46 protein-coding genes and 1 tRNA gene (2 of these 47 cut by a window edge) are annotated in these 57,671 nt (G+C 43.8%); 14 read left to right on the top strand and 33 right to left on the bottom strand.

What is annotated here, in order from left to right; genetic code table 11:
* Together G3569_RS11020 and G3569_RS11025 are read right to left on the bottom strand one after the other, a co-directional pair.
* Positions 1-546 carry the beginning of a hypothetical protein gene (locus G3569_RS11020; protein WP_165269079.1) on the bottom strand. It extends 1,104 nt beyond the left edge of the window, so only the first 546 of its 1,650 coding nucleotides appear in the window; the start codon lies at positions 544-546; its stop codon lies off the left edge, out of view.
* Between the two features lie 49 nt (positions 547-595).
* A complete protein-coding gene (locus G3569_RS11025; protein WP_165269081.1) occupies positions 596-1,258 on the bottom strand; it encodes a hypothetical protein in 663 nt (220 codons plus the stop codon).
* A gap of 332 nt (positions 1,259-1,590) precedes the next feature.
* Between G3569_RS11025 and G3569_RS11030 the strand changes: the two genes are divergently transcribed.
* A complete protein-coding gene (locus tag G3569_RS11030; protein ID WP_165269083.1) occupies positions 1,591-2,388 on the top strand; it encodes a potassium channel family protein in 798 nt (265 codons plus the stop codon).
* Here G3569_RS11030 and G3569_RS11035 read toward each other — a convergent pair.
* From G3569_RS11035 to G3569_RS11085, 12 genes are all read right to left on the bottom strand, one after another.
* A complete protein-coding gene (locus tag G3569_RS11035) occupies positions 2,371-3,861 on the bottom strand; it encodes a DUF5723 family protein (RefSeq protein ID WP_165269085.1) in 1,491 nt (496 codons plus the stop codon). The two genes, G3569_RS11030 and G3569_RS11035, sit on opposite strands and share 18 nt — an antisense overlap.
* Before the next feature lie 18 nt (positions 3,862-3,879).
* On the bottom strand, positions 3,880-6,114 hold the full coding sequence (locus tag G3569_RS11040; protein WP_165269087.1) for a hypothetical protein: 2,235 nt from the start codon (positions 6,112-6,114) through the stop codon (positions 3,880-3,882).
* 388 nt (positions 6,115-6,502) lie between these two features.
* Entirely contained in the window at positions 6,503-8,281 is a 1,779-nt protein-coding gene (locus tag G3569_RS11045; RefSeq protein ID WP_165269089.1) for a PAS domain-containing sensor histidine kinase, read from the bottom strand.
* 702 nt (positions 8,282-8,983) lie between these two features.
* Positions 8,984-9,118 carry a hypothetical protein gene (locus G3569_RS18780; RefSeq protein ID WP_276611345.1) on the bottom strand — a complete coding sequence of 45 codons (135 nt, stop codon included), beginning with the start codon at positions 9,116-9,118 and terminating at the stop codon, positions 8,984-8,986.
* Positions 9,119-9,893: 775 nt separating this feature from the next.
* A tRNA-Ser gene (locus G3569_RS11050) sits at positions 9,894-9,981 on the bottom strand.
* Between the two features lie 46 nt (positions 9,982-10,027).
* Positions 10,028-10,657: an energy transducer TonB gene (locus G3569_RS11055; protein ID WP_165269091.1), complete on the bottom strand. Its 630-nt coding sequence runs from the start codon at positions 10,655-10,657 to the stop codon at positions 10,028-10,030.
* 85 nt (positions 10,658-10,742) lie between these two features.
* Positions 10,743-11,468, bottom strand: coding sequence for a lysophospholipid acyltransferase family protein (locus G3569_RS11060; RefSeq protein WP_165269093.1), 726 nt, complete (start codon positions 11,466-11,468; stop codon positions 10,743-10,745).
* An 8-nt stretch (positions 11,469-11,476) separates the two neighbouring features.
* Complete coding sequence (murQ, locus tag G3569_RS11065) at positions 11,477-12,406, bottom strand: N-acetylmuramic acid 6-phosphate etherase (RefSeq protein WP_165269095.1); 930 nt, start codon at positions 12,404-12,406, stop codon at positions 11,477-11,479.
* Between the two features lie 55 nt (positions 12,407-12,461).
* On the bottom strand, positions 12,462-12,815 hold the full coding sequence (locus G3569_RS11070) for a DUF4260 domain-containing protein (RefSeq protein ID WP_165269097.1): 354 nt from the start codon (positions 12,813-12,815) through the stop codon (positions 12,462-12,464).
* A gap of 13 nt (positions 12,816-12,828) precedes the next feature.
* Positions 12,829-14,334, bottom strand: a complete 1,506-nt coding sequence (accC, locus tag G3569_RS11075; RefSeq protein ID WP_165269099.1) for an acetyl-CoA carboxylase biotin carboxylase subunit — start codon at positions 14,332-14,334, stop codon at positions 12,829-12,831.
* An 8-nt stretch (positions 14,335-14,342) separates the two neighbouring features.
* The gene (locus G3569_RS11080) at positions 14,343-15,053 is read right to left on the bottom strand and encodes an esterase family protein (RefSeq protein ID WP_165269101.1); all 711 of its coding nucleotides are present in this window, start codon (positions 15,051-15,053) and stop codon (positions 14,343-14,345) included.
* Positions 15,054-15,148: 95 nt separating this feature from the next.
* Positions 15,149-16,126, bottom strand: a complete 978-nt coding sequence (locus G3569_RS11085) for a phytoene/squalene synthase family protein (RefSeq protein ID WP_165269103.1) — start codon at positions 16,124-16,126, stop codon at positions 15,149-15,151.
* A gap of 186 nt (positions 16,127-16,312) precedes the next feature.
* Here G3569_RS11085 and G3569_RS11090 point away from each other — a divergent pair, with 186 nt between their 5' ends.
* Positions 16,313-17,278 carry a phosphoribosylaminoimidazolesuccinocarboxamide synthase gene (locus G3569_RS11090; protein ID WP_350356558.1) on the top strand — a complete coding sequence of 322 codons (966 nt, stop codon included), beginning with the start codon at positions 16,313-16,315 and terminating at the stop codon, positions 17,276-17,278.
* 144 nt (positions 17,279-17,422) lie between these two features.
* Here G3569_RS11090 and G3569_RS11095 read toward each other — a convergent pair whose 3' ends face one another.
* The 13 genes from G3569_RS11095 to rimP all read right to left on the bottom strand — a co-directional run bounded on the left by G3569_RS11095 (position 17,423) and on the right by rimP (position 32,215).
* Entirely contained in the window at positions 17,423-17,635 is a 213-nt protein-coding gene (locus G3569_RS11095; protein WP_165269105.1) for an anti-sigma factor, read from the bottom strand.
* A gap of 62 nt (positions 17,636-17,697) precedes the next feature.
* Positions 17,698-18,312 carry a sigma-70 family RNA polymerase sigma factor gene (locus G3569_RS11100; RefSeq protein WP_205720152.1) on the bottom strand — a complete coding sequence of 205 codons (615 nt, stop codon included), beginning with the start codon at positions 18,310-18,312 and terminating at the stop codon, positions 17,698-17,700.
* A gap of 72 nt (positions 18,313-18,384) precedes the next feature.
* Positions 18,385-19,449: a DNA polymerase III subunit delta gene (holA, locus tag G3569_RS11105; RefSeq protein WP_165269107.1), complete on the bottom strand. Its 1,065-nt coding sequence runs from the start codon at positions 19,447-19,449 to the stop codon at positions 18,385-18,387.
* A 64-nt stretch (positions 19,450-19,513) separates the two neighbouring features.
* Positions 19,514-21,010 carry an asparagine--tRNA ligase gene (locus tag G3569_RS11110; protein WP_165269109.1) on the bottom strand — a complete coding sequence of 499 codons (1,497 nt, stop codon included), beginning with the start codon at positions 21,008-21,010 and terminating at the stop codon, positions 19,514-19,516.
* Between the two features lie 90 nt (positions 21,011-21,100).
* A complete protein-coding gene (locus G3569_RS11115) occupies positions 21,101-22,357 on the bottom strand; it encodes a M16 family metallopeptidase (protein ID WP_165269111.1) in 1,257 nt (418 codons plus the stop codon).
* Between the two features lie 134 nt (positions 22,358-22,491).
* A complete protein-coding gene (pnp, locus tag G3569_RS11120) occupies positions 22,492-24,612 on the bottom strand; it encodes a polyribonucleotide nucleotidyltransferase (RefSeq protein ID WP_165269113.1) in 2,121 nt (706 codons plus the stop codon).
* Positions 24,613-24,781: 169 nt separating this feature from the next.
* Positions 24,782-25,051, bottom strand: a complete 270-nt coding sequence (gene rpsO, locus G3569_RS11125; protein WP_165269115.1) for a 30S ribosomal protein S15 — start codon at positions 25,049-25,051, stop codon at positions 24,782-24,784.
* A 97-nt stretch (positions 25,052-25,148) separates the two neighbouring features.
* Positions 25,149-26,084: a bifunctional riboflavin kinase/FAD synthetase gene (locus G3569_RS11130; protein ID WP_165269117.1), complete on the bottom strand. Its 936-nt coding sequence runs from the start codon at positions 26,082-26,084 to the stop codon at positions 25,149-25,151.
* A 39-nt stretch (positions 26,085-26,123) separates the two neighbouring features.
* Complete coding sequence (gene truB / locus G3569_RS11135) at positions 26,124-26,885, bottom strand: tRNA pseudouridine(55) synthase TruB (protein WP_165269119.1); 762 nt, start codon at positions 26,883-26,885, stop codon at positions 26,124-26,126.
* 7 nt (positions 26,886-26,892) lie between these two features.
* On the bottom strand, positions 26,893-27,273 hold the full coding sequence (rbfA, locus tag G3569_RS11140) for a 30S ribosome-binding factor RbfA (RefSeq protein WP_165269121.1): 381 nt from the start codon (positions 27,271-27,273) through the stop codon (positions 26,893-26,895).
* A 32-nt stretch (positions 27,274-27,305) separates the two neighbouring features.
* Positions 27,306-30,377 carry a translation initiation factor IF-2 gene (infB, locus tag G3569_RS11145; RefSeq protein ID WP_165269123.1) on the bottom strand — a complete coding sequence of 1,024 codons (3,072 nt, stop codon included), beginning with the start codon at positions 30,375-30,377 and terminating at the stop codon, positions 27,306-27,308.
* Positions 30,378-30,472: 95 nt separating this feature from the next.
* Positions 30,473-31,729 (bottom strand): transcription termination factor NusA, encoded by a 1,257-nt coding sequence (gene nusA, locus G3569_RS11150; protein WP_165269125.1) that lies wholly within the window; start codon positions 31,727-31,729, stop codon positions 30,473-30,475.
* A 24-nt stretch (positions 31,730-31,753) separates the two neighbouring features.
* Positions 31,754-32,215 carry a ribosome maturation factor RimP gene (gene rimP, locus G3569_RS18930; protein WP_165269127.1) on the bottom strand — a complete coding sequence of 154 codons (462 nt, stop codon included), beginning with the start codon at positions 32,213-32,215 and terminating at the stop codon, positions 31,754-31,756.
* 273 nt (positions 32,216-32,488) lie between these two features.
* On the opposite strand from rimP, the gene G3569_RS11160 reads away from it, so the two are divergent.
* Together G3569_RS11160 and G3569_RS11165 are read left to right on the top strand one after the other, a co-directional pair.
* The gene (locus tag G3569_RS11160; protein ID WP_165269129.1) at positions 32,489-35,374 is read left to right on the top strand and encodes a WD40/YVTN/BNR-like repeat-containing protein; all 2,886 of its coding nucleotides are present in this window, start codon (positions 32,489-32,491) and stop codon (positions 35,372-35,374) included.
* Positions 35,277-35,771, top strand: a complete 495-nt coding sequence (locus G3569_RS11165) for a DUF192 domain-containing protein (RefSeq protein WP_165269131.1) — start codon at positions 35,277-35,279, stop codon at positions 35,769-35,771. Before G3569_RS11160 ends, G3569_RS11165 begins: the two co-directional genes overlap by 98 nt.
* Positions 35,772-37,036: 1,265 nt before the next feature.
* Here G3569_RS11165 and fbp read toward each other — a convergent pair.
* The 4 genes from fbp to G3569_RS11185 all read right to left on the bottom strand — a co-directional run bounded on the left by fbp (position 37,037) and on the right by G3569_RS11185 (position 40,184).
* Positions 37,037-38,074 (bottom strand): class 1 fructose-bisphosphatase, encoded by a 1,038-nt coding sequence (gene fbp, locus G3569_RS11170; RefSeq protein ID WP_205720153.1) that lies wholly within the window; start codon positions 38,072-38,074, stop codon positions 37,037-37,039.
* Positions 38,075-38,118: 44 nt separating this feature from the next.
* The gene (gene coaE / locus G3569_RS11175; protein ID WP_165269133.1) at positions 38,119-38,742 is read right to left on the bottom strand and encodes a dephospho-CoA kinase; all 624 of its coding nucleotides are present in this window, start codon (positions 38,740-38,742) and stop codon (positions 38,119-38,121) included.
* Positions 38,742-39,861, bottom strand: a protein-coding gene (gene prfB / locus G3569_RS11180) for a peptide chain release factor 2 (protein WP_165269183.1) whose coding sequence is annotated in 2 segments (ribosomal slippage) — positions 38,742-39,800 and positions 39,802-39,861 — 1,119 coding nt in all. Because the reading frame shifts where the segments join, the coding sequence is not laid out codon by codon here. The genes coaE and prfB overlap by 1 nt, the downstream gene beginning before the upstream one ends.
* A gap of 80 nt (positions 39,862-39,941) precedes the next feature.
* Positions 39,942-40,184 carry a glycoside hydrolase family protein gene (locus G3569_RS11185; RefSeq protein ID WP_165269135.1) on the bottom strand — a complete coding sequence of 81 codons (243 nt, stop codon included), beginning with the start codon at positions 40,182-40,184 and terminating at the stop codon, positions 39,942-39,944.
* 151 nt (positions 40,185-40,335) lie between these two features.
* Here G3569_RS11185 and G3569_RS11190 point away from each other — a divergent pair, with 151 nt between their 5' ends.
* The 10 genes from G3569_RS11190 to galE all read left to right on the top strand — a co-directional run bounded on the left by G3569_RS11190 (position 40,336) and on the right by galE (position 52,467).
* Positions 40,336-41,502: a BtaA family protein gene (locus G3569_RS11190; RefSeq protein ID WP_165269137.1), complete on the top strand. Its 1,167-nt coding sequence runs from the start codon at positions 40,336-40,338 to the stop codon at positions 41,500-41,502.
* On the top strand, positions 41,502-42,137 hold the full coding sequence (locus tag G3569_RS11195; RefSeq protein ID WP_165269139.1) for a class I SAM-dependent methyltransferase: 636 nt from the start codon (positions 41,502-41,504) through the stop codon (positions 42,135-42,137). Before G3569_RS11190 ends, G3569_RS11195 begins: the two co-directional genes overlap by 1 nt.
* Positions 42,138-42,214: 77 nt before the next feature.
* A complete protein-coding gene (locus G3569_RS11200; RefSeq protein WP_165269141.1) occupies positions 42,215-42,841 on the top strand; it encodes a tetratricopeptide repeat protein in 627 nt (208 codons plus the stop codon).
* A gap of 1,512 nt (positions 42,842-44,353) precedes the next feature.
* On the top strand, positions 44,354-44,839 hold the full coding sequence (locus G3569_RS11205; RefSeq protein ID WP_165269143.1) for a hypothetical protein: 486 nt from the start codon (positions 44,354-44,356) through the stop codon (positions 44,837-44,839).
* A gap of 556 nt (positions 44,840-45,395) precedes the next feature.
* Positions 45,396-45,782: a VOC family protein gene (locus G3569_RS11210; RefSeq protein ID WP_165269145.1), complete on the top strand. Its 387-nt coding sequence runs from the start codon at positions 45,396-45,398 to the stop codon at positions 45,780-45,782.
* A gap of 7 nt (positions 45,783-45,789) precedes the next feature.
* Entirely contained in the window at positions 45,790-46,659 is an 870-nt protein-coding gene (locus tag G3569_RS11215) for an alpha/beta hydrolase family protein (RefSeq protein WP_205720154.1), read from the top strand.
* 149 nt (positions 46,660-46,808) lie between these two features.
* The gene (locus tag G3569_RS11220; protein WP_165269149.1) at positions 46,809-50,066 is read left to right on the top strand and encodes a S41 family peptidase; all 3,258 of its coding nucleotides are present in this window, start codon (positions 46,809-46,811) and stop codon (positions 50,064-50,066) included.
* Positions 50,067-50,543: 477 nt separating this feature from the next.
* Positions 50,544-50,915 (top strand): acyl-CoA thioesterase, encoded by a 372-nt coding sequence (locus tag G3569_RS11225; protein ID WP_165269151.1) that lies wholly within the window; start codon positions 50,544-50,546, stop codon positions 50,913-50,915.
* 105 nt (positions 50,916-51,020) lie between these two features.
* Complete coding sequence (locus G3569_RS11230; RefSeq protein WP_165269153.1) at positions 51,021-51,377, top strand: taurine dioxygenase; 357 nt, start codon at positions 51,021-51,023, stop codon at positions 51,375-51,377.
* 82 nt (positions 51,378-51,459) lie between these two features.
* Complete coding sequence (galE, locus tag G3569_RS11235) at positions 51,460-52,467, top strand: UDP-glucose 4-epimerase GalE (protein WP_165269155.1); 1,008 nt, start codon at positions 51,460-51,462, stop codon at positions 52,465-52,467.
* A gap of 3 nt (positions 52,468-52,470) precedes the next feature.
* Here galE and G3569_RS11240 read toward each other — a convergent pair whose 3' ends face one another.
* Positions 52,471-53,187, bottom strand: coding sequence for an InlB B-repeat-containing protein (locus G3569_RS11240; RefSeq protein WP_165269157.1), 717 nt, complete (start codon positions 53,185-53,187; stop codon positions 52,471-52,473).
* Positions 53,188-53,226: 39 nt separating this feature from the next.
* A protein-coding gene (locus G3569_RS11245; RefSeq protein ID WP_165269159.1) for an FG-GAP-like repeat-containing protein crosses the window boundary here: on the bottom strand, positions 53,227-57,671 show its 3' portion. The gene runs 124 nt beyond the window's last position; 4,445 of the gene's 4,569 nt are visible here — the last part of the coding sequence; its start codon lies off the right edge, out of view — the gene reads right to left on this strand; the stop codon is at positions 53,227-53,229.

Raw genomic sequence — 57,671 nt, forward strand, 5'->3', positions numbered from 1 at the left:
ATTTACCGAAACCTCAAAATCACCTTGTACAGTACCATCGCTGCTGGCCTGCCCTTTGGCAGCGGTCTTCACTTTAACACCTTTAGGCTGATTACTCGGATCCAGCATGTTAAGACTGAACTTGCTATCCCCTTCGCTATTGATTGATACCGTTCTGGTGGTCGTTTCGTAGTCCTCCGCTTCAAGTTTCAACTTTACCTTCACTGGAGAACTCTCAGACGGGGAAACGGAATTAGCAATACCAAAATTGAGAACACCACTATTTACTTTTTTTTCTGATATCGGATCGCTGTACATATCAATAACATCTTCCCCATTATCGCCTCCGAAAGTAGCCGTAACCTCCTTCGTTATTAGCTCACCAGTTTGGGCATCCGTCAAAAGTACGGTTGAGTTTGTGTTTATAGATTCCAGTTCAACCACTACAGCAAAATCGTCCACTGCTTTATTAAATCCTGAAAAATCACATCCCGTTATACTCAAGACAAAAAAGAGGGAAAAGAGAGATAGCCCCACTCTGATGCGTTCTGTTTGCTCTTTATTCATAGTATCTGAAAATTTAAGTATTACTTTTAGTATTAATAGCCTATTAAAATCACAATTTGTACGACAGCCCGATATTTAAAACCGGGTGAAATTTGAAATCCTTTAATCCATCTTGAAAACGTTGATCTTGCTGAGCTGTCGGAGCAATCATTCCTTTTCCTTGTATGGTAACTTGAGGGGAATTGGTATATACCGTTCCAATCTCAACATTAAATTTTAATTTGCTGCCTTTAGCCAGTGGATTTCCTATACCGATGCCCGCATAGGGTACAATTTTAGATTTGTAATCCAGATTAGCTGAAAGTGTGCCTAATTCCTCAGGCTGAAAGGTTTTACCATCCAGCGTATAAGATTCATTGGGCGTAGCATCGCCGGTGACCGTAAAACTATGATAAAAGAGTCCGCCAGATAACTTGACACTGTTTTGGAAAGGAAAGTAATCTACGATACCTCCAACAGAAGTGGTATTAAGATCTGATTCATGCTTAATATCAGGGTTGTCGTCTGTATATACCCCACTGTGTGTATAGGAAAAAAACATTCCAGACAGGCGGGCATTGAAATTCTTATTTATTGAAGTAGTAATTTCTCCTCCTACTCCCATTGTTCCTGCCTTGACCCCAACCGAAAATTGCGGTTGTGAAACCCCTGTCATGACTAACACAGCAATAAAAACTCCTGTGGTTAAAAGTATTTTAATAGATTTAAACATAGACCTTTGTTTGATAATTAAAATTATGAGATAATAGTATTTGATATAACCTATCACTACCCTATCCCATATGGGCATAGTCATGGATAACGCTAACTTTCAAGTGCCATAAGAAAGTGTAATTCCAAGATAAACCGTAGTAAAAACACGAACGGTTTTAGAATTGCCGTGAAATTTTGACGCTAAGAGTAAGTGTTTTCCCTCCGATTACGCTACTGTATGACTTCAAAATATTATGAGCTCGAAAAATTGGTCATCATTTTTTCTATTTTAAAATCGCTTTTATATAAGCGCATACAATTGCTTAAAAACAGAGATGAATAGGGATACCAATGCTCAACAGCACCAGTAAACCGCCGTCAGAATCGCACTTCCGAAAGCAGGTCCTTTTTCTGGCCGTTCTGCTTTCCGGCAGCTTTCTATTTACCACTACTATTTTCTGGACCTATGAATTTGGGCAGGCCAATGTTCAACATTTTGGTGATGTCGTTTGGTGGTGGTTTGTTACATCGGCTACGGTTGGTTATGGAGATATTGTACCCTACACCACGGCGGGACGTGCAGCCGGCGTTGTTGCTATAATCATTGGATTATTTGGATATACACACATCATAGGACTGATACTCCAGGTTATCCAACACAAGTTTGAAGAGGAAGAACGAGGCCGTGGTTCTGTTAGCTGTAAAAACCATGTCGTTATTTGTGAATACACCGCCTTTGCCGATGAACTGATCCAGGAGATAGAAGAAAAGCAGTTATTTGATGACCGGCAGGTAGTTATTGCAGGTGCCCTGGTCAACAGAACCCCTTACAGGCAACACTCTTTTATATATGGGGAGCCTATCAGTCCACAGGTATTAAAAAGAGCTAATGTTAGTGAAGCCTCTACAGTGTTCGTCTTTTCGAACCACCGTTTTAGTGATCCCGATATTAAAACACTACATATTGTGAGCCGAATCCAAAAGCTTAACAGCAAAGCCTCAATATATGTAGAGCTCCACGACGAAAGCCATCCATTGCTTAAAGAATTGGCCGGAAACATTACAGTCATAAACAGTTCCGATATGCTCCATAATGCAATCCGGCACAACTATATTGAAGTAACTAAGTACTTAGAAGCGAAAGAGTAATCCACTCCAGGCGGCTCCGTAGCCAGCTCCCCTGTTTTCAGAATTAGGTACCATCAAAGCCCCTACCGAAAATTCAAAATTTCTAAACTCTAAACCGGTACCGGCTGTTATACTTGAGGAAGTAGCTCCCCCGGTACGATACCCGGCTCGCAAAGGCAAGAAGTTGAAGAAATCATACTCAACGCCAAAGCCCATCGCAAGACGTTTGCTATTCATTCCCACCTTGTTCATACCCTTTGTAAAGTCAAGGGCTACGGCCAGCTTACCTAACTGCAGGTGAGAGCCAAGATGCACCTTGGTAGGTAATTTTTTAACGATCTCTTCTTTATTACCTGCTTTATAGTTTAGATAAATATCGTTTGCCACACTATCTTGGTAAGCATCGCTAAATCCGTCATCAAGATCGATACCATCCCACACAAACTCTGAATCATTTGAAAAGGTCCCGGCATTATTTGTGTAGGTCACAGATCCGATATCTGTAACTGATAATCCCACACGAAGTTTCTTTTTTCCTTTAATCCAGGAGAAAAATGCTTCGAGCGGACCCGCCAGGTCCATTTCAACAGTTCCCCCTAAGTCGAAACCAAAACCGCTACCTTCTACTTCTGTAAAATCACTTTCGTCCGGCTCAATGAAATCACCTAGCTTACCATCAAAATTTTCCTGTTCTTTCGCTTTGCTGAACTCTTTGAACTGATCAGTGACACTTCCTATAGTTTCAAAGGTATAGTTAAAGTCTTGCACTATCTTATCCTGGGTAACCTCAATTGTGGATTCAAAGTCGATACTCGACGTTGCATGAGGTATTATATATTTGGGAGCAATCCCGGCATATAGCTTAATATTCTTGGCAAACCCTAACGAAGGCAGCTGTAATAGTTTCATTGAATAACCGGCAGATATTTCACTAAATGCAACCACCTCACTACTAAAGTTAACCGGTTTAGCACTCCCGAATCGATCTCGATTTACTCCGGCCAGCGCTACCTCTGCAAATCCACGATTAATGGAGATATTAGAAAGGTTTCTGTTGCGTACTGCTAAGCTAAAGCTGCTTTTCTTACCACGCCAGTAAGCCCCAAAGGGAATGAGGTCAAACTCTATGCCAACCCCTCGTACGGCATCGGCCCCTGAGCCAAAGAAATCTTGAAGAACCGCATCGGCATTTACTACATTGCCACCTGTGAAATGTTTGTTATACGCTGCAATATTGACGAGCCCTCCCCCGGCTGTGGTGGATAATCCTCCGATTAATCCAAAACCAAAATTGGGTTTGCTTTCCCCATACAGCATCAGGTTTGCAGGATTTATAAAGTTAGCGTGATAGGTATCGATATATGCAGCTCCGGTTCCACCCATGCCTAAACTGGCTGAAGAAAAATGTCCTGATTGAGCCCATGTTATGTTACTCCAGCTGCCAATAATTACAACAGCGATAAAAAGACTTAACGATCGTTTAAGAAAATTCATAATAGTATAAGCTTCCTTTTAATTTACTGTTGATGTTATTGACGCTTCCATATCAATCTGGATGCTTATAGCATCACTCTCGCGGAGTTTTACCACATTTTGCTGCGGCGTATTAACCGTGATATTGACTTGTAGATCTCGGGCTTTATTGAGCTTTTTTAGCTCACTTTCCGTAAAGCTGATCTCTGTGCTGTTTTCAGCAGCATCACCGTCCCCCACGAACCCTTCAGTGTTGGTACTGGCAGCATCTACAGCAATATTGCCTTTTGTCATAATTGGGACACCATTTTCATCAACAAATACCAACGACATCTCTAGTTTCAACGGCAGTCCATTGGTATAATTTAGCGTTAGGGTAGCCTCTTTAAGTTGTTGGTCATCATCCTCACCAGGCAGGTCACTTAAATCTGCATCCAGCGTATCATCAAAGGTGGCGTTATTGGCCGAAAAGCTGAAAGGTAACTCTACGCCCAACTTGGGATCGAAAATCACCGGGTTAACAATAGTACCCGACTGTTTCTTTTCATTAACTATTGCTACCCCGACAAATCGTATAGAGGTAGGCAGATTGCTGAAAAATTCAGAGGAGTTGGTATTCGTCGAATTAAAAACATTACTGCCTGTTTCGCCCTGTATGGGATCGGGATCTGATGCCAGATCCACAGAAAACTTTATCAGTTCACTTTCATCAAGTGATACCCCGTCTGCGACCAATTCGGGCGGCGCTTCACCTGGCTGTACTTCATTCACAGATCCACTTTCCCCATTCAGATAAATAGTATCGCCATCGGCATCGGTCCCGGCAATAGCGGCATAGATTGTGGTATTCACACCCAGATTCGTGCTGTAAATAGCACTCAGTATCGGGTTATCAAACGTAATATCTGATACTCGTTCCGAGAGATCACTTATTCCGTCGATCTGTGTCAATTCTGCTTCATTATCATCAAAAACGTCAAGGTCCCCATCACTGTTGGCATCGGTATTGAGCAACACCTGCCGCGGAGATACATAGCCCTGGGCCTCTTTTATCGTGAGGTTATTCAAGCCAATGCTCGCATCCAGTTGGTCCGTGGCATTTATGGTCCGAAACGGATCTCCGTCTTGAAACCCATCCTGTACGTTCTCGGTAGTTGCATCTACGGTATAGGTGATGGTACTGCTCGTTACACGATAATCTGCCAGCGACAATGAGGTAGAAAACTGCCCGCCATTGGTACTGCTTCGCGGTATGGCACCCGAACTTGTCACATCCAGCTGCAGAGCATTGCCGTTTGCATCTTCCAGCCCGGTAAAGTTGATCGTCAGCGTGGGAACACTTACATCAATACCGTTGGTGATATCGATGCTAAGATCTCCACTTTTAAGCTCTACGAAATCACCCGTGTTTCTAAACTCAAAATCACTTTCATCAATCGTTGATGTGCCGTTACTGCTAAAGCTCTGTGCCTCCGGGGCTGCCGTCAGTGAAGAGGCCGCCAGGTTCTGTCCCTGCACATCATTAACAATGAGATCTTGGGGATCGGCCTGCATGGTTTGGTTATCCCAATTACCCGTTACGGTCACACTTAAGTTAGAGAGAGTTTCGCCCGAAGCAATAGAAATGGAAGTGGTTTCCGTAGTCCCATGATTAAAGTTATCGGGGTCATTATCGGTACCAATAATGGCCGTACCTATAGAATTACCATTGACGTTTAAATCAATATTAATAACATCAAAATTAAAGCCGAGATTATTTGTTACGGTAAGTTCCAGCGAACCATTACTGCTTATGGTAGCACTATCAAAGAACTCGGTATCAATAGGAATATCAACAGGATTGGGCGTAGATCCAGCCGGTAAATGATCTTCCTTTTGTAAACCCGACTGGCCAGTAATTTCGGTGAATGAAGCCGTACCTACGTTACCCGCCGAACTAAAGTTGGCGATCTCAATTTCACCAACCTGAGAATTCACTGTAGTTGCGGGGGCTTCTACGGTGGGAATAGCATCATCCAGATCTCCAAAATTGAACTCTTCTTCTTTGGTAATTCGTACCAACCCATCCGGATCAGAGGTAAAAATATCTTCAAAATCCTCTTTTGTCGTATCTATTAATGCATCCTCTCCCCCTAAAAAGACATAAGTTTTTTCCACCGAAAGCGGGGCTTCTACATTATGATTCAATTTAAAATCGGGGGATTCGGGGCGTTCGCAGGCCCAAAAAGAGACCGCCACTAATAAACAAATACCTATAGAAAAGCTCCTTTTCATCTTCTTCTACCCTTATTTTATGGTGTTCACGTTTAATAGATGATACGTTATATCAATTATAATATAATTTATACCATTAATTTGTTGCAGAATACAACGTTAGTATCGACGATATCTGAAAAATATTAACACTTATAGATCAGCAATCTTTAAAAAATGGATTTTCCTCTATAAACTCTCAGACTCTCCGAAACCTTATGCTATATCATACTCATTATAAGCTCTTGAATTACTGTAAAAAAATATCTATTCATATAAATCCAAACATCAATATTAATACCACTTATCCGCAAGCTATAATAACCGGAGATGCCTCAAGTACTATAATAGAACCGGCAATCCCTGCTAAGGGTAAAAGAGCTGGCATTACTTCCAGAGACAGCTAATACTAGTTTTCAAACTTCATTTGTTGGTATTCCAACAGCGAACTGCCCGTGCCTTTTATATCTTCTTTTTTTAATGACAGTTCAACTAAAGAGCCCTCGCCTTCTTGTTGTAAAAAATTTATGCTTCCATTTATTTGTTTTTTAAGGGTTGCTATTAATTGGCGTCCAATACAGTCTAAACTCTCAGTACTAATTACGTCAGATATTGTATTTCCGCGATCATTAATATTTAAATAGACCGTACCATCTTTTTCGCAAATTCCAACTTCCAAAAAGATCTTTTCGTTTATACTGTAGGTATACTCAACAACATTCATCAGTACTTCATTGATAATCAGGGAACATGGGAGAGCTTGGTTAATATTCATTTTGACCTCTTCGATATCATACTCAATTTCAATATCCTCCTTGTTCACTGCCAAAATAGTTTCGACGAGGCCGTCAATATTGATCCCGAATTCGATCTTGGAAAAATCCTGCTCCTGATACAATATTTCATGGATAAATGCTATCGTTTTAATCCGGGATAAGTTTCTATTAAGCTTTTTCTGCAGTTTATCATTGTCACTATCCAGCACCTCCAGCTCCATAAGCGCAGATATAACAGCCAGGTTATTTTTTACCCGGTGATGCACTTCGGAGAGCAGCACTTCCTTTTGTCGAAGAGATTTTTTCAAGATCTTTTCCATATTTTTTTGTCGGGTGATATCCGTTGACATCCCAAAGAGATAGTTTTCATATCCTTCAATTCCACTAAGCTGTAATTTGGAAGAAAGGTAGGTTCGTTTTTCGCCATTAACACGTACTTCTTCTTGTCTATTATACATCTCTCCTGTTCGACAAACTCGCCGATCTGTTTTACGCATCAACTTAATATCATACTCGGTAAGCACCTCTGCATCTTTCTTGCCAATAATTTCATCTCGGTCTAAACCATGTAGGTTAAGAAAAGCCTGGTTAGCAAATCTGAATCGGTTTTCTTCATCTTTGATATACATTAATGAAGGAGATTGGTCAATTACAGCTTCCAATATGCGACGATGGTGTTCCGCTTCCTTCTCGGCTTCAACAACATTGGTTAAATTAAGACCGATGCCCATCCCCAAAACCTGGCCTTCGTACTTTACTTTTACCGCTCTAAACAGAATCGGTGCTTTTTCCCCGCCTTTGGAAGATAATTTTGTTTTTAATTCAGATTCCCCATGCTTGAACATCTCATTTATAGCTCTGATAACTTCCCCTTCTTCCTCTCTTGCAAAGAAATCAGTGGTTTTCATGTTAGATATTTCTGCATAGGAATAGCCTGAAGTATCCTCAACATAGCTATTCCACTGTTTTAAATTCCCTTCTGCATCGAATAGGTAAAACAGGGCCGGTAGATTTTCTTGTAGACAGGTTAATATCTTTTGAAACACCTGATCCCTAAACTCTTTTTCGCCGAGTGTTGTCACATCTTGTACAATGGCCAACACCTGACTTTCCCCTTCATAAGAGACCGGTTGTGTTAAAATATCAACCATTATTGACTCTCCCGCCTTGGTTTCGTGCTCCCAAAAATCTGCCCGGTATTTAGCTTGTTGACGTTCAAAATTTTCAAGCCGTTCGGGTACTTGTTCCCCTGTTTCCAGATCAACAAGGTTCATAGAGAGTAATTTCTCGCGATCAAATCCATATAGCTCACATGCTTCTTTATTAACCTCTACAATAGATTGGCTCTCATCGTAGATGATCATAGGGATGGAATTCTCTTCAAAGTCTAGAGGAATCTTAGATAACGTCATGCTACACTTACCTATATTATATATAGCTCAATTGAATAGAATAATCCCCACTGCAAATTGTTTTATATAACTACCAATACCTTTACAGCGAGTTTATAAAAGCTTCTTCATCTTTGTTATATCGTACTCAAAAAAGTGATAATGTTCCGCATTGGGTGAAACAGATTCCCCTCTAATTTAATTCATGCTCACTGTTTTCAATCTCCTGTATATGAAATCCAGCTCACAAAATGCCTGCCTGTATTATAACATTGAAGTGAGATACAGCCTACCGGCAGAGCACTTAAAGAGCCTCTTTAAGTGCTTCAAGATCAGCCCCCATCTTTAGTTGCGGCAGGTCAATTTCGTCCTCAAATGGTTCTGTGGTGGGAATACCGATGTGATGAAACTGCATTACAATCTTGTTTTATTACTGCTCCAAGCCAAGTGGCCTGATCATTTTAAATGCCCTTTCAATGAGCAAAATTTGGGCTGTAAAAGCAAGGAGAAATTATCCCAAAAACTTTTACTCCAGCTCTGCTGGTCCCCTGACGACGGATAGGTATTAAAAAACGTACATAAAAGTATAATGCCCCAAATCATACATGTGCACCAATGTGGGAAAATAAGCAGCACCTGTGTTCCAACGCAGAGCATTGGAATGAGATGCAAATGGTCAGCCGTTGTCGGTCGTCATCTGACTTACTTTGCAACGTTGCTGCGCTAATGATTGACAGAGGGCTTTGCAAAGCCTTTGATATCGTCATTCTGAGCTTGTCGAAGAATCTCCAGTATCCATCTGCTGCCGTTGAAAGGGAGATCCTTCATTACATTCAGGATGACTGCCTGGTTTTGCAAAGGTCCCTGACACTTAAAACTTAATCAACTGTTGAATTGCACCATCCCCTTGCCCCCTTCTGATTACACTCAACGCTTTTTAGGCAAATAATGCCCAAAGGGGGACTTTTTTTTTCTTGCTCGTTTCACACTCCCAAACTCCACCTTAACGAATTCTGAGTACAGAACAGATAGCGGCATAAGGTTTTTAGTGTAACTCGAACCTTCTGAGAGTTTAAAACCCAACAGGAGAAATTTCTGCCTGATGAGGTACTGCCCTAACTCATTATCAACGTTGATGGATGAAGTCAGTACCGAGGAGTTATCCCGAGAGCTTTAGGGAAAGTTTTTTCTCCACCTCTGCTGGTCCCGATCCCTAATGCCAAAGATAAATTGAACAGAAAAGGATAACACCAGATGATCTTTTTAACAAACTATCCAGTGCCAAACTACTATAAATAACGCGGGGCAAGATTACGTTTCAACACGGAGCATTGAAACGAGATAAATACACCCATTTTGCAAGGCAACGCTGGTTCGCTATTCTTAGTCTTTATTTTTTTGTTCCTTTTGTATCAAGGTAAAAGGGACGATAGCCTATTGAGACACCCTTACAGTATTTACTAAATCAACAAAGGCTTTGCTCAACAAACACTTACGTGCCTTTTCAACAAAGCCTTTATGTAAAATGAGCGGAGAGGATCGACTATGCCTAAAGCTTCGTCGACCGTATTTCTAATATATTGACAAGACTTCACTTTATCTATTTGCTCTACGAAACCTAAGTGAAGTAGTGCGGAGAGGGAGGGATTCGAACCCTCGGTACGCGCTAGACGCACACACGCTTTCCAAGCGTGCGCCTTCGACCGCTCGGCCACCTCTCCAAAGAAAGAACGCAAATATAGGCTATTTCTGACGCGATAGCAATTCTTAAAATCCAAACGTAAACACTTGCTTACTGTATGCTCTTACCGGTTTCCCATTATTTTTAGCAGGCCTGAACTTCCACTGTTGGGCGGCCCTGAGCGTCGCCTCCGCAATTCCGTACCCAATACTGTCCAGGAATCGCGGCTCATCACTGCCTTCCGGATAAACTTTAACTAGTTCAATACGAGCATCTTCCACTCTTCCTTTTTTATCTACCAAAAAGCGAACTGTCACTTCAGCTTTAATGCCGGCCTCTTTGGCCGCATCAGGCATTACTGCTTCTACAATTCGTATTACGGTAGGCGGTTGTTGTGGGCTGCTGGCAACTTGATCAGAATTACCCGCTCCTTTTAATTTCGAAATCGACAGCGAATCCGTAAAGTCTGAACTGTTGATGTCCTCAAAAACAATGATTTTTTCTTCTATGATTTCATCTTTGGGTACAGGCACCGGAGCACGCGGTTTGGGTGGCGGAGGCGGTGTACTTGCTTGTGTAGTGATAACAGCCTCATCCATCACAATGGTATCATCATTAAAGGTCGCTTTCTTCTTATTCTCCGATTTCGAGCCGGGGGCGGGCCACAAGGTAAAAAAGGCAAGGGCAATAAGTTCAGCAGCAATAATGCATGACATTAGCCGTAGTCGATAGGTCGAACGCTGAGACCGGTTATATTTGCTAATTCCTGTCAATTATTGCTGTTTAATATTAGGCTAACGACTATTTCGACTCCAGCTTTTCGAGCTCTTGCTCTATGAACATGTAAGCTGCTTCCTTTAATTCAGTTTCAGTTTCAAACTTATCAGCTGATATTGGATCCAATACAGATATCTTGAACTCTTGTGTGGGCGAAGCCGTCCAATCGCCCCGGGGCATCGCTTCATATCCCCCCGTTAAAACGATAGGAAGTATGTTAAAATTGTACCGCTTGGCCAATTTGAAGGCCCCATTCTTAAACGGTTTCAAATCTCCATCTTCAGTCCGTGTACCCTCAGGAAAAATCATGCCCGGAATACCATCCTGTATAGGTTCTACTAATTTATCCAGCTTTTTGAATGAACGCATGCTTTGCCGGTTAATACCGATTTGACCGGTCATATAGATGATCCAACCGAGAATAGGAATTTTAAACAGATCCTTTTTGGCCACCCACTTCATGCTCCATGGCAACAGGTATAGCAACGGCAGATCTAAAAAACTTTGGTGGTTGGCTACCACAATGGTCGGCTCAGAAACTTTGCCCGGATCTGCTCCCCTGATATCAAATGACCAGCCCGGATTTACCTTCATCATCAACCAACCCAGCCCCCGAAGCACCTGATTGGGGATTCTGTTATAGCGATCAAAAGGGGCTGTTAACACATACAGAACCAATACAATAAAAAAGAATGAGATAATACAAACAGCCCAGTAGATCCATCCGATAATACTAAAAACAGCTCTCATGATTTCTACTATGAGTTAATCTTCTGCAGTGCTTTTCGGATAAATCCGTTACTCTCCTCCAGCTTTTTTTGCGCCTCTTTTTTATCAATATCTCCCAAAACCATGAGTAAGGCTGTTTTAACATGACCATCAGCTGCCTTGAGGTACTTTTCAGCTTCCTGATAATCAATATCAGCAAATGTCATTAAAATTCGCTTCGAACGCTCATGCAGCTTCTGATTTGACAGCTGTAGATCTACCATCACATTCTCGTAGACTTTACCGCGACGAATATTGGCGCCGGTGGTAATCATATTCAATACCATTTTCTGGGCGGTAGCACTTTTCATGCGCGTACTGCCCATAATTACTTCGGGACCTACGGGAATATCGATCAATACATCCACCCCGATGGTTATCTGGTTGCCGGGTACCGTTGTCACAAAAATGGTATAACATCCCATGTCATCGGCCTCCTTGAGAGCGCCATGTACATAAGGCGTGCGTCCACTGGCCGCCAGACCACAAACCACATCATTGGGAGACAACTCCGCTTCTTGTAATGCCTGTCGCCCGTTTTCTTCAAAATCTTCGGCGTTTTCCTGGGCCTCAAATACCGCTTCTTTGCCACCGGCGATAAGCCCTATTACCTGGCTGGGATCAGAGCCAAACGTAGGCGGGCATTCGGCCGCATCCAGAATACCCAGTCGGCCGCTCGTACCGGCACCGGCATAGATAAGACGTCCCCCCGCATCAAAAGCTTCTTTGACCAAATCAATCGCTTTTGCAATTTCTTCAAGCTTTTTTTCGACCTCTTTTGCCACTTTTTGATCCTCGGCATTGATCAGGCGGGCAATCTCCAGGGAGTCGGCCAAATCGATTTCTCGGGTTGATTTATTACGCTGCTCTGTATCTAATTTCTTAAGCTGGGTAAAAAGCTGCTGGTCGTTTTTTTCCACGGGCAGAATGTTGTCCTAATTATTTAATGATGTGATAATGTAAAAAAATACGGATTTAATTTTTACCGATTGTCCCCAAGTGGGTGTTTTGAAAAGAGTTGGTAAATTTAAGTCCATATCCAAAAATACGGTCCATTGAGGCATGTCCAAATAGTATGATACCTGTAAGTTCGAGGTATGGCATCTTCAGAAAAAAGCCTGATCCAAAAAATAAAACTGCAATTCCTTTATGATGAAACAGGTTGTAGCAGTACGCTCCATAACGGTTATTAATGGCATAGCCTACCATCCCGATATCAGGCAAGAGTATTAAAGCAGGAAACCACCACCAGCTAAATTCCGTTTGGGTGAACAATATTATGGAGAGCAGGAACATACCCAGCTCTTCCAGCTTAAGATTATATTTCATAAAAAGAGATTAGTTATGATGAGCGCCTATCCCACCATGGAGAAGTTTGACCATTAGTGGAAGGATGCCCCGTCTTTTGAGTTGTTTCTTCCCCTTGGTCTTCCATCTTAAGTAATGCTGCCGCTAATGCCTTTACCTTGTCGTCATCGGTAATGGTTTCGTTGAGCTTCTCCTCACTAAAGTGGTCCGGTACAAAGTGGGTATCATACTCACCGGAAGTAAAAGAATTATGATTCAATACAAACTTACAAAACGGAATAGTAGTGCGGCAGCCGGCAATCTCATATTCATCCAGTGCCCGCAACATTCTCTTAATAGCGTGTTTACGATCGTTGCCATAGGTACAGAGCTTCGATATCATCGGATCATAATTAATCGTAACAGCCTGCCCTTCTTCAACGCCCGAATCAACCCGGATACCGTTACCCGATGGAATGCGATGCTTGTGCAGTGTGCCTGTGCTTGGCAAGAAGTTATCACGCGGATCTTCGGCATAAATACGGCATTCCACCGCATGCCCGTTCATTGTGATTTCATCTTGGGTCATCGGCAGTTCTTTGCCTTCGGCTACTAATATTTGCAGTGCCACAAGATCCAGACCGGTAATAAGTTCTGTTACCGGGTGTTCTACCTGCAGGCGGGTATTCATCTCCAGGAAGTAGAAATTACGGTCGGCATCAACCAGGAACTCAATCGTTCCGGCTCCTACATAATCTACTGCTTCGGCAGCCGCAATAGCGGCATCGGCCATCTCAGCGCGAAGCTCATCGGTCAAAATAGAACAAGGAGCCTCCTCTATCACTTTCTGATGTCGCCGCTGTATAGAGCATTCTCGATCAAAAACGTGTAACACATTCCCGTGTTCATCAGCAATAATTTGAAACTCAACGTGACGTGGTTCTACCAGGTATTTTTCGATGTAGACCCGATCATCACCAAAAGCGTTACGGGCTTCTGACTTGGCTGCTTTTATACCCGATTTAAACTCATCTTTGGTTTCAACGATGCGCATCCCTTTACCGCCACCGCCCGCAGCAGCTTTAACCAATACGGGATAGCCGATATCATTGGCAATCTTTTCGGCCTCTTCAATATCTTCAAGCTCTTTTTTAGTGCCCGGAGGAAACGGCACGTTGGCCTTGCTCATAATCTCCCTGGCCGCTGTTTTATCCCCCATCGATTTAATAGCATGAGCATCGGGACCGATAAAGATGATTCCTTCTTCCTTACAGCGCTCCGAGAAGTCAGCATTTTCACTCAAGAAACCGTATCCCGGGTGGATAGCATCGGCACCGGTATCTTTTGCCGCTTGTATAATTTTGTCGATTACCAAGTAACTCTCCGACGAGGATGCCGGACCGATATGTACCGATTCATCGGCTTGCAACACATGCGGAGCATCGGCATCGGGTGTAGAATAGACCGCAACTGTTTGTTTGCCTAGTTCTTTACAACTTCGGATAACACGTAGTGCAATTTCGCCTCTGTTGGCAACTAAAATCTTAGAAATATCGGGCATAAGAGTTCTTAAATAACGTGAGTTTTTAACATTTGTGGCCACAGATCCCATTCATCACCTGATTCTCCCCAGATATCGAGATCATGTTCAATAAATTTCATACGCATAACATTACTCATCCGCAAGCTGTCCTCTTTGCGTTCATCCCCCTCGTAACTGACAAGTCGAAAGTCGATATCCCGCACCCGTTCAAGCAGCGACTGCCTGCTCATATTTGGCACAAAATCCATTGGATTACTGTAGTACACATCATCATTGTAGAAACCGTCCATAAACGGTTTAATATCATAAATGCCGCTCATTCCAATAACTTTACCAAAAGCAGCCGGATGTTTGAGGGCCGTTGTAAGGGCATGGCATCCCCCAAGATCGATACCGGCAATAATAATAAAATTGATATTATTCTGCTCCTGAATATAGGGAACTACCTCTTCTACGATATAGGATTCATACTGCTGCTGACGAACAATGCGTTGCGATGGGGCTGCATTTTCATTCAAAAAACCTTCTGTATCGATAGAGGAAAGGCAAAAAAGCTGATTGAATTCATTATCGAGCTGATAAGAGATGGCATCAACCATTCCGAACTCTTCCCATTGTCCGCAAGAAGCCCCTCTCGTCGGTAAGCCGATGATAGGAGTTCCTGACTTACCATATACAGTCAGCTCCATCTCTTTTCCAAGACTAGGGCTTCTCCAGTTCTCCGTTTTCTTCTCCATTCTGCTCCTGTTATTGGATTATCACTGTCAGTAATTTCGAATGGAATATAACAGTTCAGATCGTATTGTGTAAACGCAGAATTGGAACTGTAAAATCAGGATTTTCCAACCTTCATCTGGTAATACGCCCGGGGTAAAATTGATAATTTTTCGGTTGTATTAAGATAGGCCCGAGTATCAAAAACGTTATAATCGTTTTCCTCAATTTTATTGAGGATGCGACTGTAATTTTGACGAGCTAAATAGACAGGTAACTGGCTGTCATTTGAGAGTAAAGCTATTCCTTTATCTGATCGATTATAATAACGTCGGGTTCTCTCAATTTGAAACTGTAACAGCTTTATTACGGGTTCTTCAAGGGCATGATTAAACAGATCCTGCTCGGTAACTCCAAAACGCTGCAAATCTTCTTGTGGCAGATAGATACGATTACGCTCAAGGTCTTCTCCCACATCCCGCAAAATGTTAGTAAGCTGCATTGCGATACCCAAATCTACGGCATAGCTGAGTGCTTCCTGGTTTTTATAGCCAAAAACCTGGCTTGTCATTAATCCCACAATAGAAGCCACTTTAAAGGAGTAATCGTAAAGCTCATTAAACGTCTCATAACGATCTTTGAACAGGTCCATGCAAACCCCTTCCATCAGCTCAAAAGGCATCTCAATGGGAATATGGTATCGTTTTAATACATCAGAAAAAGCAATTAATATGGCGTTATCATGGCTGCGTCCCTCGTAGGTATCTTTTAGCTTCTGCTTCCAGCTCTGCAGTTTAAGGCGGATATCCTGTTCCGTGAGTTCTTTCTGTTCTAACAGATCTTCTGCCTCATCTACCAGGTCATCTATATACCGGCATAAACTGTAGATAGCGAAAATCCCGCGTTGCTTATGGTTGGGCAAAAAACGCGTGGCCATATAGAAAGTTTTCGCATGATGCCGTGTTATGGCTCTGCACTCCGAATAAGCATTTTTAAGGCGCTCGTCATCAATCTCATCTATCACAGAACGATGGAAGGAGGTCCAGCGATAGATCGGCTTAATAAGCTCATAGGGAATACGGAATAGATCAGTCATCAACTACATGTTTCGTTACTTCTTGTTGTAGTCTACCTAATGTAAATTGATAATCAAATAGTTCCCTGAAATTATAAAACTTTCTCCGTTTTTATTTTTTTAAATGAATTTCTATTCAGATTTCACTTCTTCTAAACTTTTTCTGATTTTCCATCGACTTCTTTAATTCAACTAATCACCACTGTTGTGCATACTAATATTGACTCAAAAGCTCTGGATAACTGTATAACAAGAACCGATGTTCCCGGCCACTCCGAGCCCTATCGTGGCAAAGTACGCGATGTGTATACCCTAACCGATGATACCCTTGGGATTGTAGCCAGTGATCGTATTTCTGCCTTTGATCATATCATGAAGCAGGCAATACCGTATAAGGGACAGATTTTAAACTCCCTGGCAGCCTTTGCATTCGACAAGGTTGATGATATTGTTGCTACTCATATCATTGATGTGCCTCACCCTAATGTTACCATAGCCAAAAAATGTGAACCCATTCCTATTGAGGTGGTAATTCGGGCGTGTCTTACCGGACATGCTGCACGGGTTTATAATTCGGGCAAGCGAACGCTATGTGGGGTCGAACTTCCGGATGGGATGGTTGAAAACCAGAAGTTTGAAGAACCAATCCTGACTCCCGCTACCAAAGCCGAAGAGGGACATGATGAGGATATCTCAGAGAAAGAGATCCTGGAGCAAGGTATTGTTGATGAAGATATCTGGGCAGAAGTGCGTGAAAAGGCCTTTAACGTATTTGAGCGCGGCCAACAGATCGCCAATAAGCAGGGACTGATTTTAGTAGATACTAAGTATGAGTTCGGCTTATACAACGGTGAAGTCACCCTTATTGATGAGGTGCATACCGCCGACTCTTCGCGCTATTTTTATGCGGATGGGTACGAAGAACGACTCGAAAAGGGAGAACCTCAAAAGCAGCTATCCAAAGAGTTTTTGCGCGAGTGGCTGATGGATCATGATTTCCAGGGTAAAGAAGGCCAGGTACTCCCCGACTTGCCGGATGAGTTCCGCATCAAAGTATATAAGCGGTATACCGAACTCTTCGAGAAACTCACCGGTAATACCTTTGAGCCTACCCCTCTGAATATGGATACCTTCAACGGGGAGCTAGAAGAGATCTTCGATAATTACAGCTGAGCAAGATATTTAAGATTCCATGTGTCTCAATTAGACAGCGGGAGTACAACTCCCTTGGAGCTAAAGTTAGAGACACTCCAACTTTCAAAACATGGAATACCTATCAATAAAAACAGCCTAATAACAGCTAAGGTTGGGCTGTTATTAAGCTGTTACTGAGGGGACATCAATATGTTTAGCCAGCCGGGCTAACGCCTTTTTCCCTTTCATCGCTTTACGCACAAAGATTTTCTCTTTCTTGTTCTGGGCCAAATATGCTTCGAACGATTTCCGCTCCGGTGCACTCAAGTTACCATCCAGGTAATCAGTTAAGAAATCGGTTAAAATATCGTCGCTGTCAAATGCCGTTGGTTCCATATGTAAGAGGGTAATAGATTAGTGTACAAGTTCAAAAACCTTATCTATTACCTCTTACCGGCTTATGCCGAAATTGTTTCCAACTGAACGTAATTTTCTAATAATTCTTGTAATTGTGCCCTGCCCCGGTTAATACGAGACTTTACCGTACCCATTGGCAGGTCGGCAATTTCAGAGATCTCTTCATATGAAAGCTGCTGAATATCACGCAGTACTACGACCTCGCGGAAGTTCTCATTGAGCTCCATAAGTGCATCTTCGAGCTCATTAATGCACATTTTTTCATGCAGCGCATCGTCTGCCAATATCTTGCTGTCTTCCAGCTTCATTGGTCGATCTTCAGAATCATCCGGGTCTTTGTGGATGGTTACCTTGGTCATCCGCTTCTTTTTCTTATAAAGGCTTTTGGCAAGGTTTATGGCGATGGTATACATCCAGGTCGAAAATTTCGCAATCCGCTCATAAGAATGACGGCTTCGAAAAACCCGGAAAAATGTTTCCTGTACCAAGTCTTCGCAGTCTTGATGATTATGAGTATAGCGATATAAAAAGTTATGCAGACGATCTTGATAGCGATTTACCAACAGGTTAAAAGCTTCTTCATATCCTGATTGAAATTTTTCCATTAAATCTTCGTCCGACATCTTGTGTAGTTCGGCCTTGGAAACAGCTTGCATAAATGACCCCAATCTTTGTTGCAGTTTGCGATTATGGGAGTCATTACCGTTCCAACACCTAAAACAAAAATACTAGCTGATGATACGCTTGATCATCAAAAACAGTATTGTTGAGGGGTTCATCTTAGTAAAGCCTTTCGACGCTCGATCGGCATCTAAGAGTGCTTCAAAGATTCTGGGCATTTCGGCCAGTTTAAAAGCAGAAGCATCCTTCCAAAGCTTGTTGAAGTACCAATTATTATTAATACCTAAGGTCTTTTGAACTTGCTTCTTGGAATTACCCTGTCCTGCTAAACGGCGAATTTGCCAGATGTTTGAAAACACATTGTAAAAGAACCCCACGGAACGAATAATTTCTCCCGTGTTCGCTTTAGAGTGTTGCAACATCTGTTCCGCAATGAACAGGGCCTGCTCCAGGTTTCGCGAAATGATGGCGTCTTTGAGCTCAAACACCGAATATTCGCGATAAAGGCCGATTATTTTTTTTACTTGGCTCTCGTTGATGGTTTTAGAAGTGTCCACAAAAGTACACACTTTATCTATTTCTGTGGACAGTAGCTGCAGGCTATTACCTACATATTGGGCCAGCATCTGTGCAGCCGGCGGTTCAACCGTTTTATTATGATGGTTTTTTGCCCACGCTATAATCCAATCAGGCAAGCGGTAGTCGGGCACTTCTTCAAACTCATGAAATCCAACATGGTTGCTCTTTTTCAATGCTTTCCCAAGTTTTGATCGTCCCGATGGTTTCTTGGTATCGATACAGACGAAAAGAGTGGTTGGATTGGGCTGCTCAAGGTATGGTATTAAATCGTTGACCTCTCCCTGGTAACCCTCAGCATTGGCCCCATAACCGCTTAATTCTTTGAAGTCCCGAAGAATAACCACGCGCTGCTCGGCCATCATCGGGTAACTGCGGATAATAGATAACACCTTTTCGGGAGTTACATCACGACCGTAGAGCAGATCGAAGTTAAAATCCTTTTGATCTTCCGGGATAAGCTTCTCCACGGCTTCCTGCAATTTGTCCAGAAAGAACTCTTCTTCCCCATATAAAAAATATACCGGTTTCCTGTCCTCTGAACGCAGTTCGCTCAGAATCTCGGAGTAGAGTTCTATACTGGTCTTCTTGGCCATTTTGTTATGGGGTATTAGTTATTGGTTACTGGTTTCCCAATAACCAATAACAGTTAACGATACACTACGGAGTGAGTCGTCCCATCATACGTGGGAAAGGGATAGTTTCGCGGACATGGTCGAGTCCACATAACCAAGCCACGGTTCGTTCTAATCCCAAGCCAAAGCCGGAGTGCGGTACCGAACCATACTGGCGCAGATCGATATACCACTGGAATACATCTTCCGGCAGGTCGTGTTCATCAATACGTTTCTTGAGCGTATCCAGATCTTCTTCTCGCTCACTTCCGCCGATGATCTCACCATATCCTTCGGGGGCAAGCATATCTACGGCCAGAGCTAGTTTTTCGTCCTCTGGATCTCGCTTCATATAGAAGGCCTTAATTTCGGCCGGGAATCGATGAACCAGGATGGGCGTATCATATTTCATGGTCAGCAGGGTTTCGTCACTGCCGCCAAAATCCTCACCCCACTCAAAGTTAAGTGCTGATTCTCTCCAAGTTGGGATATTGCGCAGATCTTCTTCGATTTCATCCAGGCGCATACCGATCTCTTTCACCCGCTGGTCGATCTGAGCTTTTCGCCACTTCTTGGCCTGTCCGTGCTCTTTTTTGATCTCTTCGCGTTCTTCTTTCAGCTCCTCTGCTTCCTGCTTGCGATCTTCGACCATCTGGTCCAGCATCTCTGCCATCTCATCGCTGCGCAGCTGCTCTACGGCTTCGCTATAGGAGATACGGGGAAAGCCTCCTTCAGCCGTTTTGCATAGCTTAGAAGTATCTCTGTCAAGGATATCAAGTTCTTTGGGACATCGATCCAGCACCCGATTCACAATAAAGGTGATAAAGTCTTCGGCAAGATCCATATCCATATCAAGGTCATAGAATGCCATCTCGGGCTCAATCATCCAAAACTCAGTAAGGTGGCGACGTGTTTTACTTTTTTCGGCCCGGAAAGTTGGTCCGAAAGTATATATCAACCCGTGCGCCATCGCCATTGCTTCACCATACAGCTGTCCCGATTGGGTAAGGTAGGCTTCTTCCTCAAAATATTCGGTTTCAAAGAGATTGGTTGTGCCCTCAGCAGCATTACCGGTAAAGATGGGAGCATCCATCTGCACAAAGCCACGCTCCTGGAAGAAAGTGTGGATAGCATAAATTATTTCATTTCGTACCCTCATGGCTGCCCACTGTCGTCGGCTTCGCAACCACAGGTGGCGATTTTCCATCAAAAATTCGACCCCGTGATCTTTGGGAGTAATAGGATAATCTTCGGCTACCTGAAAAATATTGAGATCAGTGACCTGCAGTTCGTGCCCCCCAATACTTCGTTCATCTTCAACAACCTTACCGGTAATCTCAACAGAACTTTCCTGGCGCAGTGCTTCTGCCGCTTCCCAGGCATCATCACTGACGGCATCTTTTGCAACCACACACTGGCAGATGCCGGAACCGTCGCGAAGCTCCACAAAATATAGATTTTTACTACTCCTGTAATTATATACCCAACCCTTTAGTGTTACTTCTTCATCAACGTGGTCGGATAAATTGGTGATATAAACCATGCTTCTACTAATAATTTATGTTACAACTGCGGTGAAAATGTAAGAGCTCGAATCTAACCATTTCTGGTCAAACTCGAAATACTCAAACTACTACTCTTCGGGCAGTAACAGGGCTTCCGAAAATACTTCATTGTCGTAAAAGTCTTGTGCAAAATCCTGTACCTCGGAAGACTGTACTGCTTCAATTTTTTCTTGAAGCTCATCCATCGTCACAAAACGATCATAGTAAATCTGATTCTTCGCCAATCGTCTCATCCTATTGCTCATGCTTTCGAGTGATAGCATCAGTTTACCTTTCAGCTGAGCCTTTGCCTCAGAAAGTTCTTTTTCGGGAATGGGCTCCTGTTTCAACTTATCGAGCTCTTTTCCGATCAGTTCCCGTACGTGCCCGACATAATCTTTATCGGTACCAACGTAGATTCCGTAGAGTCCGGTGTCTTTATAGGATTGATTAAATGAAGTGATAGTATAACAGTAACCATATTTCTCGCGCACGTTTTGATGCAGACGGGAACTCATTCCCCCTCCTAATACCGTATTGGCGAGCAACAGGCTATATTTATCATCATGGTTATAATCTAAGCCCCGCCGACCGGTAATAAGATGGGTCTGTTCAATAGGTTTTGTAAGCTCCACATTATCAGCCTCATATTCAGGCAGTGCTGCACTTTTATCAATAGGATCTTTGGCTTCTACCTCACTAAAGAATTCACAAACCAATGCTACAACTTTGTCGTGATCCATATTCCCGGCTACAGATATCAATAAGTTAGAGGGCTGATAGCGTTCCTCCATATATTGATACAGATCATCACGCTCAAAAGCAGAAACCGTTTCTTCCACTCCCAGCGTAGACATGCCCAGCGGATGACCGCTGAATATATTGGCACTAAACTTTTCAAAAAGGTAGTCTTTGGGACTATCGCGATACATCTTCATCTCCTCGATAACCACGTTCTTCTCTTTCTCAATCTCTTCCTCAGGAAATGATGGATGCAACACCATATCGGATAACACATCAAGAGCACGCTCCAATTGACTATTCAGGCAGCGAGAGAAATAGCAGGTGTACTCTGAGGAGGTGAAAGCGTTAAGATAGCCCCCTACCGATTCCATACTCATTGCAATATCAAGAGAAGAGCGGCTTTCGGTACCCTTAAAAAGCATATGCTCTAAAAAGTGGGTTACACCCGCCTGTTTTTCTGTTTCGTTGCGGCTGCCGGTTTCGGCCCAGATACCAACCGATACACTTTTTACGCTCTCAACTTCTTCTGTAATAATTGTTAAGCCGCTTTCAAGAACGGTCTTATTAACAAAATCGATCTCTTTTTTTCGTTCTGTGCTCATAAAGTATATTCTTTTTTTAGATACGGGAGTTCAACTCCCTTATAGCTAGCTCATTAAATGGGGATAAAAACAAAACGCCATCCCGACTATTCGAGATGGCGCTAATATTATCATAAGTCAGGTAAAAATAAACGTTATCCCTGATCTCCGTCTTTATCAATCAAAGCTTTACGTGAGAGACGAAGCTTTCCGCCGTGCTCAACTTTGAGCAGCTTCACTTCAAGCTCATCTCCTACTTCAAGTACATCGCTTACGTTGCTTACATGTGTATGATTGATTTCAGAAACGTGAAGTAATCCATCCTTACCGGGAACGATCTCCACAAAAGCACCGTAATCTTTAATCGCTTTTACAGTACCTTGGTAGGTAGCTCCTTCTTCAAGATGTCCGACAATACCTTCAATGCGTTTCTTTGCTTCTTTAGCATTAGCAAGGTCATCAGCCGTGATTGTGATTTTACCCACTTCACGTTCTTCATCTTCTTCAACCCAGATTTCGGTATCGGTTTCTTTTTGGAGTGTTTGAATCACTTTACCGCCGGGCCCAATAACAGATCCGATTTCATCCGCATCAATTTCCATGTTCAGGAATTGCGGAGCAAATTCTGAGATCTGATCTTGTGGTTCAGAAATGGTTTCAGCCATTTTATCGAGGATATGCAGACGTCCTTGTCGAGCTTGCTCAAGTGCTTCTTCAAGCTTCTCGAAAGAGATGCCGCTTACCTTCATATCCATCTGGCAAGCAGTAATTCCGTCACGACTTCCAGCTGTTTTAAAGTCCATGTCGCCCATGAAATCTTCTTCACCGCGGATATCGGAAAGCACAACCTCTTTGTCGTCGCCTACGATCATTCCCATCGCAATACCGGCAACAGGCTTCTTAAGAGGAACGCCGGCATCCATAAGTGCCATTGATCCACCACAAACAGAAGCCATAGAAGAAGATCCGTTAGATTCTGTAATATCAGAAATTACTCGAATCACATAACCGAATTCTTCAAAAGATGGCATCAGCTTACTGATTGCAGTTTCAGCCAAATGTCCGTGTCCCTTTTCTCTACGGCCGGGTCCTCGCATAAATCCAGCTTCGCCAACACTAAAGTTCGGGAAGTTGTAATGGAGGTAAAATTTCTTGTCTTCTTCAGTAAGAAGCGTATCTACCGCCTGTGCATCTTTTTGAGTACCGAGCGTTACAGACACCAGCGCCTGTGTTTCGCCACGGGTAAAGATGGCTGATCCGTGCGTACGAGCCAAGTAATCTACCTGGGTCCAGATGTCGCGAATATCTTCAGGAGAACGTCCGTCAATTCGCTGCTCTTTCTCAAGGATCAGGTTGCGGAGTTCTTCTTTCTCAATCTTACTGAGGACGTCTTTGATATCTCCGCCCGCATCTTCGTACTCTTCGGTTTTGGTAAGCTCTTCAACAACATTTTCTTTAATATCTTTGAGGCGGGAGCTGTACTCTTCTTTACCAAGGCCTACACTTACAAGCTCACGAATCCGTTCATCAGCAAGCTCGTGAACTTTCTCTTTTAAATCTTCATCAACAGGCTCAGGTTCAAATTCACGCTTTTCCTTTCCAAACTCATCGCGAAGTTCTTCCTGAAATCTACACAGTTTTTGGATGGATTTGTGTGCTTCTTTTATAGCCTCGAGCATCGCTTTTTCTGAGATCTCTTCCATCTCACCTTCCATCATGATGACGCTCTCTTCAGTACCACCGATGATCATATCGATGTCACTGTCTTCCATCTCACTGATGGTAGGATTAATAACGAACTCACCATCTACGCGTCCTACACGAACTTCAGCAATAGGTCCGGCAAAAGGAACATCCGAAATGTGCAATGCCGCAGAAGCTCCTACTCCACCAAGGACATCACCGTCATGCTCGCCATCAGAGGAAAGCACTTTACAAACAATCTGTGTATCAAAACGGTATCCATCAGGGAAAAGTGGACGGAGACTTCGGTCAATCAAACGACTGGAAAGGACTTCTTTGTCGTTGGGACGCCCTTCTCGCTTGATAAATCCACCCGGAAACTTACCACCTGCAGAAAAACTTTCGCGCAGGTCTACCGTTAGTGGAAAAAAGGGTTTATCAGTAGGTTCTTTTGAACTTACTGCAGTACACAGTACCATGGTATCGCCCATGCGTACTACTACTGCACCATCGGCTTGCTTTGCAATACGGCCGGTCTCAATTGACAATTCTTTACCCGGTGCAAATTCTACACTTTTAAAATCTTCTTTCATCGTAATACTATATTCTATTTAAATTTCATTTACTTGCAAAAATATCAAACTGCATACGCTCCCGTTTTTTATCTATTGCTCAACTACAGGAGGGTATACTGCCTACAAGATTAAAAACGGATATAATACAGATAAAAAAGGCACGCTGATAATGCGTGCCTGATTTAACTTACTTTCGAATCCCTAAATCATCGATAAGCTCACGATATTTTTCAATATCATTGTCTTTGAGGTAGTTCAATAATTTTCTTCTCTTCCCTACCAGCTTCAACAACCCTCTTCGAGAGGCATGATCCTGACCATTCTCTTTCAGATGCTCAGTTAAATCGTTAATGCGCTCAGTAAATATTGCGATCTGAGCTTCTGTGGACCCCGTATTCTCTTTTGATCCACCGTATTCTGCGACAAGTTCTTCTTTGCGTTCTTTTGTTATTGCCATGTGTTAAATAAATTCTTATTTGCTTTACGAAAAACTAAATTATAGACAAATCTTAGTAGCGGTCAAAGATAAGCTTTTATGTTTTCGTTTGCAATATTTAATGCTCAACTAAGATCTGTTTTGCCTTCTTTTGGTCATTTTCCAGCTGATTCACCAGCTCATCCCTGCCATTAAACTTCTTTTCGTCCCGTATTCTTCCCAAAAATCGCACCTGTACTTCTTTGCCATAGATATCGGCATCGAAATCGAATAAATGCACTTCAAGAGTCTGTTTTTGGCCATCAAAAGTAGGACGAACGCCAATATTCATCATGCCCTCATACCAATCTCCGTTTATTCGCACTTTTACGGCATAAACCCCGTTTTTCGGAATGATCTTTTTAGGATGCTCCGGCTTAATGTTTGCCGTAGGAAATCCGATTTTCTTCCCTCTTTTGTCGCCGTGTACCACCATCCCATTTAACCGATATGGTCGCTGTAAAAACCGGGCAGCCTGCTCCATATCGCCTTCTTCACTAATAGCATTGCGGATAGCGGTACTGCTTACGGTTTTGGCGCCCACTTCACGTTTAGAAACTACGTAGGTATCAAAGTCTAACTCTTCGCCTATTCGTTCAATAGTCTCTATTGTCCCTTCGCGATTGCGCCCGAACTGGTGATCATAACCAATTACGAACTCACTGACCCCAATCTTCTCATAAATAATATCACGGACAAACTCTTCGGAACTAAGGAGCGAAAAATCCCTGTCAAAGGGGATTACTACCATTGTGTCAATACCGAGCTCATCCAAAATTTCTGCCCGCTCTTGCAGTGTAGTTAACAGTTTAATACCGGCTTCGCCTGGATTTATAATATCCCTCGGATGCGGGTCAAAGGTAACGATAGCGCTTCGAGCACCCCGAGCTTCGGCTTTTTCTGCCACCGTATCCATAATTGCCCGGTGGCCTGCATGTACACCGTCAAAAGTGCCCACAGTAACTACAGTATTAGAAATATGTTCTACCTCTTCTAAAAAAACTAACTCGGCCATTATTACTGCATTTTGTTAAAAATTAAAATGCGCTGATAATCAGCGGTACTTTACCTTCTGTTCGTAATTATCCACATCAAAGATATCTTCCAGCTGTTCGACCGAAAGAGCATCTTCATTTTGATAAGATCCGATAGCAGTCCTTTTTAAACCTATAAGATGACCCAGCGAATCTAGCTCCCGAGCCAGGTCATCGGCTAGCGTACGAATATAGGTCCCTTTGCTGCATTTAATATACAACTCCAATCGCGGCAGATTACATTCCAATATTTTAGTCTCTTCAATAATTACCTGTCGGGGCTTTCGCTTGACCTCTTTGCCCTTTCTGGCAAGTTTGTACAGAGGGTCTCCCTTATACTTAAGAGCAGAATACATGGGCGGAATCTGAACAATTAGCCCTGATAGTTTATCATTCAGTGCTTCTTCTATGGCTTCTTTTGTGATGTGATTAAAAGGAGCCCGAGCATCAGGAATTGTTTCAGCATCAAGGCTGGGCGTTGATGCCCCAAAGGTCATTGTTGCAACATACTCTTTATCGGCTTCCTGGAATGCTGATACGGTACGCGTACCATTACCACAACAGAGTATTAACAATCCTGTTGCCATTGGATCCAGGGTACCGGCATGGCCTATTTTTCGGATATCGAGACACTTTCGAAGAAATTTAACAACATCAAAACTACTCCATCCCTTGGGCTTATTCACCAGGAATGCAGCGCCGTCGGAATAATCAAAAAAAGTATTCGGCCAATCTGTTCTTGAAAAGATAGGAAGTTCTTCAAGAGGTATCGCTTTGGGCATTTAGATACTAGTCCTCTCCCTCAGAGTTGTTTTCCCGTTCCTGTCGCTCTTTTCGAATCTTTTGGAAGAGGTTCTCCATCTTCTCAACGTGCTCAGCCGTCTTATCATTAATAAAATGAAGTTCAGGAATGCGGCGAACCTGGTGGCGAATTTTCTGTGCTAGCTCCTTTCGAATCTCCGCATTTTTCTCTTCTATATGGGCAAAAAGAGCATCCTCATCCTTACCGGGTGCATAGACACTCAGTAACACCTTGGCCATTAACAGGTCAGGTGTTACATCTACTTTTGTTACCGTAACAAATGAACCGCTACGCTGGTATCCTTTTTGGATAATCTTACCCAAATCCCGTTTTATAACGGCTCCTAACCGTTCTGTACGAATACTCATATTTCTAAAACCTTAAACGTTATTGAGACCTGTTACGAGTCTTCTTTCTTAACATCTTCGAGTCGACGTTTCTCCTCTACTACTTCATAGTTCTCTATAACGTCACCCACTTTGATATCGTTGTAGTTGACGATACTAAGACCACATTCGTAGCCGGTTTGTACTTCTTTAACATCGTCTTTGAAACGCTTAAGAGCATCAATTTCGCCATCATAGATAACCACACCGTCACGCACAACCCGTACCGGATTATTGCGTTTGATCTTACCGTCCGTCACATAACAACCGGCAATGGTTCCTACGCTGGAAACTTTAAAGATCTCTCGCACTTCGGCATTTCCGGATAGTTTCTCACTAATTTCGGGTGAGAGCATACCTTCCATGGCATCTTTGACTTCATCTACGGCGTCATAAATAACGCTGAAGAGTCGTATATCGATCTCCTCTTCTTCGGCAACTTGTCGTGCATTGGATGTCGGACGAACCTGGAACCCAATAATAATCGCCTCAGAGGCAGAAGCCAGCAGTACATCCGATTCGGTAATAGCACCGGCACCGGTATGGATTACATTAACAGAAACCTCTTCGTTACTCAATTTCTGCAGTGCACCGGAAAGTGCCTCAATAGAGCCGTCAACATCAGCCTTAATAATAAGGTTAAGATCATCCACCTCACCAAGGGCAAGACGCCTGGACAAGTCATCAAGACTCATGTGCTTAGATTGACGCAGTTCATGTTCACGTCGAATCTGCTGTCGCTGGTTAGCAATCTCTTTGGCCTTCTTCTCATCTTCGAGAACAACCAGCTTGTCACCGGCCTGTGGAATATCATCAAAACCGGTAAGCTGTACAGGTTCTGACGGTCCGGCCGATTCTACACGATTACCAAGTTCATTTTCCATGGCCCGGACACGACCAAAGCATGGTCCGGCAACAAATGGGTCGCCAACTTCAAGCGTACCATTCTGTACAAGAATATTTGATACAATACCTTTTCCTTTATCAACGCGGGCTTCAAGAACAACTCCGTCTGCTTGTCGGTCAGGATTTGCTTTGAGTTCCATCAGTTCTGCTTCAATAAGAACTTTTTCGAGCAGATCGGGAATACCTTCACCGGTTTTAGCAGAGACTTCTGCTGCCTGGTTCGTTCCGCCGTACTCCTCAACAATAACATCGTGCTCAGCAAGCTGCTGCTTAATCTTATCAGGATTGGCACCGGGCTTATCCATCTTGTTAATCGCAACAATAATGGAAACACCGGCTGCTTTAGAGTGATTGATAGCCTCAATAGTCTGGGGCATCACTGCATCATCAGCAGCAACAACAAGAATTACAATATCTGTAGCCTGGGCACCACGCGAACGCATAGCGGTAAAGGCTTCGTGACCCGGCGTATCCAGGAATGTAATAGGACGCCCGTCATCCGTTTCAACCTCATAAGCACCTACGTGCTGTGTAATACCACCGGCCTCGCCTTCGGCAACCTGTGATTTACGAATGTAATCAAGCAATGATGTTTTACCGTGATCTACGTGACCCATTACTGTAATAATAGGAGCACGTGGTTCCAGATCTTCCGGATCGTCTTCTTCAAGTTCAATTTCTTCAAGGCCTTCATCGGCATCAACAAATTCAACCTCATAGTTATACTCTTCTGCTACCAGTTCAATAGTGCTGGCATCCAGACGCTGGTTTATTGACACCATCATACCCAAGTTCATGCAGGTTGTAATCACATCATTGGGTTGAACATCCATCAGATCTGCAAGATCACTAACCGTAATAAACTCGGTTGCTTCAATTATCTGATCTTCTAACTCTTCGAGCTCTGCCTGCAGCTGCTCTTCTTCTTTACGCTCTTCTTTACGTTTACGACGACGTTTTTGTCGTTTACTACCGACAGTCTCGGAGGACTTCATTTTCTGAAGCGTTTCCTTCAGTTTCTTTTCAACATGGTCCTCGTCAACACCGCCTCCGCGTCGTTTTCGTTTTTTCTTCTTTTTCTTTTTGCTCTTTTTCTTCTTACCAGAATCTTTTTTCTTCTTATTCTTTTTGCGGTCTTTTTTACGCTTACGCTTTTTACGTCGTTTAGGCTTGCTGTCATCTACCTTAACCTTTCCAACGACTTTTGTACCCTTCAGCCTACCGGCTCTACCACGAATGACGCCTTGCTCTTTCTCTTCGTCATCCTCTTCATCTTTTGTTTCTTCAGACTCTTCTTTCTGTTCATCAGAGTCTTCAGACTTTGCTTCTTTTTCTTCAGCTTCTTCGGGCTCTTTATCTTTGTCTGAATCTTCCTCAGAATCAGACTCTTTTGCTGTAGTTTCTTCTTTTTCTTCTTCAGACTCAGTTTCCTTTGCCTCAACAACCTCTTCTTTTTCCTCTTCAGGTTCAGCTTTTGCTTCGGCCTCTTTCTCAGTCTTTTCCTCAGCCTCGACCTTCTCTTCGGCTTTTTCTTCAGTATCGGTTACTTCTTCCGTTGCTTTCTCCTCTTCCTCAGTATCATCAACCTGGGCTTCGACTTCTTCTTTCTCTTCGGTCGGCTCTTCCTCTTCAGTTGCCTCTTGCGCAGGTTTTTCTTGAGGTTCTTCGTCCTCCTCACCTTCAGCTGTTTCCACTTCTTGTGGAGTATCATCTTCCTCTTCTTCATCAGCCGATTCGGGCTCTTGTTCTTCAGCCTCTTCTTCATCGGCTTTATCTTCCTGTGGCTCTAGCTGGGGCTCAACAGATTTTTCCTCTTCCTGCTCCTCCTCATCTTGAGGTTTTAGCCCTTCAACCTCTTCCTCATCCTGAGGCTCAAGCGGCATATCTTCTTCGAGGGGCTCGAGGTAATCTTCTACCGAAACACTTTCGTTGCGGCTCGACCGAATTTGACTTCGGCGGTTTTCGTACTCCTCCTTTGCCTTTTCATGCTCTTGACTCTTGGCTTTATCAACGCCGTACACCTCTTCCAGCGCCTCATACATTTCGGGCGTTATTTTGGAATTGGGCTTATTAGCAATTTCAAAGCCTTCATCCGACAGTGAATCTACAATAGATGTAGTAGAGACATTAAATTCGGATGCAACTTTAAATAAACGTTTTGGCTTGGCCTTTCGGGACATAAATTTTATTTCTGAAAGTACGTTCTAAAGTTTTCTGTTAAGCAGTTCGCTTATATGTACAAGGTAAAACAGGATTATCGGAAATGTAAGTTCAATTACAACTCCTCATCATCAAATTCATAAGCAATAATATCGATGATACGCTCTGCCTGATCCTCAGTAATTTCACCTTCTGTTCGGCGAACAATTTCTTCTTCGTCTAAATCGAGCACCTGGCGAGCCGTATCACAACCGATCTCGTGCAGCAGTTCAATTACTTCAGGACCGAAGTCAATTTCAAACTCTTGCAGATCGATATCATCTTCTTCCTCTACCTCTCGGTAAACATCGATCTCACAACCTGTCAGGTTCGAAGCCAGGCGGATATTCACCCCACCTTTACCAATGGCCTTAGAAACCTCATCAGCCGGTACAAGCACTTTTGCATGCTTGCCGTCATCACTCAAGTCTACACTTAATACCTTAGCTGGCTGCAGCGCTCGTTTAATAAATTCGTGTTTATCATCAGTATAGTTGATGACGTCAATATTTTCATTTTGCAGTTCCCTGACAATAGCGTGGATACGAATTCCCTTCATCCCCACACATGCACCAACGGGATCAACACGTTCGTCGTGCGAACGAACGGCAACCTTCGAACGATCGCCGGGATCACGTGCGATACGAACAAGATCAATAATACCATCAAAAACTTCCGGAATCTCGTTCTCAAAAAGTCGTTCGAGAAATATCGGTGATGTTCGAGAAATAATTACTGAAGGGTTTCCGTGATATCGCTTCACTTCTTTTACAACGGCACGGATCGTATCTCCTTTTCGGTACTTATCTTTATAAATCTGTTCATCTTTAGGAAGCACCAGCTCAACACCGTTGTGATTAACAAGCATTTCGCGGTTACGAATCTGATAGACATCACCGAGCACAATCTCGCCCACCCGGTCAGAGTATTCCTCAAAAATATTATCTTTCTCAATTTCACGAATCCGCTGAGCCAGCTGCTGCCGAGCCATCATCACCGCACGGCGTCCGAAGTCTTGAATCGAAAGCTCTTGTGCATATTCATCATACAACTCCAGGTCCGGATCATTCTTTTGAGCTTCTTCCAACGTAATTTCCTGAACCTCATCAGTAAGTTCCTCTTCGGGAACCACTTCGCGAATGTGCAAAATCTGAATCTCACCTCGATCCGCATTCAGGATAACCTCAAAAGCATCATCGGAACCATACTTCTTTCGAATCATTGTGCGAAAGACATCTTCCAAAATCGACAACAAAAGATCCTTGCCCATATCTTTGTCTTTCGCAATTTCAGCAAAAGATTGAATAATTTGTTTTGAAACGTCGTTTGACATCAGTGTACTCCAGTATTCTTAAAATTATTTGAATGAAGGGATTATTTTCGTTTCTACCAGATCATCAAAAGGTACGGCAAGAGTCGACTCATCCTCCAACTCGATTATAATTTCATCTTTCAGAATTTCGCGCAAGACACCTTCAACCTTGCGATACTCACCATTTTCTTTGTACTTCACTTTTGCCTGGCGCCCTTTATTTTTGGGATATTGGCGTCGATCCACAAGGGGACGACTCAATCCCGGCGACGATACATTCATACGATATTTTCCGGAGAAAATATCATGCGCATCCATCAAAAAGCTTATCTCATTGCTAATATCGGCACATTCATCCATATTAACACCCCGGTCTTCGGCATCTATTGAGATCCATACCTCGGGTGTATCACCACCTTTAATTTCCACATCAATGAGGAAAAAGTCGGTGGTTGAAAGAACCGATTCAGCAACTTCTGCGATCTTATCTGTAACTTTGTTTGACACGATTTTGGCAATTATAGGTACAAAAAAAAGTGAGGACCTCTCGGCGCTCACTCAAAGCAATCAAAGATATTGTTAATCCGCCTAAAAAACAACTGTTTAAAATGGGATTATCATGCTCCCTATCTTCGTTAAACTACTTTAGTTGTTTTCATAAGATAATAAACGTATATAAACCGTGCAGTTTTTTAATTTTTTAATAAAAATTTTATGTCAGCTTTTGCTATAATTGAGGTTCGAATCTTTTTGTATAATACAATCCAAAACATATTTCCTATGCGAACACTCCTGCTAATCCTATTCAGCTTTTTTATAAGCACCCCGGCCCTTATTGCCCAGAGTGTTGATATAACCCCTACTACTTCAACCGAACGTATCCAATCGATTGAACAGCGCCAACAAATGCGTAGCAGTTCTGTATTTAAAGAATATCCTCTTCGTAATATCGGCCCCGTAGTAATGGGGGGACGCATTACAGACTTTGCGGTAGAAGAAGGAAAAGCACGAAAATTCTATGTCGCTTTTGCTTCGGGCGGAGTTTTTGAAACCGATAACAGTGCCAACACCCTTGAACCGATCTTTGATCACCAGGGAACACTTACCATAGGTGATATTGCCATCTCCAACGCCGACAAAGATATATTATGGGTGGGAACCGGCGAAAATAACAGTAGTCGATCAAGCTATGCAGGAACAGGCGTTTATAAAAGTGAGGATGGAGGAGATAGCTGGAAATTTGCAGGACTTCCCGGTTCTCAACATATCGGAAGAATTGTCACGCATCCCAGTAATCCGGATATCGCATGGGTTGCAAGCCTCGGTCCCCTCTACTCTACCAACGATGTACGGGGCGTCTATAAAACAACTGATGGCGGCAAAACATGGAATCGCACTCTTACTCCCGCCGACAGTACCGGTGTTATCGATCTTGTGATCCATCCCGATAACCCCAACAAGTTGTGGGCTACCACCTGGGAACGACATCGACAGGCTTGGAACTTTGATGAAGCGGGAGAAGGTTCGGCCATTTACCTGTCTGAAGATGGTGGAGAGAGCTGGGAAAAATCGATGAAAGGATTCCCTAAGGGAGAGTTCGTTGGACGCATAGGTATTGATGTAAGTGAAAGTAACCCTGACATCATGTATGCATTCCTGGATAACCAAAAGGAATCGAAGACAAAAAAGGAGGTTGATGAAGATCAGCTTACCCAACAAGATTTTGTTGAAATGAGTAAAGAGGAATTCCTTGAACTTGATAATAAAAAACTGAACAAATTTTTACGCAGTAATGGATTCCAAAAGAAGTATACTGCTGAATCTGTTAAAGAAGACGTCCGAAACGGTGAGTATACCCCCAAGGCTTTAGCGGACTACCTGGGCGGGGATGCCAACGATGCTCTTTTTAACACCAGTATCGAAGGTGCGCAGGTATATCGGTCTGAGGACGGCGGTAAAAGCTGGAAAATGGTGAACAGTTATGATCTGGATAACCTGATTTTTACCTACGGATACTATTTCGGCGAAGTTCGTATTGCGCCCGACGATCCCGATGAACTATATATTATGGGTGTTCCGATGCTAAAATCAGAAGATGGAGGTAAAACCTGGGCACCGGTAGCCGAAAACCAGGATGTACATGTCGACCACCAGGCCTTGTGGATTGATCCCAATGATTCTGAGCATCTGCTGCTCGGTAATGACGGAGGGCTGTACGAAAGTCATGATGGAGGTGAGAACTTCATCCATCATAATAACGCCCCGGTGGGACAGTTTTATACCGTAGCTGTGGATATGGAAAAGCCCTATAATGTCTATGGAGGCCTACAAGATAATGGCGTTTATACCGGCTCCTCGCAGGGCTCACCCAACGACGGCAACCATTGGGAACGTCTCTTTGGCGGTGATGGCATGCATGTAGCAGTACATCCCGAAAACAGTGATATTGTTTATACTGGTTTCCAGTTCGGTAACTATTTCAAAATAAACAGGTCTAAAAGTAAGTATAACCGCATAACACCACGCCACGAAATTGGAGAAGCCCCCTACCGCTTTAATTGGAACACCCCGGTAGAGATGAGCAATCACAATCCGGATATTCTCTATTTTGGATCGCAGAAAATTAATCGCACCATGGACGGCGGCAAGAGCTGGACGACCATCAGTCCCGATTTAACCAAGGATCTGCCCAGCGGCAACGTGCCCTATTCTACACTTACAACCATTTCAGAGTCCCCCAAAGACTTTAGCGTTATCTGGGCGGGTACTGATGATGGCAACATCCAGGTAACAAAAGACGGCGGCAAGAGCTGGGAGCTCGTTTCTGAAGATCTACCTCAACGACGATGGGTCAGCGAAGTACAGGCTTCTCCCCACGACCCTGCCACAGCTTATGCTTCTCTAAACGGCTACCGTTTCGATGAATTTAAAACCTACGTCTACAAAACAACTGATTACGGACAAAGCTGGAAATCGATCAAAGGGAATTTGCCTGAAGATGTTGCTAACGTGATTGTCCAAGACCAAGAAAATCCGGACCTTTTATTCGCGGGCCTCGACCATGGAACCTATACCAGTTTTGATGACGGTGAGAACTGGCATCTGATTAATAAAATCCCCAATGTGGCTTCTTATGATATGGTTGTTCATCCACGAGACAATGAACTGGTTGTTGGCACGCATGGGCGCAGCATCTATGTAATGGACCTAGAACCTGTACGTACCGTCGCCAAGCAAACTGACAAAGAAATAATAGCACTGGCAACCAATGAGGTTCGTCATTCTGGCAGCTGGGGCAACCAACGTGTTGCTTATCGCCCTGTTAATGAACCCGAAGTAGAATGGTTATACTGGGTTGATGATCAAAAAGCTGAAAATGAAACTGTTACCATTACCATAAAAGATAAAGACGGTGAGACAAAGAAAGAGCTTACTGACAAAGCACAGTACGGTTTCAACACCTTTAACTGGAACTTGTTAGTAAAAGAAGCAGAAAAAGAAAGTGAAACTAACTCTTATCTCAATCCGGGAACGTATACAATCACTTATGAACTCAATGGATTTACTGATGAAACCACATTTAAAGTTGTTGGCCGTAATAATGGCCGTAATGCTTCTGAGCGCATGTTCTCAAGCCCAGAAGAAATCGAATTCGAAGAGCACTAAAAAGGAAGGGCGAACGATCACTTATGAGCGTTCGGTCTCTTTTCTGTCTACCCAGAACGATACGCTCTCTACTGTAGATGTTGCCGTGGCAGATGAAGATGCTGAACGCAATCAGGGCCTGATGGATGTACGAGATCTTCCAGAATCCAAGGGGATGCTGTTTATCTTCGAAAATAACCAGCCCCGCAGCTTCTGGATGGCCAATACCCCCTTACCTCTGGACATTATTTTTGTGAATAAGGATTACGAAATTGTTCGCATCCATCACAGCACCCAACCCTTTTCGGAAAAGAGTTTTGCTTCAGAACAGCCGGCAAAGTATGTAATCGAAACGAACGCCGGGTACTGTATATCTCATGATCTACAAGAAGGGATGAAAGTGAGCTTTGACGAATAGCAATGCATTGCAATGGAGCTTAGGCTCTTTTTCTCATTTCGAGGGCCTTGCTAAATCTGAATTCAGTACTCAAAACTGAGGAGTCAGGAGTTTAGAAATCAGAATAGATCTTGCTTTGTAATGTTCCCAAACTAAGGAGTTTCTCCTCCCCGAGAGGGAAACACCTTAAAGCAATTTTGACTATTGACTGCTTGAAAGCTTTTCGAGGCTTCCAAGCTTTAATACCACCTCATGTCATCCTGAACCATGTGCTGAGCTCGGTGAAGTATCTCTTTCAGGATTTCTATAAAAAGGCGGAAAAAAAGTTTCAATACATTCGTCTTGCTCACTTTTTCAGTCAAGAAAAAAACGAACCAATACTTGGAGTATTTATTGCGGGTTATTCATCTCCCTTTGAAGGGAGTGCCGCGAAGCTTGAGGGATGTTCAGCCCTTATGTTATCTTAAGCTGAATATAGAATAGAGCTACTATGTTTTAAGTCTTCATTTGTATAGGGACAAAATAAGATATTATTTCCCTTTGTAGGTCCTGCCCATAGCGCGAGCGTCTCGCTCGTGCTATGTCGCCGTATAAATTACCGCCAGACCTTGCTCAACGGGTACACGGTCAAGGATGACCGTGCTACATTATAGTGCCCGATAAGGCGTAATCAATCTCCCATTACTACGCACAAGGCTTTGTAGAGCAAGCTAAACCCCTCTTCTCTACCCTGTGCACCGAGACTTCAGTGTAGGTGGAAGAGGTATTTTATAGATGCTCATTATATGCATTAGAATTTACTTCTTGAACTCTTGCGTTCTTCCTTGTGGTTCTATCGGTGAAAGAGCTGTGAGTATGAACCGAAGGAGCTGCAGCTATGCGCCTCGAAGTTTTAACGTAGTGGCGGAGGATGACCGGGAGTTTTCTGCCCAGAAGTTTTATGGTTGCTGTGTTTCAGTGATTAATGCAGCACAGCGGTGTTCCAGTGATTCATGTAATTCGTTTCAACGCAGAGCATTGAAACGAGATAAGGAGACTCCAATTGCTCAGCTGACAGACAGGATGACATCTCTTTAGTAGGATAAATAAGGGAAAAACTCTCCGGTCTATTTTTTAGCTATGTAGGTGGAGATCGTCGCGCTGCGATTTACTCCACTCACGATGAGAGGCGTTGAGGGACAAGCTACTATTCTTAACCAGCTAATTATTTCTTAGAATACCTGGCCTCGTCGGACGGCTGAGGTTGCCGTCCGGCGAATTATATAAAGGAAAATAAAAAGACAGGCTTACACTTCCATGCCCTCTTCCTGCTTTTTATACTCATCCAGAAACTCTTTTACTTTCAATACGTTCTTTTTAGAACCGATGAAGATAGGTGTACGTTGATGAATTTTTTCGGGTTCAATTTCTAAAATACGTCCATTGCAATCAATAGCCATTCCCCCGGCCTGTTCGATCACAAAGCTCAACGGATTGCATTCATACATCAGCCGTAATTTACCATTGGGATATTGACTGCTGTTCGGGTAGATAAAAATGCCGCCGGTTATCAACGTACGGTGCACATCAGCTACCATAGAACCGATATAGCGTGCTTTATACGGACGATCGGTTTCCGGATCCTCAACCTGGCAGTATTTCACATACTTTTTTAGCCCTTCTTCCCACGAATGGTAGCTGCCCTCATTAACGCTGTAGATCGTTCCGCGTTCTGGAATTTTCACATCATCATCTGAAAGAATAAACTCACCGATACTAGGGTCCAACGTAAAGACCGAAACCCCCAAACCAGTGGTATAGGCCATCAATGTACTAGAGCCATATAACACGTAGCCGGCTGCCACCTGCTTAACGCCCGGCTGCAGGGCGTCATCTTCGGTCAACACATCGGTACTGGTATCTTCGCGCATGTAGATAGAAAAGATACTCCCAATCGATACATTGACATCAATATTTGAAGAACCGTCGAGCGGATCGAGGTACACAATATATTTGCCCCCTTCGTTATCCAGCTCCACAATGCCGTCGTTCTCCTCCGATATCACCATACAGGTAATTTCCGAGCGGTTGAGCGCAGAAATCAACTGCTTGTCGGCAAAAAGATCCAGCTTTTTCACCGTTTCCCCATGTACATTCGTTGACCCATCTTCGCCCAGAATGTTGGTAATACCCGCTTTGTTGACTTCTCTTGATATTATTTTTGCAGCAAGCCCAATATCTCTGACAAGCTGCGAAAGCTCCCCTGTAGCACCGGGAAACTTGTTCTGCGACTGAATGATATATTCTTCGAGCGTTATAACCCGGTTCAATTTACGATCTACCATGTCTACTCTTTGATTATGAGACTAATCCGTTTTTGATATTTTCATTATTTGTGGGAATTATTTTCATTTTTCCCACTCAAAGGTAAAAACTTTTCATACACAATTTCAGCTTTCTTTTTGAGCTCTTTTAACGTCCCATTATTCCGGATTATAATATCCGCTTTATCAGTTGATTCTTCGAAATTACGCTGCTTAGCCATTCTCTGCCTAATATCTTCGGCCGAACTTTCGTCTCGTTCTTGCACGCGCTCCAGTCGCTGCTGTTCGTCGGCCAGTACCAATACGATAAAATCGAGTGCGCCCGGTTCCAGGTTTTCCAATAGTAGTGCCGCCTCATACACAAAAACCTCGTACCCTTCTTGCTCAGCTATTGCCATCTTCTCTTGTGCTGCTCCGGGTATTTGGGGATGGACGATCGCATTAAGTTCATCTACCCTATCCCTTTCAAAAGCTTCTTTTGCAAGATATTTCCGGTTCAGGCTGCCGTCATCCGCAAAGGCCTCTGCTCCAAAGGTCTGCACAAGCTCATCTCTAATCTCAGGCTTACTCACCATCAACTCCTTAGCCAGGTCGTCGGCATTGAGAATATAAGCCCCCATCTGCGACCATATCTCACACACGGTAGACTTACCACTCCCAATGCCACCAGTAACACCTACAGTAACCATTATTCTGTTTTTGAGGATGAGGAGATAGAAAGCAGGTAGGCATTGATAAACTCATCCAGTTCACCGTCCATCACTGCTTCTACATTTGAGGTCTCGTGATCGGTGCGGTGATCTTTGACCATATTATAGGGATGAAAAACATAGGATCGTATCTGGGATCCCCATTCGATCTTGCTCTTCGAATCTTCGAGCTTCTGTTTTTCACGTTCTTTAATCTGCTTTTCCAGCTCATAAATTTTAGAACGCAGCAGTACCCAGGCCTTATCACGATTTTGCTTCTGCGAGCGCTCCTGCTGACACTCGGCTACCACCTGCTCTTTGCTGCCGTCAGAAAGTTCTCCTTCCCAAACCAGGCGAACGGCTGTTTCCGTTTTATTTACATGCTGCCCACCAGCACCGCTGGCGCGGAAGCGTTGCAGCTCTACATTACTTGAATCGATATCAATTTCAATGGTATCATCCACAATGGGCGAAACAAAAACGGAGCAGAATGAGGTATGGCGCCGCGAATTGCTGTCAAAAGGGGAAATACGCACCAACCGATGCACGCCACTTTCGGCTTTCAGAAACCCATAGGCGAACTCTCCTTCTACCTGGATGGTAGCACTTTTGAGCCCGGCAACATCTCCTTGTTGATATTCAATCACGGAGACCTCATAGTCATTATCTTTGGCCCATCGGGTATACATGCGATAGAGCATTTCGGCCCAATCCTGGCTTTCAGTCCCCCCCGCGCCGGGGTTAAACGTAAGCAAAGCATCGCGGTGATCATCTTCACCACGTAGCATATTTTGCAATTCAAGGGCATCCAGCTTTTTCTCCAGCTGTTTCACTTCCCGTTTAATATCATCCTTTACATCTTCGCCCTCTTCTAAAAACTCCTGGTACACGCGAATGCTGTCCCGAAGCTCATCCAGTTGATCCCAGCGCGCGACCATCTCCTTTTCATGGTCAATCTTCTTCATGATTTTTCGCGCCTCATCGGGATCATCCCAAAAATTGGGGTCCTGCGTCTGCTCTTGCAGTTCAATTATTTTTACTTTTCGTTGCTCATAGTCAAAGATACCCCCTGAGCGCATCCACACGCTCGAATAACTCATTCAGGTGATCCGAATTGATTGTTGTAGTACTCACAATATTATCTTCTGTTTTATATTCTAATTACGTATCCTAAAATAGTATTGCTAAAAAAGCTCTTTCTACTTTTTGCCGAATTTACCCAATAGGTATCCAATGGCAATACCTCCTAATAGCGAAAACAAAACTCCCTCTTCGGGATGGGACCGGACGTAACGTCGAGCTTCTCGGTAATCTCTGTCAAGCTCATCCGCAAGCTCTTTGCGTTCATCCTTTAGCTTGTTGATAAGTTTTTCATAACGCTTTAGCGCTTCTTTCTTCTTCTCTTCGATCTGTTCTTGTGTACTGTTCTTCTCTTCAGCCATAGCATTAAGTAATTGATTTTCTGTTTAGTGAAAGATACAAATTTCAAAAGGAATCACAGCCTTAATTTGTAACAAACTTCTCTCTTCTTAACAGTAATTTTACCTTAGGTTCATATACAATACACATGCATATATTATGTTATGATTCGTCATGCAAAAATTATCAAACATAGTAACCCATCTACAAAATCGACTTTTTGAGTCGGTTATCTCCAGCAACCTTATCTACAATACCTGCTGGGAAGATCCCCGAGTAGATCGGCAGCTCCTTGATATCAGCCCGGAGAGTCGTATGGTAATGCTTACCAGTGCGGGCTGCAATGCTTTGGATTACCTGCTTGATGCTCCCTCCCAGATCCACTGCGTAGATATAAATCCGGCACAAAATGCACTGTTAGAACTAAAAAAAGCTTTTTTTAAAAACAATAACTACCCCCTGCTCTGGGATTTTTTCGGTACCGGTTCCAAAGACGGCGCCGAGCTAATCTATCATCAACAAATTCAAAAACTGTTACCGGCAAAGCACCGCAGATATTGGGATAAAAACATCAATTACTTTACCCCCACTTCTGCTTTTCCCAGCTTTTATTTTAGAGGCACCTCCGGCAATGTCGCACGCCTTATCCACAATCACATTCAGCGCAAGGGACTCTATCCCAAAGTACTGAAGATGCTGAATGCACAAAGCCTGGAAGAGCAAGCCTACTATTTTGAAGAAATTGAACCACAGCTCTGGTCAACTTTTTCTAAATGGCTGGTTCGTCGCAATGCTACTATGACGATGCTGGGCGTACCGGCAACGCAACGAGATATGATTGAAAGGGAATATCAAGGGGGCATACTTGACTTTATTCGGCAGTCACTACACCACATTTTTACGAAACTTCCACTGCAAGACAACTATTTTTGGCGGGTTTACTTAACAGGATCTTATAGCACGGACTGCTGTCCGAACTATCTACTTGAACGCAACTTTGCCCAGTTGCGAACCCACATAAATAGTATTGAGACGCACACCACCTCCCTTTCTCAATTCTTAGAACAAAATCCGGGACCCTATTCCCATTTTATTCTGCTTGACCACCAAGACTGGATGGCCAACGCCCAGCCACAACTTCTGAAAGAAGAATGGAAACGGATTCTTGACAAGGCCCAAAGCGGTGCTAAAATACTATTTCGCTCAGCGGGTCCATCCCTACATTTTCTTCCCGACTTTGTTTACGAATCTGTTGAATTTTATCCCGAGCAAACCAAATCGTTACATTCCAGAGATCGCGTGGGCACTTATGAATCAACCCATCTGGGGGTTGTACAATAATGGAAATACAAGGTACCTATACTGACCATTCGCACGACACCAATGTAGAAAAGTACTACCGCTTCCACTCCCGTATCTATGACGCTACGCGCTGGAGCTTTCTGTTTGGCCGCGATCAGCTGCTCGATATGATTCCGGTCCTGCCCTCACAACCTCGCATCCTGGAAGTGGGCTGCGGTACCGGTAAAAACCTGGACCGCTTGCAATATCATTTTCCCGATGCCCACCTTGTAGGTGTTGATCTCTCCCCTGCAATGCTTAATATTGCCAGAAACAAGTTGAGCGACACCAAACAAGTTGAACTTGTACAAGCGAAGTATGGTTCTGAAGAACTGAATTTAGAACCTTTTGACCTTATTCTCTTCTCCTATTCTCTTACGATGTTTGCCGATGGCATTGAAGATATTATGGCACAAGTCTCAAAAGATCTTAATAAGCGTGGATATGTTGCTGTTGTTGATTTTAATACTTCCCCCTATAAATGGTTTCGACAGTGGATGGGCATGAACCATGTTGACCTTAACGGCCATATTTTACCGCTGCTCAATAAATATTACCGCCCAGTAGAAACACAAAAAGATGATGCCTACCTGGGGTTATGGTCTTATTTTAAATTTATTGGCCAGTATACCTAATCCCCTATTCATATTTCACAATTTGATCTACTATTTAATGATGAGTTGAAGCTGATCTTTTCTTATTTTAGGGATCTATGGAACAGATCAAACAACAGATTTCTGAGATACAAGACGAACTTCAAGAATCCCCCAAAGATGCCCAGCTTTTAAACGAACTTGGCGTGGGGCATCATATGCTGGGAGAATACGACAAAGCCGTTGAAGCTTACCAGCAATCGCTGGCGCAAGACCCCGATAACTTCAAGGTGCACTTCAACCTGGGCAATACCTTTTATGAGCAGAAAAATATCGAGAAGGCCGTTAACCACTATCTCAATGCCCTCGATATCCAGCCCGATTATGTACCCGCCCTTAATAACCTGGCGGATGTATATGAGTTGGCAGAAGATGAAGAGCGAGCGCTGGAGCTTTTTGAATATATCACCAAGATTAAGCCCGAAGATCCTATGGGATACTTTAATCTTGGCAATTTTCATCTCCGTTGTAATAACACTGCAGAAGCGGGTCGATGCTATAAGCTGGCTATAGAACAGGATCCCGAATTTTACGAAGCGTATAATAACATCGGCTTTATCTTAAAGCATCTGCAGGAGTATGAAGAAGCGATCTCTTATTTTGAGCAGTGCCTGGAAATAGCCCCGGATTATGAACCGGCAAAAAGAGATTTGGCTGCCTGTAAAGAAGCGTTAGCTGATGCCTAATATCTTAGGCTGACGGGTCGGGATCTCCTTGGAAAAAGGGGACAGGAGGATTGACCGAACCTTTCATTTACTCATTACAAGTTTCAATTTTGCTATACTAGGTTTTCAGATCGAAGAATCAATCTCCCTCAATCCCTCTTCTCCAAGAGGGACTTCAGTTGTTTGCCACAAAAGCTTGACAAAGCCCTCCAGGAGAAGAGCCTGTCCGCCCACCGGCGGAAGAACAGAAGGATTTACTATACAGGGTTGCTAAGGAGGATTGCCTAGCAGCTAAATGATACGCTTTTGTAAATCATAAAATTATATCAGGGAGATTTTCAATGTAGGCCTTACTTCCAGTGCGGCCATGACATATCTTGTCAACATTCCCAAAAGCAAGAATAGATGTATTTCTCCTGATATGTTAGCACTATCTTTCGTCGGGCGGCTGTGAGTTCTGTCCGGCGAATTAAAGTAAGATTTTGTGAAACCTTTTTTATGATCCACTACACCTGCACTATCTACTATGCTAAAGTGCTAATCTGCCGAAACCCTTGGGTGCAGGTATGGCTTCGTATATCAAGAAAGTTTCGGTGTGCTCGCTTGGTCCCTCCCTACCAGCAGGCAGGGAAGGTATGCCACGGCCTCGTCACTCCGAAAAGCCCGACGACGAGGAGTATCAACTCAGATTACCGGCATGCAGCTACTGCAAGAATACTGTGCTACTATACGAATTGATACTCCTCATTGCATTCGGAGTGACAATAAGAGAACAGCTCTATTCACCTTTTAGTTGTCAATGAAGGCTTCGCTTATGCAGGCTACAGAACAAAATTCCGCCTTGTCATCTCGGTGGGATTCCCTCGATTTTTCGGAAGACCGCGACAGTCTTCCTTTCGTAGTTCGAGTAGGATCTAAAGAGCAACCTTTATACATCAACCCGTTGCTTCATGGAGATCGCCGCACTTCGCTCGCGATGCCAGACGTTGATAGAGTAAGGTATTAGTCCTCTTTGTGGCTTTAACTGTGATAGGGTGTTGATGGGACCCAAAGGAGTTGCAGCTATGCACCTCGAAGTTTTAACATAGTAGTGGAAGATAGCCAGAAATTATCCTTTTTCCCCACATCGTCGGGAGCCTCATACGCCCTAATAAAGGAAAATCCATTTAATTTACAATTCCTTGTCATCCTGAACCATGTCCTGAGCTTGGCGAAGTATCTCTTTCAGGATCTCCTTGAAAAGATTCGCGTAGCTGCTAAGGAACAAAAGAAGAATCCCTTCCGAGGAGAATTGCCGAGGCACGAGGCGGGGTGGGTCTATTAACTTAACAAAGATAACAAGGGTTGCCTCCCATACTGACGCACCTTTGCAACATGAGAGAGTATATTGTTATGTAGCTGATAGGAGTTTCCAGTATATGTGTTGTCCACTTTTTTTTCAGCAAAAAATAGACGAAAAAACTGCTGGGGGAACAATCAGTCATTCAATCCTCTATAAGCAAGACATTATTTATAATTAAAACAGGAGTATATATGAAAATTGTTACCAAATCATTTCTATTCAGCCTACTACTATTTATGGCCTCATCAACTGCATTCGCTCAAAACCAACCGGCAGCCGGTAATGTTGGGATATCAGCCTCTGTCCAAGGACAACAAATAAATTTTCAGCTTCCATTCTGGACCTCCGAAAGTGTAAGTATTGCACCAATATTTGGCTTGGATTATCGCGAAGATAATTTTACAACACTGAATATTGGAATATACCCTCGCTTTTATCAGGATATAGGAAGCGACTTCGGTGCCTTTTTGGGAGCCCGAGGACTATTGCGTTACACCTCTCCCAATGTGGGCGATAACGAAACGGATATCCTCATTGGCCCTACCGGCGGCGGCGAGTACTACTTAAGTGAACACTTTAGCCTGGGCGTTGAAGGGCAGCTCAATTTCCTGCTTAACGACAACGGCAGCAATCGTCTTTCAACTGGTACTGCAGTAATGGCTACATACTATTTCTAAGTGGATTATTGCGAACCTGGAGCCGCTTCTGTTAAAGGGAGCGGCTTTTTTTGTTGCTTTAAACCTAATTACACTTCACTGCCAAATTAAAAGCTGGGCGTTCGGTATATGATCTCAGACAAGACTTTTAGATTAGCTAGCAGGTAAAAAGTATGCATGAGTGTCCCTTTTGTCTTGATACAAAAGGGACAAAAAAATAAAGGCCGAGAATTCTTTACCCAACTCCGAATGTCCAGTGAGAGTATTTTGATGGTCCGTGGACGGAGCTGCTTGTTTCATTTATCTCACCGGTACAAAATACTCCTGATCACCTCCCATTCCTCGTAAAAGAATTCGTTATGCCTAAAGAACAGTCGAAATGTATCCTTTACCTTTCCCAGTAATCTTACTCATTCCGCTGCTCTGCTGTGGAATGAGTAAGTGGCACGTTCGTGTTAAATGTTGAATAGCAAATCCACGGCAAGATTACCTACTTTTTCTATGAAAATTTCCTACCTTGATTAATGAACCTCTTTAACTAAGAAGGGACCTAACTATAATTAAAGAGATCTTTACTATGAAAAGGGTAATAGGAATAGGAGGTATCTTTTTTAAAGCAGAAAATCCGGCTGAACTTGCCAGCTGGTACGAAGAACATCTGGGCGTACCTATTGACAAAAGTTTTGGCGGCTATTCCTTTAAATGGAACAACCAAGAGCAGCGACCGGTAAATGGATATACGCTCTGGAGTCCTTTCAAAGAAGATACCCAGTACATGAAGCCCAGCTCCAAAAACTTCATGTTCAATTTCATTGTCGATGATCTTGAAAGGCTACTGCAAGTTCTCGAATCTGAAGGAATCGACCAGGTGAGCAATATGCAAGATACCGATTTTGGAAAATTTGCGTGGATTATGGATCCCGAAAATAATAAAATTGAACTTTGGGAACCCCTTGAAGAATAACCACACATTGGAAACGATCGTTAAAAAAAGCGACATAACTTTACAAGCCAAAGACGGCTTCCCCCTGGCAACAACCCTATTTTTACCTACAGCTGAGACTTTTACAGATGCAATAGTTATCGGCTCTGCCCTCGGGGTACCCCGCTACATTTATTTTAAGCTGGCCCGTTTTTTTGCCGAACAAGGATTTGCCGTACTCACCTTCGATTATCGTGGAGTGCACCAATCACAAGACGAAAGTGTTTCCGGATCAGAGATAAAAATGGCTCACTGGGGGTCACTGGACCTTGATGCAGCCTTAGGATGGGTTTCCCGGGAATGGGAACCTCAAAAATTATACTATCTGGGCCATAGTTGCGGTAGTCAAATTCTGGGACTTAGCCCAAAGGCCCACACCATTGATAAAGCGATATTTATAGCCGGCCCCTCCGGCTACTGGAAACTGTGGGAGTTCCCTTACCGCTGGGGCGTTTGGCTGATATGGCATGGCCTGCCTTTACTTACTCCCTGGTTTGATGAGTTTCCGGCCCGGGCCCTGGGGATCTCCTCCGTCAATATTCCCAGCGGCGTAGCCCGCCAATGGGCCCGGTGGGGGAAATCTCCTAATTATCTATGGGATCATTTAAGTGATGAAGATGCTACACGCTATCAGCAGCTTACTTTTCCCCTGCTTTCATTGGGCTTTGCCGACGACCACTACTTTGGACCTCCCGGCGCCGTTAAAAAGCTCTTGCAGTACTATCCTTCTGTTCACTCCGAGCTGCAGCTCGTTCAGCCGCAAGAATACGGGCAATCATCGATCGGGCACTTTGGGTTCTTAAAACAAAACTTCAGTAACAATCTTTGGCCCAGGCTTTTGAAGTGGTTTCAAAATTGAGGTAGCCGTCTCAGTTCTCGAAAGGAATATTCATTCTTATTGCTAACAGTTTGTTTGCAATTCTATATGAGCCCGTTAAATTAGTACCACGTTTAAAACATATCTCACAAAAATTTCCAGGCTTCTCGGGAAGCTCAAATATTATTGTTATGAATAAAATAACAGCCTTATCATTCTGGATAATTGTAACACTTTTTTCCCTTCTACCTCTTTCTGAACTTTTTTCACAGGGTACCCGACTTTTGCGTGAACCCACGGTAAGTCAAGATCACATCGTCTTTGTTTATGCCAACGACTTATGGATTACCGACAGAAACGGTGGTGATGCGCGTCGACTTACCAGCGGTGAAGGCGGTGAAACCGATCCTCACTTTTCACCGGACGGATCAAAAATTGCATTTACTGCTCAATATGATGGAAATACTGATGTCTACGTAGTTTCCACCAAAGGCGGGCAACCCGAACGCCTTACCTGGCACGGTGATAATGATGAAGTTACCGGATGGACACCGGACGGCGAAAAAGTACTCTTCGTCTCTGAACGCAAAGGAGTACCTACAAAAAGTGAAACCTTCTATACCATTAGCCTGAATGGCGGATTGCCGCAGAAGCATAAAATACCACGAGCAGCAACCGGAGAAATATCGTCGGACGGGAAATACATTGCCTATCAACCGGTTGATTTTTGGGATCCGGAATGGAGAAATTATCGTGGCGGCCAAGCAAAACCCATCTGGGTCGTAGACCTGCAAAATAATGAACTACAAAGAACACCGCGCGCCAATAAAGAGCGGCATATTAACCCGGTCTGGCTCAATGGCAAGGTCTTTTTCCTTTCTGAGCGTGATTATACCATGAATGTATGGTTCTACAATCCCCAAACTGGAGAAAGCAAGCAACAAACATTTCACTCTCAATTTGATGTTAAGAATCTGGATGCAGGAGACAATATTATTGTCTACGAACAAGGTGGATATCTTTACGAGCTGGACCCTGCTACCGGCAGCCATAAACAGATTGAAATTCATGTTCGGGGCGATATGACATGGGCACGACCGCGCTGGGTTGATGCCTCGGCTACCTCGCTTAGTAATGCCTCCCTATCTGCCACCGGCGAACGGGCCCTTTTTCAATTCCGCGGTGAAATTATTACCGTACCAAAAGAAAAAGGAAGCTGGCGTAACCTTACCAAAAGCTCCGGCGTAGCCAACCGGTATCCAATATGGTCACCTGACGGACAAAAAATAGCATGGTTTTCTGACGAAAGTGGTGAATACCGACTTTATATTTCGGACCAGAAAGGACTTGAAGAACCCAAAGAGATTGAACTTCCCGAACCTACCTTTTTCTTTGAACCCGCCTGGTCTCCCGACGGCAACTATATATCTTATACTGATACCCATTACCGGCTCTGGTACGTAAATACCAACACTGGCGAAGCCACCCATGTAGATACCGACGGTTATGCTAATCCCACTAGAACGTTGAATCCCAAATGGTCGCCCGACAGTAAGTGGATTGCCTATTCAAAACGATTGCCAAGTCAATATCGGGTAATCAAGGTCCACAATATAGAAAGTGGTGAAACGCACCAGATTACCGATCGCATGGCCGATTCCATCGATCCGGTTTGGGATAAAAGTGGCAAATATATCTATTTCTTTGCCAGCACCGACTTTGCCCTCAATACAGGCTGGCTTGATATGAGTTCCTACGATATGTCTACTACCCGCGGCCTTTATATGGTACTGCTGGATGATGAGACCCCCTCTCCCTTTCTACCCGAAAGCAGTGAAGAGCCCAAAGCTGATGACAAAAAAGAAGACGAGAATAACGATACTTCAGAAACCACCGAAGTAACCATTGAAACAGAGAATATTACTGACCGTGTGGTAACAATAGATATCCCGGAAAAAGGTTATACCGACCTTATTGCCGGTCCTGAAAATCATGTATTCTATAAAGAAGGCGGAACGCTCTATCGCTATAATATCACCGAAGAAAAACAGGAAGAATTTTTAACTCCGGCACAGCAAGTAGAAGTATCCCACGACCGCCAAAACCTGCTTTATCGCAGTGGCGAAACATGGGGTATTGTATCCACAACCGGTGCCCCCCAAGAACCCGGCAATGGTAAAATTGATACGGATCATATCAGGGTTCGTGTCAATCCACCCGCCGAATGGGCACAAATATTTCGAGAAGGCTGGCGTTTTCAGCGTGATTTTCTGTATGTAGATAACGAACATGGCGCTCCCTGGGATAAAATCTATGATTGGTATGAACCTTGGGTTGACCATATTCGCCATCGATCAGACATGAGCTACCTTATTGACATCCTGGGAGGTGAAGTGTCTGTTGGCCACTCCTATACATACGGTGGAGATTACCCAGACCTGGATGAGGTTTCTATAGGACTGTTGGGCGCAGATCTGGAAGAAGCCAACGGGCATTACCGTATCAAACGGATCTATACCGATGAAAATTGGAATCCGAATTTGGAAGCCCCGCTGGCTCAACCCGGCCTGGAGGTAGAAGAAGGAGATTATATCCTCGCCGTCAACGGTGAAGAGCTGGACGCTCCCACCAACCCCTTTAGTCTTTTTGAAGGAACCGCCGGCCGAAATACTATCCTCACTATTAATGATAGTCCATCCATGGAAGGAGCTGAAAATGTTTCTGTGGTGCCCATAGAAGAAGAACGCGGGCTCAGGCTACGATCCTGGATTGAAGGGAATCGGCGAAAAGTAGAGAAGATGTCGAATGGCCGCCTCGCTTACGTTTGGCTGCCCAATACCGGCCAAGGCGGATACCAAGCCTTTAACCGCTATTATTTTGCCCAGCAGGATAAAGATGGAGTTGTTATTGATGAACGTAATAACGGCGGTGGTTCTGCGGCAGACTATATGATTGATGTGATGGACCGTGAACTGCTCGGCTACTTTAACAGCAAGGCCGGTGATAAATCCCCACCCTTTACCACCCCGATGGCCGGCCTTTGGGGCCCTAAAGTGATGATTATAAACGAACGTGCGGGCTCAGGCGGTGACCTGCTGCCCTATATGTTCCGTGAAAAAGAGCTTGGGCCTCTCGTTGGTACACGAACCTGGGGCGGGCTGGTAGGTACCTGGGATACGCCTTCCTTTATTGATGGCGGAGGAATGATTGCTCCCCGTGGCGGCTTCTACAACACAGAAGGCGAGTGGGATGTTGAAGGAGAAGGCATTGCCCCGGACTTCCCCGTAATGCAACTACCTAAAGAAGTTATTAATGGCAAAGATCCTCAGCTAATCCGTGCCGTCAAAGAAGCTCAAAAATTGTTAAAAACAGAGGATATAGAGCTTAAAAAAGAACCGGCACCACCGGTAAAATGGAAGCGGGCCGAGGAAACGGAAGGCTGGAACTAAGAGCTGTAACTCCGGCAGTGCAAATTGATAAAGAACTTTGTGAAACCGTCTCGATTAATAATTGTCTTTGTAAGCAGGGCGAAATAATCCCAAAAATCAACCAGTTAGATGACATAGGGTTTATAACGCACACCTAGCGGTGCACTTCACGAGCTTAGTCAAATAGATCCTGAAACAAGTTCAGGATGACATTCTTTTTGGATGGTTTAAATGGGGACTAGGACGAATCACGCCAAGACAGAAATTTCTCACTGTGTTTTAAATGGCTCGTTGTGTAAAAAGTAAGCATTTATTTCCTCGCCCCCCATGTCATCTCGAGTAATAACAGTTGGCTCAATATGGGCTGACTGTTAGCTTTGCAAAGGCCACTAATACATATAAGAAAACGCTATGAAAAAGATATACAATCTCAATACGCAACCGCATAAATAAATGCATATCTTTGGGGCCATATATTACTAATAACAATACACCACTATGCGATTTTTTAGCCGAAAACTTATCAAGCCCGAAGATTTAAATGCACACGGTACCCTTTTTGGGGGATCTGTACTCAGCTGGATCGATGAAGAATCAGCCATCTACGTAACTTGCCAGCTCAATAAGGGGAATATCGTCACAAAGTTTATGTCAGAAATTAACTTTGTGAGTTCAGCCGGACTGGGCGACATCATCGAAATTGGGATGGAGACCGTAGAGTTTGGTAAAAGCTCTATTACCGTTCGTTGCGAGGTCCGTAACAAATTTTCGAAAGATACCATCATTAAAATTGATGAAATCGTCTTTGTGCATGTTGATGAAAATGGACGCCCACGCCCCCATGGTATTGAAGAACCTCAAAATGAATAGCTTATTATGCACCATGCCTTTACCTAATCAACCAAAAGTGATATCTTGGGTCTTCGATTAGGTGTTTATGGACTCTACCATTTATTTTTAAGTAAACCTGCTATCATGGATTACCAGATTATAGAACCTCAGAAAATTAAAGACATGCTCTTTGATGATGCAGAGTATGTCATTGAATTTTGTGAGGCCGGCCTCTCCTCATTTAGTGAATTTGAGGAAGGCTATAGTACGCATCTCCCTGATAGAAATATGGCAGAGCTTCGCAAAGCCGGACATAAAATAAAGCCCGGCGCCCAGATGATGGGTGCTGATGAAGTGATCGAAGAGTATGAGCATTCTAAAGAACTTCTTGAAGAGGATGCTACAGACCAAGAGCTGGTCGATTCTGTTGAAAAAATGGTAGGCTACTGCCAGTTAATAAAAAAAGAACTTAACCAACTGGCCGAAGAAGAAAGCGAATAATTATTTCATCAAGCTTTTTTTAATGCTTCCCCAACCGGTATTTTTAGTACGCATTATACCTAAATACAAAACTTATTAGTGAATGAATATTCTAGTTACAGGCGGCGCAGGATATATTGGCAGCCACACTGTTGTTGAGCTCCTCGAAAGAGGCGATAACGTTATTGTTGTTGACGACCTAAGTAATAGTAAAAAAGAGGCACTGGACCGTGTAGAAGATATCACCGGCAAGTCACTCACCTTTTACGAAACCGACCTGCTGGATAAGGAAGAGCTCGTTCAAATTTTCAGCCAACACGATATTGATTCTGTCATCCATTTTGCCGGCTACAAGGCTGTGGGTGAATCGGTAGCAAAGCCGCTCTCCTATTACCATAACAATATTACCGGCACGCTGTACCTGTGTGAAATCATGCGCAAATATGACGTAAAAAACCTGGTATTTAGTTCGTCGGCCACTGTTTACGGCGATCCCCATAAGGTTCCCATTACCGAGGATTTTCCTACTTCTGCTACCAATCCGTATGGCAGAACGAAGCTTTTTATCGAAAAGATACTGCGTGACCTGTATATATCGGATGACAACTGGAATATTGGGCTGCTCCGCTATTTCAATCCCGTCGGGGCCCATCCCAGCGGACGTATTGGCGAAGATCCCAATGACATTCCCAACAACCTGATGCCCTATATCACTCAAGTTGCTGTAGGCAAGCTGGACGAGCTTTCCGTTTTTGGTGATGATTACCCCACACCCGACGGGACCGGAGTTCGCGACTATATTCATGTCGTTGATTTAGCGAAAGGTCACCTCAAAGCGCTTAACAAGCTCGAAGAAGATCCCGGTGTAGTCACTTATAATTTAGGCACCGGAGAAGGATACAGCGTACTCGACGTCGTAAAGGCATTCGAAGAGGCTTCCGGACAAGAAGTGCCCTATAAAATTACTGACCGACGGCCCGGAGATATTGCCAGCTGTTATGCTGATCCATCAAAAGCAGAAAAAGAGTTAGGCTGGTCGGCCAACTATGAACTGGTGGATATGTGTAAACACTCCTGGAATTGGCAGTCAAAAAATCCCGAGGGATACTAAAAACTACCGTATCCCGATAATATAAAGTGTTGTCTTTGTGTCCTCAGTAACTGTATAAAAGCTATTGGTTTTCATATCTACTGTAAAGGTGGATTCATTGGGGCTATCGGTCAAACGGATTCTGTTGAAATAGGTCTTGTCGGAATAATCCCATTTCAGGGTAACATCATTCGCCAGTTCCGATTGCATATCCAGCTGCCACCCAAGACTGTCCTTATCAAAAGAACGGTAATCTTCTGCCAACCCATAGCTCGGAATAGAAAGTCGGGCATCGAATCCGTTATCCGGCGGAGACGGTGGTAACTCCCGGTCAACACCTTCGTCAAAGCCATCAGTAGCTCCCTCTTCCATCCCAAAAACCAAATCCATTCGGGGATTAACCCCATCGGCAACCAACAATCGAAAAATGTAATCCGGTACCCCGTAATTAGCTACCAAGTTCATATCGCGACTTATTTCAAAGGTAAGCGGGTTATCTGTAGCCGTGGTATCACCCGTCCAGTTCAGGAATTGCATGGTATCTGCCGGTTGAATATCCACCGCTTCAATCGTGATCGTTTTTCCCTCTACATAGGTTCCAAAAGGCGGATTTACCTCTCCTTCGCCCTGGGGATTCACAGAACTCTTCATATCATACAGTGGATCATTATAACCCAATCCACCATCCGAACAGGAAGCAGCCAAAAAGGCCAGAATGAAAAGTAGAGCAAAAAATCTCATAATAACATCCCCTTTGAGGTTAAATCCTTAAGACTTCACTTATTTAGCCAAGATTAACTTTCTGGTTGCTACATAACTACCGGCCTGCAAACGATATAAATAGATACCGCTGGCTAAATTAGCACCATCAAAAGTCACCTGGTAATTGCCGGGATCTTTCTGCTCATCGACAAGTGTTGCCACCCGTTTACCCAGTATATTGAAAACTTCAAGTGTAACTTCGGTTGCTTCAGGCACTGAGTAGCGAATCTGAGTCGTAGGGTTAAACGGATTCGGGTAGTTTTGTTTCAACTTAAAACTGTCGGGGAGCTTTGAACCTGACACCGATGAACCGTTTGCGGGCGACATCTGTACCAGATCCGTTTCGCTATGTGCAAGCCGGAACTCTTTATTTGTGCCTACCCTGTACTTTTTAAGCAACTGGCCGTCGGCGTACTCTTTAACAGTGAAATGGCTGTATTCAGCCATAGATTGCATTTGGGTTTCAACGGTAACCGCTGTTTCAGGTAATTTATTTATTTTCACATACAGATCATTCCCTTCTATGAGTCTCGTGTCATTTTTAAAACGCGCATCAAACACCGGTCCGGGGGGAAGCGGTGGCAAAGAATAACTGGCCATTTTCGTATTTTCGGGCAGCTTATCACCAAAATAAAGCGTTCGCTGATAGTCGCCCGAAGAGATGATCAATTCATCGAAGGGGTCTTCTACCTGCTCCGAACTCTTGGCTAATGCCGGCTTCTCTTTCGCGGCCTTGCTATTTGCTAACAGCTCGGGATGGGTAAGTGTTATACTCGCAGCCTCCGAGGCACGGATCCAATAACCGGCGCCGGGACGGATGGTATCTGCCTGGGCATAACTTTGATCAAAAGAATAGACCGTACCCGGTACAATAACACCATTCTTGTCTTTAATGTCGGCCACATCAAGCGCTCCGCCAACTCCGCTAATCATATTCCAGCCTTTTTTAAGACTGAGCGTTAGTTCGGTCTCGGGTAAGCCCGTAAGTTCTTGCAGCTCCTGCGTAGAAAATTTGGCCCAATACCCCTGCCCTGCCTGGATATCATCTACCTGCTGATAGGTGCCGTTATAAGAATAGATAGCTCCATTACTTACCAAGCTCATCAATGAATCGATATCCCCCGGGCCGGCCTCAACAGGCAAGCCGATAAGACTCCAGCCTTCTTTAATATTATAGCTTTGTGTCTGGGGAAAAATGCCCGTTACCGGTGCCGATGCGGTCCCGATATTATTATTCACATCCCGGGCTTTGATGCCGAAGTTCTGAACCCCTTCAAAGTTATTTTGCAACAAAAAGTTTGTACTGGTACTTCGTCCCAGTATTTTTCTTACCGTACTGCCGGTAGCATCGGTTTCGTAAACCAGGTATTCCCTGATATCCTGGTATCCTTCGGGCTGCCAACTTAATATTTGATCTCCATTTTCCTCCTTGATATTCACGGATGAGACCGACGACGGGGCCACATTATCATACGCTCGTCCAGAGGCAGTATCACTGCGAGCAATAACTCCGCCTTCAGACTCAAAGATCTCTAACCGAAAAACATAGCTGTTATCAACACTATCTATACCGGTAGGCTGATTTTTATTCACTGTTACATCAACAAACTGTGCTCCTTCATTGGAAGGCGATACCGTTTTGACATTTGTCCACCCACCATTTTCGGTCATCCGCCATACGCTCCAGCTATCGAAGCCGTAAATATTCTGACTCAATGCATCCATAAAAAATCCGCCGGCATGCACACGAATTCTATTACCCTGGTCATCGGGGACGTCTTCAACCTTGGTAATCGCCAGGGGCTTGGGGAGTCCATACCGGTAAACCCGACTAGATCGAAACGCATCATTATTATCATTGGGCTGCGACAACACCAGGTCTACCTGCCCATCGTTGTTGAAATCACCCACGGCCATTCCATGGGATCCTCCCAACCCCGCCCCTTTGTTTGGCGCTTTGATCGCAATTTCGGGTACCGCGTTGGCACTATTAAAAGTGTACAGGGCGGCATGTGAGTTGCGGTCACCGGTACCCGCTACCAGTTCATCTTTACCGTCATTGGTGAAATCGGTAACCGACTCAATTTGTCCCCGGTTTTGCGTTAATACACCGGCATCACTTACCTCATTATAAAATCGAAAATCCGGGATTGCCAAGCTGCGGTCGGGTTGTGTATCAAAAGCTGTGCCCCCATGATAGATCTGAATAAGCGGTGGGGTATCTGTCATCTCGGAATACACATTTATTGCACTCACTCCCATATCGTTATGTCCGTCGCCGGTAAAATCACCCGCTGTTACACTCCACCCAAACCCGGTGGTACTTTCAGGGGCGTTGAGCGTAACATCCGGAGAAGAAAACGATGGGCTGGAGGTACCATTATAAATCTGTACCTGTCCTGTACTACCGTTATTTTGGTTAGGAACAAAAGGAACGCCCACTGCAAAATCATCGACTCCATCAGCATTGATATCCCCAAGACCGGCTCCACTTTCACCGGCCCACATATACTGACTGCCTGTAGGGGCCACAGAAATCGTAATATCAGGACCGGTTTTGGTATCGATGCTACTGCTGCCAAAAAAGAGATAGAGATCATTAATAAATTCTCTGTCGTTGAGATCATCGGAGTTTGTAGCATTTGCAGCCGGACCTGACCCTATAAAAAAGTCTTCTATGCCATCATTATTTACATCGCCGACATTTACTGCATTGACAAGAGCTGGATAGTCAACTGACTGGAAATTTGAAGAACTGATCGTATTATCGGCAGTAACATCCATAGAAGGCCCGCCAAAAAATATGGAAAGCGTAGCTGAGCTTTGATTTTCAGTTCCTCCCGGTATCACCAGGTCATCAACGCCATCATTATTAAAGTCGCCCCCGGCGAGCCCCATTGGGCTATAGTTCAGAGTGATTGTTTTATCTGGAGTGCTGGAAATAGTTGAACCGCCAAAAAATATTTCTACTTTGTTGAGATTAAAAAATCCGATGGCAAAATCAGCAATGCCGTCATCATTTAAATCACCAACCTCTTCGGTGGCAGCTACTCCACTAAAAAAATTCTCCAGCGAATATTGATGGAAGCTAGAACTGTGCGTTTCGGACCCGCTCTGGATTCCGTTTACTATGCGCCGACCAACCGTGGGGCTGGTATTATCAAACTCGAAATGACTAATCAACAGATCATCGACGCCGTCGCCGGTCAGATCACCAAATACGCCTTGCATCTTGAGATTGGCTCCCCACTCCCACCCCAAATCTGTGCCATTAACTCCTTTTAAAGGCACATCAAGGCTCAGTTTCGTATTTACATCATCCGGCCCATAAGCGATATGAGCCTGATTATTGGACTTGGTGGTATCAGCTATTACAAAATCGTCATGTCCGTCATTATTCAGGTCTCCCATGGGATACAGCGGCCCATTAAACAGAGTAATGCCCGTATTCTGGTACTGTAAATTGGTAGCATCATATGGCACCAGGTATTTTTGATCTACCCATTCGTGCCCTATCAAAATCTCCAGGTACCCGTCACCGTCATAATCAACAAGATTCAAATGATTCGAATCTGCCGATTCATCAAACGCACTGTATGAAAAACTCTGCTCGGTGGTGACAGCATCATTGGCTGCCATCGATTGTGCGGCCGTATCAACCTCAAACACCACAACCTGGCCACCCGTATCGGAGTAACCACTGAGCTCTACAATTTCTGTAAAGGTATCTCCATCAATATCATCGACAGCAATACTCTTATTATTACTGGTTAACAAGCTGCTAAAATCCTGTGGGTAAAAATCAGAACTCTGTAAGGTGCGCCCCCAAGTAATAAAAAAGTCGCCATCATAAGGCGAATACATAAATACATCATCAAAACCGTCATTGTTGATATCCTGAAATGGGATCATCTTCTCCCCCATTCCCTGAAAAACGACCGATGTTTTTTGATAGCCCGATGATGAACCTGTATAAATATAGGGCGTATCGTCATCAGTAGAGGGATGCTCCAGGAAGCCCGGCTCATATGCTACTGCATCAGCATACCCGTCGCCATTGATATCGCCCACCGGCACCAGTCGTCGATAGACTATCTGATCGGGCGTGCCTGTGGTGTTATCACCATAAAAAACCGCTGTTTTCCATACCTGGTCTTCCAGTGCTGGAGTGCGTTCATCACGGGCCGGACTGCTTACCACATAATCGTTGGTGCCATTGGCATCTCCATCGATATTACCGGCCGGCCTACCCTGTTTAAAGAGCGCAAAGTTTTGAGATGGATTGGGATTGGAGTTTCTGTTCCAGCTTTGATCATCAATAAAAGCGGTGTACTCATCACTCAACGAGGGCAGATCAACGCCACTCTTTACAGGACTCAACTGCTCGCCATTAAAATGCGAGGTATTATTCTGTTGCAAATGGCGTTTAAGCTGCTCCATCTTTAATTGATAAAAAGGCGGAT

Origin of the sequence: Fodinibius halophilus (assembly GCF_011059105.1) — a bacterium.
Classification (GTDB): domain Bacteria; phylum Bacteroidota; class Rhodothermia; order Balneolales; family Balneolaceae; genus Fodinibius; species Fodinibius halophilus.

Excerpts from the sequence above, each read along its gene's own strand:
- rpsO (WP_165269115.1), bottom strand. The coding sequence starts at position 25,051 with ATGGCAATAACAAAAGAACGCAAAGAAGAACTTGTCGCAGAATACGGT.
- G3569_RS11160 (WP_165269129.1), top strand. The coding sequence starts at position 32,489 with ATGCGAACACTCCTGCTAATCCTATTCAGCTTTTTTATAAGCACCCCG.
- fbp (WP_205720153.1), bottom strand. The coding sequence starts at position 38,074 with ATGGTAGATCGTAAATTGAACCGGGTTATAACGCTCGAAGAATATATC.
- G3569_RS11165 (WP_165269131.1), top strand. The coding sequence starts at position 35,277 with ATGAAACCACATTTAAAGTTGTTGGCCGTAATAATGGCCGTAATGCTT.
- G3569_RS11095 (WP_165269105.1), bottom strand. The coding sequence starts at position 17,635 with ATGGAACCAACGGCATTTGACAGCGACGATATTTTAACCGATTTCTTA.
- rbfA (WP_165269121.1), bottom strand. The coding sequence starts at position 27,273 with ATGAGTATTCGTACAGAACGGTTAGGAGCCGTTATAAAACGGGATTTG.
- G3569_RS11045 (WP_165269089.1), bottom strand. The coding sequence starts at position 8,281 with ATGACGTTATCTAAGATTCCTCTAGACTTTGAAGAGAATTCCATCCCT.
- G3569_RS11085 (WP_165269103.1), bottom strand. The coding sequence starts at position 16,126 with ATGACTGATCTATTCCGTATTCCCTATGAGCTTATTAAGCCGATCTAT.
- G3569_RS11205 (WP_165269143.1), top strand. The coding sequence starts at position 44,354 with ATGAAAATTGTTACCAAATCATTTCTATTCAGCCTACTACTATTTATG.
- G3569_RS11240 (WP_165269157.1), bottom strand. The coding sequence starts at position 53,187 with ATGAGATTTTTTGCTCTACTTTTCATTCTGGCCTTTTTGGCTGCTTCC.
- G3569_RS11230 (WP_165269153.1), top strand. The coding sequence starts at position 51,021 with ATGGATTACCAGATTATAGAACCTCAGAAAATTAAAGACATGCTCTTT.
- G3569_RS11185 (WP_165269135.1), bottom strand. The coding sequence starts at position 40,184 with ATGGCTGAAGAGAAGAACAGTACACAAGAACAGATCGAAGAGAAGAAG.
- G3569_RS11115 (WP_165269111.1), bottom strand. The coding sequence starts at position 22,357 with ATGAGCACAGAACGAAAAAAAGAGATCGATTTTGTTAATAAGACCGTT.
- G3569_RS11100 (WP_205720152.1), bottom strand. The coding sequence starts at position 18,312 with ATGCAAGCTGTTTCCAAGGCCGAACTACACAAGATGTCGGACGAAGAT.
- G3569_RS11055 (WP_165269091.1), bottom strand. The coding sequence starts at position 10,657 with ATGTCATGCATTATTGCTGCTGAACTTATTGCCCTTGCCTTTTTTACC.
- G3569_RS11025 (WP_165269081.1), bottom strand. The coding sequence starts at position 1,258 with ATGTTTAAATCTATTAAAATACTTTTAACCACAGGAGTTTTTATTGCT.
- infB (WP_165269123.1), bottom strand. The coding sequence starts at position 30,377 with ATGTCCCGAAAGGCCAAGCCAAAACGTTTATTTAAAGTTGCATCCGAA.
- holA (WP_165269107.1), bottom strand. The coding sequence starts at position 19,449 with ATGGCCAAGAAGACCAGTATAGAACTCTACTCCGAGATTCTGAGCGAA.
- G3569_RS11070 (WP_165269097.1), bottom strand. The coding sequence starts at position 12,815 with ATGAAATATAATCTTAAGCTGGAAGAGCTGGGTATGTTCCTGCTCTCC.
- G3569_RS11220 (WP_165269149.1), top strand. The coding sequence starts at position 46,809 with ATGAATAAAATAACAGCCTTATCATTCTGGATAATTGTAACACTTTTT.
- G3569_RS11030 (WP_165269083.1), top strand. The coding sequence starts at position 1,591 with ATGCTCAACAGCACCAGTAAACCGCCGTCAGAATCGCACTTCCGAAAG.
- G3569_RS11200 (WP_165269141.1), top strand. The coding sequence starts at position 42,215 with ATGGAACAGATCAAACAACAGATTTCTGAGATACAAGACGAACTTCAA.
- G3569_RS11195 (WP_165269139.1), top strand. The coding sequence starts at position 41,502 with ATGGAAATACAAGGTACCTATACTGACCATTCGCACGACACCAATGTA.
- G3569_RS11190 (WP_165269137.1), top strand. The coding sequence starts at position 40,336 with ATGCAAAAATTATCAAACATAGTAACCCATCTACAAAATCGACTTTTT.
- G3569_RS11110 (WP_165269109.1), bottom strand. The coding sequence starts at position 21,010 with ATGGTTTATATCACCAATTTATCCGACCACGTTGATGAAGAAGTAACA.
- truB (WP_165269119.1), bottom strand. The coding sequence starts at position 26,885 with ATGCCCAAAGCGATACCTCTTGAAGAACTTCCTATCTTTTCAAGAACA.
- pnp (WP_165269113.1), bottom strand. The coding sequence starts at position 24,612 with ATGAAAGAAGATTTTAAAAGTGTAGAATTTGCACCGGGTAAAGAATTG.
- G3569_RS11130 (WP_165269117.1), bottom strand. The coding sequence starts at position 26,084 with ATGGCCGAGTTAGTTTTTTTAGAAGAGGTAGAACATATTTCTAATACT.
- galE (WP_165269155.1), top strand. The coding sequence starts at position 51,460 with ATGAATATTCTAGTTACAGGCGGCGCAGGATATATTGGCAGCCACACT.
- coaE (WP_165269133.1), bottom strand. The coding sequence starts at position 38,742 with ATGGTTACTGTAGGTGTTACTGGTGGCATTGGGAGTGGTAAGTCTACC.
- G3569_RS11060 (WP_165269093.1), bottom strand. The coding sequence starts at position 11,468 with ATGAGAGCTGTTTTTAGTATTATCGGATGGATCTACTGGGCTGTTTGT.
- G3569_RS11040 (WP_165269087.1), bottom strand. The coding sequence starts at position 6,114 with ATGAAAAGGAGCTTTTCTATAGGTATTTGTTTATTAGTGGCGGTCTCT.
- G3569_RS11225 (WP_165269151.1), top strand. The coding sequence starts at position 50,544 with ATGCGATTTTTTAGCCGAAAACTTATCAAGCCCGAAGATTTAAATGCA.
- G3569_RS11080 (WP_165269101.1), bottom strand. The coding sequence starts at position 15,053 with ATGGAGAAGAAAACGGAGAACTGGAGAAGCCCTAGTCTTGGAAAAGAG.
- nusA (WP_165269125.1), bottom strand. The coding sequence starts at position 31,729 with ATGTCAAACGACGTTTCAAAACAAATTATTCAATCTTTTGCTGAAATT.
- G3569_RS11035 (WP_165269085.1), bottom strand. The coding sequence starts at position 3,861 with ATGAATTTTCTTAAACGATCGTTAAGTCTTTTTATCGCTGTTGTAATT.
- G3569_RS11210 (WP_165269145.1), top strand. The coding sequence starts at position 45,396 with ATGAAAAGGGTAATAGGAATAGGAGGTATCTTTTTTAAAGCAGAAAAT.
- accC (WP_165269099.1), bottom strand. The coding sequence starts at position 14,334 with ATGCCCGATATTTCTAAGATTTTAGTTGCCAACAGAGGCGAAATTGCA.